This is a genomic window from Pseudohalocynthiibacter sp. F2068, from assembly GCF_023015645.1.
Taxonomy (GTDB): domain Bacteria; phylum Pseudomonadota; class Alphaproteobacteria; order Rhodobacterales; family Rhodobacteraceae; genus Pseudohalocynthiibacter; species Pseudohalocynthiibacter aestuariivivens.
The window spans coordinates 226,092-282,610 of sequence record NZ_JALKAK010000001.1; the positions used below are offsets into that span (position 1 = coordinate 226,092).

Sequence of the window (56,519 nt, forward strand, 5' to 3'; positions counted from 1 at the left end):
GTTGCATGGCTGTTTCCCTCACCGGATTTTGTAATATCCATGCGCCCGTTAACTTGCTCGCGCAAGGGTGGGGTGAACAGTTGCGGCACTGATATCTGCAACCCCTCGGCCAGTTTTTTCAACGCCTCATATGTGGGTGACATCTGGCCATTTTCGATTTTAGAAAGCGTTGAACGCGCCAGCCCGGCGTGTTTTGCTGCCTGTTCAAGCGTCCAGTTTTTTGCTTTGCGTAACTCGCGGACGCGAACGCCAAGGTTAAGCGGTTCTGCGCGCGTTTCTTCTCCGTTCTCGCGTGCGATTCTTATGATACTTGGCTGAGTTTTTCTTTCCATGGGCTGACGTATAGAACCAAGCGCAGTTGGCTTGCAACTTTTCCGATGCGGGCGTAGCAGACTATTCATGTTTTCTTTGTTTGACCAAGGCCCGCCAGCCCCCTGCCCTGACCCGTTCAACATGGCGGCTTATGTATTGGGTTCGGCGGCAACGCTGCCAGAAAAACCAGCGCTTGAAATTCTGTTTCCGGATCGTTCAGAGGTCTGGACATATTCAGAACTGGAAAAGGTAGTTCGCGCAACTGCAACAGGGTTGCAAGAGCTTGGCCTGAAGCCCGGAGACCGCGTTTTGATGCGGTTGGGCAATACTGTGGAATTCCCAATCGCCTTTCTCGCATGTATTGCAGTTGATTTGATACCGGTGCCGACAGCCGCGCAGCTTACCGAGTATGAGGTCGGCAAGATCATTCACGAGATTGAACCAAAGCTAATTATTGCGGCCTCCGGGGTCCCCTACCCGTCAGATCCACCCTGCAGGGTGGTAACTGAAGAGGTTATGGTTGCGATGCAGTCGTTACCCATGGCTGATTTCATACTGGGCGACCCCGAACGTCTAGGCTACGTCATCTACACGTCTGGCACATCGGGAAAGCCACGCGCGGTTTGCCACGCACACCGCGCTATATGGGCGCGTCGCATGATGTGGGATGGATGGTATAGTTTACGGCAGGACGACCGGTTGTTGCATGCTGGAGCGTTTAACTGGACTTACACGCTTGGCACCGGTTTGATGGACCCCTGGACAAAAGGGGCAACAGCGCTGATCCCATGTCCCGGGACGGACTCAACCACGTTTCCCCAATTAATACGGGCCCATAAGGCAAGTTTATTTGCAGCGGCCCCCGGGGTTTATCGGCAGTTGTTGAAAACAAACGAAACGATTGACGCACCTCAGCTGCGTCATGGGTTCTCAGCCGGTGAAAAGCTACCCATCAGCACCAAGGAACGATGGCGCACAGCCACGGGCACCGAAATTTTTGAAGCATACGGCATGTCGGAATGTTCAACCTTTGTATCGGGTTGCCCGGACCATCCACCTTCAAAACGCAGTTTCGGCTATCCGCAGCAGGGCCGCCGCATTGCGGTTTTGGATGAAACGGGTGCATTGGTGCCCTCAGATACACTAGGAACACTGGCAGTTTCAAATCGAGATCCCGGTTTGATGCTTGGGTATTGGAACGCCGAAGATGAAACCAAATCGCGATTTATAGGCGAGTGGTTTGTTACCGGCGACACTGTGTCTATGGCAAAGGATGGTGCAATCACCTATCTGGGCCGCGCGGATGATATGATGAATGCTGGCGGTTTCCGGGTTTCCCCGATCGAAGTTGAATCTGCGCTTAATGCTCACCCGGATGTGCATGAATCCGCAGTTGCAGAAGTTCGCGTAAAAGCAGACACTACAGTGATTGCGGCTTTTTATACCGCAGATAAACCCCTGACGGACGACGACCTGAACCGCTTTGCCGCGACCCGGCTGGCCCGCTACAAGACACCACGGCTATTTGTACGGGTGGAAACTTTGCCAAAAGGCGCAAACGGCAAGCTGCTAAGGCGCGCATTAAGACAAGAATATGAGGACCTCCATGGTCAAGCTTGATATCCTATCCGACCCGATCTGCCCATGGTGCTATATCGGAAAATCCTACCTGGATCGCGCACTTGAAGCGCATCCTGAGCACCCATTCAATATTGAATGGCATCCCTTCCAACTGAATCCGGATATGCCCGCCGAAGGCATGGATCGGCGGGAGTATCTGGAAGCAAAGTTTGGTGGCCAGGAAGGCGCGCTTCGTGTTTACGGACCCATCGCCAAAACGGCGGAAGAAGCCGGGCTTGATATTGATTTTGCTGCGATGACACGTACGCCAAATACGCTTGACGCACATCGACTCATTCATTGGGCAGGGCTTGAGGGGCGTCAGACACCCGTCGTATCCGCTCTGTTCCGCGCATATTTCAAAGAGGGGCGTGACATTGGCGACACTGATGTTTTGGTCGATGTAGCCGAAAAGGCTGGAATGGACCCTGCCATGGTGCGGCATTTGTTGTCCGGAGATGCGGACAGCGACGACATCCGCGCACGCGACGAACACGCGCGCGCACGTGGTGTAAGCGGGGTTCCCTGCTTCATCGTGGCCAATCAGCACGTTTTGAGCGGCGCACAACCTCCTGAACTCTGGGGTGAAGTTGTTGAAGAGATTCTTGAGCAGATAAAAGACTGAGATCTATGCCGCAGCGCCTGCCCATTGTAGAATTCGTCGCCTTGATGGCGATGTTGTTTGCGACCATCGCGTTTTCGATTGATGCGATGTTGCCGGCGCTGCCCGAAATCGGCAAAGAGTTGTCACCAACAGAACTGAACCGCGCGCAGCTTGTTGTGACGAGCTTCGTTTTCGGAATGGGAATCGGGACGTTTTTCACCGGACCGATTTCTGACGCCTTTGGTCGTAAACGTGTGCTTCTAAGCGGCTCGGCGCTTTACATTTTCGCGGCCTGGTTTGCCTGGCAAACCGAAAGCCTGGAGACAATGTTGGCCGCACGCGCCCTGCAAGGGCTTGGTGCTGCCGGGCCAAGAGTTGTTGCACTGGCAATTATCCGGGACCTTTATGCAGGCCGCCAGATGGCAAAAATCATGTCGTTTACCATGCTTGTCTTTTCGCTCGTTCCGGCGATTGCCCCGTCGCTAGGCGCTGTGATCATTCATTATTTCGGCTGGCGCGGAATCTATGCTGCCTTCGTTATCTTTGCGACGGCCACCGGGCTTTGGCTGGCGTTCAGGCAGACAGAAACATTGCCACGCACTGCACGCATTCCGCTTCGCATTTTCAACTTTAAAAACGCACTAAAGGAAGTGTCAGCCAGCAAGATGTTTGTTCTGTCAACGATGGTGCAAACCTTGACATTTGGCATTTTAATGGCGGTCATTTCGTCCACACAGCAGATCTATGATGTTACCTTTGGTGAAAGCACTTACTTCCCTCTGTGGTTTGGTCTAACCGCTGTGATTGCCTCATCCGCAAGCATTGTGAATGCAGTCTTGGTGGTGCGTCTGGGAATGCGCTACCTTATCGGCATCGCGCTTCTTGGTCAGGTTGCGTTTTCCGGAACGATGGCGCTGGTGACGGGGTTCGACCTCTGGCCGGTATGGGCTTACTTTCCGGCCTTCTTTATCTGGACGACATCGATTTTCTTTATGGTTGGTCTGACAATCGGCAACCTGAATGCTTTGGCGATGGAACCCATGGGTCATATCGCCGGAATGGCGGCATCAATTATCGGGGCTGTATCAACTGTGCTGGCCGTGGTGATTGCTGCGCCAATAGGATTGGCTTTCGATGGAACGCCATTGCCGCTGGCAATTGGCACGTTCGCTTGTTCCGTTCTTGCAAGCCTGCTCATGCGCCGGATGAAAAACCTGGAACGTGTAAAACACAACCATATCTAGGCGGCCTGTCTGCGCAAATCAGAGGGGGATACTCCCTCAGCTTTTCGAAATGCGCGTGCGAAGGCATCGGCCGAACCATAGCCGTAACGCAACGCGACCTCGTTCACCCGTGCTCCGGCAATAATCTCGTCACGCGCCCGCGCCAGACGCCATTGCCTGAGGTATCCCATAGGGGGATCACCCATCACCGCACGGAAACGTGCCATAAACACAGACCGCGACATACCAGCCACCGCTGCCAGATCATCGGTGTTCCAGTTTCGTCCCGGCTGATCATGGATAGCGACCAATGCCCGCGAAAGACGTGGATCAGACAAACCGGCCAATACGCCAACCTCGGCACGACCAAATTCTATAGCGCTGCGTAGGAAGTGAATCAGAAGCACCTCCGCATAGCCTGCCATCAAGGTTTCAGCCCCACATCTGGGCCTTTGCAGTTCCGCCTCGCAAAGTTCCAGAATGGGATAAATTGCATCTTCGGGCGCGACCGGATGGCTATGGCAGCCAACAGCCGTCAGCAGGGAATCGAGCGCGCCTGTGTTTGAGAACCGTACAGCAAGAATCGTGTCTGACCGTACGCCATGGCTGGATGTCGCAAGAACATATCCATCTTTATTCTTCAGAACAAAAAAACCTGCGTCCCGCAAAGGAGGCGCCGAAACAGTTTTGATCTGCAAGAATTTAACGAGCGAAGCGAGCCGATCAAGAGACATCTGAGCTACCCTTATCAGGACGTATTATCGTATATTACGTCACTTTTACGACCATTAGTGGTCTATAGACAAGGAATGAATTCATCGAGACACAGCGTAGAAGGATAAGAAAATGCTTGTACCCCGCGAAAAAACCCCTGAACTTACGGTACCTCTTCTTGGGGGTGGCCAGTTTGATCTTGCGACCGACGGTGCAGATCTTGGAACTGTCGTTTGCTTTTACCGCGGACTGCATTGCCCGATCTGCACAGGTTATCTTGCCGAACTTGAGCGCCTGACACCAGAGTTTGAAGAGCGCGGTGTGAAGACGGTTGCGATCAGCTCAGATGGTGTGGAGCGCGCGCAAGACATGGCGGACAAAATGAAGACAAAAAACCTTCGCTTTGGCTATGACCTGTCGCTCGAAAAGGCGCGTGAATGGGGGCTTTATATCTCGACCTCTCGCGGCAAAACCTCGATTGGTATTGAGGAGCCTGCGCTTTTCTCTGAACCCGGCCTGTTCATGGTGAACAAGGATCAGTCGCTTTATTATATGTCCGTCCAGACCATGCCATTTGTGCGGCCTCATTTTAAAGAACTGCTTGGCGCAATCGATTTCGCAGTTGCCAACGGCTACCCTGCCCGCGGTGAATACACCGGCGCGGTCTAAAAACTCAGCGCGCCTTTGCGGCCTTTTCTTTCGCGACGACTTTTTCTGCCAGATCGCGGGCAATCGCAAAGGCGCCTTTAATTTTGTCGGCTTCACTTTTCCAGTCACGCCGCACGATAATCTTGTTGTCGCGTACTTTCGCCAGCCCGTTCTGGGCATGGATGAAATCTACCAATCCTTCGGGTGAGGCGAATTTATCGGTGTGGAACTGGATGGTTGCGCCTTTTGGACCACCGTCAAGCTTGGCAATACCTGCGCGTTTGCACATCGCTTTGATCCGCACAACCAGCAGCAGGGTGTTCACCTCTTTCGGCAGCTTGCCAAAACGATCAATAAGTTCGGCGGCGAAGCCTTCCAGTTCCACCTTTGTCGTTAGGCCAGAAAGACGTCGGTAAAGCCCGAGACGCACATCAAGGTCAGGAACAAATTTTTCCGGGATCAGCACGGGTACACCCAGGTTGATCTGAGGCGCCCATTGGCCGTCACCATCGACCACACCTTCCAGTTGGCCCGATCTGATCTTGGAAATCGCCTCTTCCAGCATGGATTGGTAAAGTTCATATCCAACGTCGCGCATCTGACCCGATTGTTCTTCACCCAGCAGGTTGCCCGCCCCCCGGATATCAAGGTCTTGCGAGGCCAGCGTGAACCCGGCGCCCAGTGCATCAAGGCTGCCAAGCACACGCAGGCGTTTTTCAGCGTTTGGTGTCAACGGGCTGCGAGGCTTGGTGGTGAGGTAAGCATAAGCCCGGGTCTTGGAACGCCCCACCCTGCCCCGTATCTGGTAAAGCTGTGCAAGGCCAAACATATCCGCCCGGTGAATAACCATCGTGTTGGCTGTTGGTATATCCAACCCGCTTTCTATAATCGTCGTTGCCAGCAAAACATCATACTTGCCGTCGTAAAAGGCGTTCATCCTGTCATCGAGCTCACCTGCTGCCATTTGCCCATGGGCGACAACAACGCTGACTTCAGGCACCTGGTCTGCCAGAAACGCCTCTATCTCTGGCAGGTCCTTGATGCGCGGTACAACAAAGAAGCTTTGCCCGCCGCGATAATGTTCCCGCAACAGGGCTTCTCTGAGCGTGATCGTATCAAATTCGCTGACGTAAGTGCGGATTGCCAGACGGTCGACAGGGGGCGTGCCAATGATGGAAAGGTCACGCACCCCGGACAGCGACATTTGCAAGGTTCGCGGGATCGGGGTTGCCGTAAGCGTCAGAACATGAACGTCACTGCGCATTTCCTTCAGGCGTTCCTTATGGGTCACGCCAAAGTGCTGTTCTTCGTCTATGACCAGCAAACCAAGGTTCTTGATGCGAATGGTCTTGGCAAGCAGTGCATGGGTTCCGATAACAATATCGATCGTTCCATCAGCCAGCCCGCTTTTTGTGGCGGCGGCCTCTTTTGCTGACACAAATCGCGATAACTGCCGCACCTCTACCGGAAAACCCCGGAAGCGGTCAGAAAAGCTCTTGTAATGTTGGCGAGTCAAAAGTGTTGTTGGGGTGATGACGGCAACCTGGACACCGGAAAGTGCTGCGATAAACGCGGCCCGCATTGCGACCTCAGTCTTTCCAAAGCCTACGTCACCGCAAATGAGCCGGTCCATCGGCTGACCCGAACCCATGTCGTGCAGAACATCCTCGATCGCGCGCAGTTGGTCTTCGGTTTCCTGATAGGGGAAACGGGCTGAAAACGCCTCCCACATACCATGGGGTGGTTCCATGATCGGCGCACGGCGCAAGGCGCGTTCCGCAGCAAGCCGGATCAGCTTGTCAGCTATTTCACGAATACGCTCTTTAAGTTTGGCTTTCTTGGCCTGCCATGCGCCACCACCAAGGCGGTCTAACAACCCCTCTTCGTGGCCAAACTTTGAAAGAAGTTCAATGTTTTCAACAGGTAGAAACAAACGGTCGCCGCCTGCGTATTCAAGCGCGATGCATTCATGCGGCGCGCTCATCGCTGTTATGGTTTCCAAGCCCTTGTAGCGCCCAACGCCGTGATCGACATGGACGATCAAATCGCCCGGGCTGAGGCTTTGTGTTTCTGTCAGGAAGTTTTCCGCGCGTCTTTTACGTTTTGGCGCTCTGATCAGCCTGTCACCCAGCACGTCCTGCTCAGAGATGACGGTCAGCCCTTTCGCGACAAAGCCATGCTCAAGCGCCCAGACCGCAAGGTGCACACCGCCTGTTCCGTCAGGGACATCGCGGTAATCTTTGATAAGATTGGTGCTGGTCAGGCCCTCGTCAGCCATCAAGCCCTGCAGGCGCTCCCGTGCGCCCTCTGAATAGCTTGCGAGAATTACCTGGCTGTCGTGTCTGATAGCATTAATATGACCTTTTAAGGCGCTAAAAAGGCTTACATTTTCAAGTTGACGTTCTGGCGAAAAATTTCGACCGATCCGCCCTCCTGCATCGATGACGCCGGGCCCGGTCGCGCGTGGTAGCGGGTGCATTTCGATAACACGATGCCCATCAATCGCCGCGTTCCAGGCGGTGTCGTCCAGATAAAGCAATTCGGGCGGAACCGGTTTATAGACCGTATCCATCCTGCCTTTTTCACTCAGCGCCAGATGACGGGTTTCGTATTGATCTGCAATCGAGTCCCACCGCGCAAGGCGTGTTGGCGTTACCTGATCGTCCAGAAATACGCTGGCGTCCGGCAGGTAGTCAAAAAGGGTTTCTAGTCGTTCGTGAAAAAACGGCAACCAATGCTCTACACCATGATGTTTGCGCCCGGCGCTGATCGCTTCATAAAGCGGATCATCCGTTCCCGCAGCGCCAAATTCGATGCGATAGTTCTGTCGGAACCGGGTGATCGATGCATCATCCAGTATCACTTCGGACACCGGGGCCAGCTCGATCACGCTTAGCTTTTCAGTTGTGCGCTGCGTTGCGGGGTCAAATCGTCGTGCACCATCCAATACATCGCCGAACAGATCCAAACGTACCGGCCCACTTTCGCCCGGAGGATAGATATCGATGATTCCCCCCCGAATTGCGTAGTCGCCGGGTTCCATCACCGTTGGGGTTTGGCTAAACCCCATACGCGTCAGAAAGTTGCGTAAGGCAGACTCGTCTATCTGTTGGCCGACCTGTGCTGAAAAAGCGGCTTCTTTCAAAATGCTGCGCGCCGGAACCTTTTGCGTTGCTGCGTTTAAGGTGGTTAGCAGAATGAACTGCCTTGGCATGCCGTGGGCAAGCCCCGCCAGTGTTGCCATACGCGTGGCCGACACATCAGGATTTGGTGACATCCGGTCAAACGGAAGACAATCCCACCCGGGAAAATGGATAACTACGGCATCGGGCGCAAAGAACGCAAGCGCCGCCTGCATTGCGGCGACCCGCTTATCATCCCGTGCAATATGAAGAATCGGCCCGCCGGTTTTCGCCAGCTCCGAGGCGATGATCTGTGCGTCAAACCCTTCGGGGGCTCCGCCAGCGGTTATGTGATTGGCAGACATTCAGTGACCCTATTTTTGGTGCTGCTTGTTTCAGTCTCAGCCTAAAACACCGACCGAAACGTTTTGGTACATACCCCAAAGCGACGTGACGAAAACGGACACCATACCAATAACCTGCGTCCATATCCTATGGCGGTGAAGCCTTTGGCAAAGCTCCTCGCCCGTCGGTTTAACATCTGCAATCAGGCGTGCGGTGGACAAGCTCAGCAACCCGACACCAGACATCGGGAACGCCAGCAGAAACACCGCCTGTGCGAATTCGATCCAGTAATAAAAACCGAGAATTGCAAGACTCGACAGAATAAAAAACCCGATCCCAAGAATCCACAAACCCGACACCCGTGCAATATAAAGCAGCCGTCTTGAGTTGATGCGCACCATATCTTCGAGATCAACCATTGCCTGATCACCATTGCGTTTCGCACGCAGGACCATGTCATATGGAACTCCCAGAATCCAATGGCTGGCAGACGACCAGACAACAGCAAGCGAAATCCAGAACCAGAGATTCGAGAAAGACCGCATATCAATCAGTTCAAAGACACTCAGATACCAGTTCACTCGCAATCCCTCATAGCGTGTTTCGGCGGACATTATCTGCGCTTTTGTCCGGATGCCACCCTTGAGATGCATGCCAATCCGTGCGACGCAGAAGAAAATGAAAGAAAGCTGCCCCATGCGACCAACAATTGCACCGTTTCCAGCCGCACGACTGCGCCGTTCACGCAAATCTGAAGCGCTGCGCGCTTTGACCCGGGAAAACACTTTGACGGTCGATGATCTGATCTGGCCGGTTTTTGTGCGTGATGGTAAGGGCGAGCGTGACGCAGTCAGTTCCATGCCAGGTGTGGAACGACTCTCTGTCGATCAGGTTTCAAAAGCTGCAAAAGAAGCGGCTGCGCTTGGCATACCAGCGATTTGCATCTTCCCTTACACCGAAGCCGCGCAACGAACCGAAAGCTGCGAAGACGCGTGGAACCCGGATAATTTGTCGAACCGTGCAATTCGCGAGATCAAGAATTCGGTTCCCGAAATCGCGGTCATGACTGATATCGCGCTTGATCCGTACAATGCCAACGGACATGACGGGTTTGTGGTCGATGGCGAAATTGTGAACGACGAAACGGTCGAAGCGCTTGTGAAAATGGCTCTGGCGCAGGCAGAGGCCGGCGCGGATATACTGGGTCCGTCCGATATGATGGACGGGCGGATTGGTGCGATACGCAATGCGCTTGAGGCCGAGGGGCACAAAAACGTTTCGATTCTGTCCTACACCGCCAAATATGCCAGCGCCTTCTTTGGCCCGTTTCGGGATGCGGTGGGCGCCAGCAGCGCGTTAAAAGGTGACAAAAAAACCTACCAGATGGATCCCGGCAGCAGCGACGAAGCGCTTCGTCTGGTCGAACGTGATCTGATGGAGGGGGCCGACATGGTGATGGTCAAACCCGGTATGCCTTACCTTGATATTTGCAGGCGCGTTAAAGACACATTTGGCGTGCCCACGTTCGCCTATCAGGTCTCAGGTGAGTACGCGATGATCAAAGCCGCGGCCCAAAATGGCTGGCTTGATGGTGAAAAGGTTATGCTTGAAAGTCTTTTGGCTTTTAAACGAGCAGGTTGTAACGGTGTGTTGACCTATTTCGCCCCGGAAGCCGCGCGTATTCTTCAAGGCTAAGTATTAGTGCAATTTCTCGCCTAATTCCACAACATCTGGTGACAGACCACTATCTATGCCGTATAGTCACGTGCAGGATCGGCCAGAATAAGGCCGGCACATCGTCAGGCATTATCAAAGGCATCAAAAAATGAGCAGTTATTCACGTCGTAGCTTTATCGTCAGTGCAGGCGCCGTAGCGGCAACAACCGCTGCATGTGGAAATGGTATTGGCAGCAATGGTGCCGAGTCGATCGATGCGCGGGTCGCGGGTACACTCAACCATATGTATGCAACCTACCCTGGCACACGCGATCTCAGGGATAAATCCACCGGCATGCTGGTGATGCCTCTGATGACTGAGGCTGGCTTTGGTGTTGGCGGTAGTTACGGGCGTGGCGCGCTTCAGATCAACGATGTGACGGTTGATTACTATTCTGCCACGTCTGCTTCGATCGGCCTCCAGATCGGCGCACAGCAGTTTTCACATGTTTTGTTTTTCATGACAAATGAAGCGTTGGAGACCTTTCGCCGCTCGAGCGGTTGGGCCGCCGGTGCAGATATGGAATATGCCGCCATAGATCAGGGGGGCAACCTGGGTGTTGAGACTACAACCGTTCTTGATCCGGTGATTGCCGTGATCTTCGGGCAGGCAGGCCTACTTGTTGGGGCTACACTTGAAGGCACAAAATATACACGTATCATTCCGTAAGCCCGATGTCTTTTTTGCGCTTGGCGACGGCTTTCGCTGTAACTGTCGCCAAGGCAGTTGTGCCCAAATTCGAAAGAAGTAAAGCTTTTTGCAGAAGGACATATTATCCTTGTTTACTTGCTTGCGATTGCCTTCACTCCCTCTTTGTTTTAGTGAAATGAAGCCAGACTTGCGCCAACGCATGGATACCTAATGTCACGACTGTTTCGCTGGTTGATGAGGCTGCTGGGTACGGTTTTGCTGTTCGCTGGTCTTAGTGTTGCAGTCATTTACTATCTGGCGAGCCGATCACTGCCAGACTACAACATGAACTATACAACTCGCGACGTTTCGGCACCGGTCGAGATCGTGCGAAACAACGCATCGGTACCGCATATCTTTGCTGAAAATGATGCGGATGCCTTTTTCGGACTTGGCTTTGTTCACGCACAAGACCGGCTTTGGCAGATGATTTTAATGCGCCGTACCGCACAGGGGCGCCTGTCGGAACTATTTGGCGAACGCACTGTTCCGGTGGATGAACTGCTTAGACGACTGGATCTTTACAATCTCGCGCAGCAGTCTGTTCTGGTTCAGGATGCGCCTACACGCGAAGCACTCGAGGCTTACTCTGCCGGTGTGAATGCATGGCTCGCGCGGATAAACAACGATGCACTTGGTCGTGGTGCGCCGGAATTCTTTTTGTTCTCCAAGGAAATCGCACCGTGGCAACCAGCGGATTCTCTGGCGCTTGTAAAACTAATGGCGCTGCAACTGTCGCCACATCTGGAAGAAGAAGTTCTGAGGGCCCGTCTGTCGCTGGTCCTGTCAGAAGATAGACTTCGCGATATCCTGCCGGATGCGCCCGGAACCGGGGTTGCCGCTTTGCCGGACTATGCAGCGCTATTCCCGACAGCGGTCCCATCGAACGAATCTTTACGCATTGCTGAAAACTGGCTTTCGCCGTTCAAACGCCGCGCGTTCGCCGGAGCCTCCAATGCCTGGGCTGCAGCACCTGAACGTTCAGCGGCCGGTTCTACCCTTTTGGCAAATGATCCGCATCTTGGCTTTACCGCGCCAGCCATCTGGTACCTCGCACGTCTGGAACTTTCTGACGGTGGTGTGATTGGCGGAACTATACCGGGCATACCGTCTGTCCTTACGGGGCGCAGCGACTATCTTGGATGGGGTGTGACCGCGTCCTATCTGGATGATCTGGATGTCTTTATTGAAAAGCTTAACCCAAAAAATCCGGAAGAATACGAGACACCACATGGGTTCAAGGTGTTTCAAACCAGTCAATCGGTCATCCGGGTCAAAGATGGGCCGGACATTCCTTTGACATTGCGCTGGACAGAAAATGGCCCGGTCCTACCTCCAAGTCATTATGATCTGGGATCGATTACACCACCGGGGCATGTTGCTTCCATCTCCTGGACGGTCTTGTCGCCCAATGACACCACGATAAGCTCTGCAATCTCCCTGATGCGGGCTAAGACAGTTTCCGACGGGATAGCAGCAGGCGAAAGGTTCATAGCCCCTTCGCTCAACCTGACGCTTGTCGATGGTGATACGATCGCTCTGAAAACGATTGGCGCAGTTCCGTCTCGCGCAGCACGGCATCAAAGCAAGGGTCGTTTGCCAAGCCCGGGTTGGCGGGCGGTAAATCGCTGGCAGGGCCGAGCGGGCTATCGGGTAAACCCGGAATTCGTAGCACCCGAAGGCGGGTTGCTTGGAAACACGAATAATAAACTGATCGATCGCCCCTTCCCTTTCCACATCAGTTACGTCTGGGGAGATACACAGCGCGTGCAACGTTGGCAGCATCTGATGCAAAACCGTGAGGTGCACACCCGGGACAGTTTCATCGAAGCACAGCTTGATACCGTAAGCTTCTCTGCCCGGGCATTGTTGCCACTTGTTGCAGCTGACCTATGGTTTACTGGTGAAGCTGCCGCAGATGGTACAACCGAACGCGTGCGCCAGCGTGCGCTTACTCTACTTGCCGAGTGGAACGGAGAAATGAATGAACATCTTCCCGAACCACTGATCTACGCCGCATGGATGCGTGCGTTGCAAGACAGGTTGATCCGGGATGAACTTGGACCTTTGGCTCAGGAATATAACCACGTGGAACCGCTCTTTATTGAGCGGGTCTATCGTGATGTGGACGGTGCATCAAAGTGGTGCGATGTCATCCAGTCGGCCCCGATCGAAACCTGCGCAGACGCAGCAAGGCAATCGCTTGATGATGCGCTTCTCTGGATTGAAGAAAATCACGGCGGCACGCTGGAATCCCTGCGTTGGGGGGATCTGCACCAAGCCACGCAAGATCACGAGGTTCTTGGTCAGGTGCCGCTCTTGTCCTGGTTCGTCAACATCCGACAGTCTACAAGTGGCGGCGACAACACCTTGATGCGTGGCCGCACCTCAGGTTCGGGGCGCAACCCGTTTCTGAATGTACACGGTGCGGGTTTTCGGGGGGTCTATGATTTTGCCGATCCGGACAGTTCTGTCTTTGTGATCTCAACCGGACAGTCGGGGCATCCGCTTTCCCGCCATTATGATGACCTCGGTGAACTGTGGCGCCGCGGGGAATATATTCCGATGTCGCTTGATCCTGATCTCGCCCGCGCCGCAGCTGCGGGTATCACTTGGTTACGTCCGGAAAGGTAACGAGTATTACAAAGCGTTAAACTTCTGCTCCTGCCGTTCTGTCCAGAGAACACGCAAAAGAAAACCGTCTTCGGTTTGATCTTCGCGTTGAATAAGTCCTTCCTGGAAAAGCCAGGCTCTTTTCCGGCCCTCGGAATATGGCAACAAAAATTCAGTCTCTGTTTTCGGGTCAGTCAGTTCTTCAGAGACCGCATCAAGAAGGTCATCCAATCCTTCACCACCAATTGCGGAGACAGCAAAGCAATTTTCTTGTCGATCCGCTTGTGTCTCAACGGCGGTGCGTGCATCGCCCTCTAAAAGGTCGATCTTGTTCCAGACCTCGATTTCGGGGATGCCTTCGACACCAAGCTCTGTCAGAATACCGTTCACATCCTGCGCCTGTTCCTCTGTCTCTGAATGCGAAATGTCACGTACATGCAAGATCAGGTCTGCATCCAGAACTTCTTCAAGCGTGGCGCGAAAGGCCGCGACCAGTTGGGTCGGTAAGTCGGAAATGAAACCAACCGTGTCGGACAAGATGATATCGCGACCAGACGGCAGTGTGACTGCCCGCATTGTCGGGTCAAGCGTCGCAAAGAGCATATCTTTTACAAAAACCTCTGCCCCCGTCAGCCGGTTGAACAGCGTAGATTTCCCTGCGTTTGTATAGCCAACCAAAGCAACAACCGGGTATGGCACCTTTGCGCGGGACGCGCGGTGCAGTTCACGGGTTTTAACAACCTTAGCAAGCTGCTTTTTGATCCGCCCGATTTGTTCGTCAATCGCGCGTCTGTCCGCCTCGATCTGGGTTTCTCCAGGCCCGCCGACAAAGCCAAGCCCGCCACGCTGACGCTCAAGGTGGGTCCAGGCCCGCACAAGACGCGTCCGCTGATATGATAAGGCTGCCATATCAACCTGGAGCACACCTTCACGGGTGCGCGCGCGATCAGAGAAAATTTCCAGAATTAACCCGGTGCGATCCAGAATTTTTACTTTCCAGTCGCGCTCAAGATTCCGTTGCTGAACAGGGGTTACTGGCCCGTTGATCAAAACGAGTTCAACCTCGGCCTCTTCAAAAATTAATCCGAGTTCTTTAATTTTGCCTGATCCAAACAGGAACCCCGCCCGTTTCTTTGGAAGTGGGACTTTGGTTGCTCCGGCAATCTCAAGCCCCGGCAGCGCCCTCGCCAAAGACACCGCTTCCTCCAGCGCATAGGACGCATCCCTGCGATTACGGTCTGATTGGATATCGGGGTGCAGAACCCAGGCGCGAGTGGCCTTTTCGTCTGTCGGCTCGCTCAACGCTTATTCTTCGCCATCATAAAGGCTAATCGGCGTCGATGGCATGATCGTTGAAATGGCGTGTTTGTAAACGAGTTGAGACTGACCATCGCGGCGCAGCAGGACGCAAAAATTGTCAAACCAAGTGATAACACCTTGCAGCTTGACGCCGTTAATCAGGAAAATTGTAACTGGAACTTTTGTCTTACGAACGTGGTTTAAAAACGCATCTTGTAAATTTTGTTTATCGGCAGCCATTGGTCTTCTCGCCCTTTTTCTGTCGTTCTGCCCCTCGGCGGCAGGCCATATTAGTTAATAATTGAGTATGGAACGCCTCAGCCAGAGATTCCAGCCCAAAAAACAATCTGTTACATAGCTTTCAGAAATTGGGAGTCAAGTCCGCCAAAAATCGGGGTTTAAAAGCGCTATAAAAGCCAGTGTTTCAAGGCGCCCCAGAACCATTGCCGAACCCGTGATCAATTTGCCGATATCGTTCAGTTCCGCAAAGGTTAACGGTGTTTCCGCTGCGATTCCGGCCAATGGGCCTGTGGTCGAAAGAGAGGCAACAGTCAGAACGATTGAACTCTCAAACGACAATCCATTCAGCGCCAGCGCTGCTGTAATAACAGCTATCGACAGGGCGAAAAGCATGAAAAATATCCATGCCATATAAGCGCCTTGTCGCCTGATGTGGCGCGCCGAATGACCGGATCCGCCAACAGAGGATGGATGAACCAGCCTTTCCAGTTCGCGTGCTCCATGCATGTAAAGCGCATATACGCGCAATAGCTTTACACCGCCCGCTGTTGTTGCCACCCCGCCGCCAATGATCGACAACCCGACGAAAATCAGGCCAGGCGTATTTAGCCCGGACCACCCGCGTGCTGCATCCCAATCGCTGGATTCAAAGCCTGTGGTCGTTAGAAATGATAACACCGTGAAAATGCCGCCCCAAAGCGCGCTGACGGCACCGAGAATGTTTTCTTCCTCATCAATTTCATAGGCCCCGACCCAGTGGCGTAAAAACAAAAAAGCGGGGATCACCAAAACACAAAAAAGACCCATCCTGAATTCAGGATCAGAGACAAGTAGTTTGAGCGAGTTTGACTGCGTTTCCGGCGCATAGGTCAAACGCGAAATCGCAAAGAAAAGAAAGATGAAAACCAGAAATTCGCCAGACAAACCTGCGTTACCGCCCGCTAAACCGCCAACCGGTGAGATCCCGCTTGTCGAAAGGGTCGACATAGAATGGCATAAAGCAATAAAAGCGCTGTCGCCTGCAACGATCAGGAAAATCCAAAGTGCAAGTGTCAGCCCCAGATAGATTGGCAACAATTGTGCGGCAGAGCGGCTTAGCCTGCGCGAGGCGTCGGTCCGGTCAGATATTTGTACGAAATCCGTGGCTGAATGGCCGACGCGACCCGTGGCCGTGACTTCAAAACCGCCCAAATTCATCGGTGCCAGAATGGCGATCGCCGTTACCCAAATAAAAAAGCCACCCATCCAACCAACAATAGCGCGCCACAAATGTTCGGTCTGCGAAAGCCTGTTTGGGTCATCAAACAATGTCGCACCAGTTGTTGTCAGGCTTGAAACCATTTCAAAGTAAGCATTTGTAAAACTTGTGTTTTCAACTGCTTCATAGAATGGAACAGCCAGAACAACAGGAAGTAGCACGTATGCGCCCAGCATCGCTAACAGATGGCTACGCGCCGCAGAGTGTTTTCGGCTGTCCATTGAGGCAACGCCGATCAATGTGGTCAGCGTAAAAAACAGGATGCTTCCATAAAGAAATACGCGAGCATCGTGTAGATCACGCGAGAAATAACCAAAAACAGCAGGCCCAAGCATAGCGAGCGCCCCTATTCCCATGAGGATCACAATAAATGGCAGGGACAGGATGCGCTGAATCATGGTTCAGAAGAAATCGATTGATACCTGCAACAGGCGCTCTACCTCTGGAACATCGGCAGCCATTGCAAATATCGCGATAACATCACCCTCTTCAATGCGGGTGCCACCAACAGGTCTGATAACCTCTCCGTTTTTAATCACGGCCCCAACAAGGACACCTTCGGGAAAGTCGATATCCCTGATTGTCTGGCCCGAAATTGGCGATGTCGATAGAACCTGTGCTTCTATCACCTCTGCTTCCGCATCTCCGATCGAGTAAATTTCTCGGACGCGGCCATGGCGAATGTGCCGCAAGATAGAGCTTACTGTTGTAGAACGCGGGTTGATGTAGGCATCAATCTTTAGCGGCGTCATTAACGGAACGAGTGTCGGATCGTTGATCAGGCAGATCGACATCGGGCAGCCCGCCGCTTTTGCACGCACAGCTGCAAGCATATTGGTCTTATCGTCATCGGTCACGGCAAGCACAGCATCTGCACGATCGATATTTGCTTCAGCAAGCAAGACGGTGCTCATACCATCCCCATTTAACACAATCGTGCGTTCCAGTTGGTCTGCTGCGCGCTCTGCGCATGCACGGCTTTTTTCAATTACCTTGGCCCGAACGCGCGAGGTGTTTTTTTCGAGCGCCTGCGCAACTGCCAGCCCGACATTCCCACCGCCGATGATCACGACACGTTCTTGTTTTTTTGTTTTTTTACCAAAGACTTCAAGAGTTCTATTCATGTCTTTCGTATGGGTGAAAACGTATATTTCATCACCAGCAAACAGCTGATCACCCGGTTCGGGTGCAAAAAGGGACCCCTTTCTTCGTACACCCACGACAATGGCGCTCAGCGTCGAGAAAAGATCCGTTAACTGGCGTAGGGGTGTTGTCAGTACCGGGCAATCTTCTTCCAGCAAGATGCCAAGGAGTTGTGATTTTCCTTCAAGGAAGCTCTGTGTGTCAAACGCAGTCGGTGCTGCCAGCCGTTGAAGCGCGGCTGCTGCAACCTCGCGCTCCGGGCTGATCACCACATCGATCGGCATGTGGTCGCGCCGATAGAGGTCAGAGTAGATCGCATCAAGGTAAGACTGGCTGCGAAGGCGTGCGATTTTTCGTGGAATAGCAAAGACCGAGTGTGCGACCTGACAGGTGACCATATTCACCTCATCAGAATAGGTCGCCGCAATTATCATATCCGCATCAGCAGCCCCTGCGCGAGCAAGAATATCAGGATACGAGGCAAAGCCAGCGATGCCCTGTACATCTAGTGTATCGGTTGCACGGCGGACAAGTTCGGGGTTGTTGTCAACGACTGTGACGTCGTTCTTTTCCCCTGACAGGTGTCGGGCAATTTGCCAGCCGACCTGTCCCGCCCCACAGATAATGACTTTCATCGCTCACGACCTCTTCGGGAGATTGAGCCCATGCATGGCAGTTTCATCTGCTATGGTCAATCAGAGCGTTTCTTCAACATCGTCCTCAACATGTGCAACCCTGGCTCCGGCTTTGTTTGATGTCACCACGTTCAGTGATTTTAGCTTCCGGTGCAGTGCAGAACGTTCCATTCCCACGAAACTCGCTGTGCGGCTAATATTTCCACCGAAGCGATTTATCTGGGTCATCAGATATTCGCGCTCAAAAAGCTCTCGCGCCTCGCGAAGAGGTAGGGTCGCGAGCGAGCCAGAAAGCACGACGCGTCCCTCTTCACCGCTTTCGTCATCTTGTTGTGGGAGTTCACGTGCTTCAATCGGGCCGCTGTCAGAGCCTAAAATAAGGACTCTTTCCACAACGTTTTTTAATTGCCGTACATTTCCGGGCCAAAGCATGGTTTGGAGAAGCGCCTGCGCTTCATCAGACAGTTCCCTAAGCGGCAAACCCTGCGATTTATTGAAGGATTCAACAAAATACTGGGCGAGTTCCGGAATATCTTCTCTTCGTTCCTCAAGCGAAGGAACAGAGATCGGAACAACGTTCAATCTGTGAAACAGCTCCTGTCTGAAATTCCCGATTTCGATTTCGCGCTCCAAGTCTTTGTTAGTGCTGGAAATAACGCGAATATCAACATGAACTTTTGACGCGCCACCAACCCTCTGGAACTGCTGGTCTACCAATACGCGCAGAATTTTTGATTGTGTTCCCGACGGCATATCCGCCACCTCGTCAAAGAACAAAATTCCGCCATTCGCCTGTTCCAAAAGACCGGGTTCAATGCCCTGCTCGGTATTCTCCCGACCAAACAGGACCTCTTCCATCCGTTCCGGCGCGATTGAGGCGGAACTGACGGTAATAAATGGGTTCGACACCCTGTTGGAGTTTTGGTGAATATATCTAGCTGCAACTTCCTTTCCCGCCCCGGCAGGACCGGTTAGCATGACGCGACCATTTGATTTTGTGACTTTATCCAGTTGTGATTTTAGCGTCTTGAACGCTGAACTGGAGCCTATCATCTCAGCGACCTGATCATCCTTTCGGCGAAGCTCTGTATTTTCACGCCGTAGACGTGATGCCTCCATCGCGCGCACGATCACGACCATCAGCTGATCAATGTTGAAAGGTTTTTCAATGAAGTCATAGGCGCCTTGTTTTATCGCAGCGACCGCAATTTCAATATTACCGTGTCCAGAAATGATAACCACCGGGACTTCTGGATTGTCGCGCTTTACTTTCTTGAGAATATCTATCCCATCCATCTGACTGTCTTTAAGCCAAATATCCAGGATCATAAGCGCAGGAGGTTCGGCATTGATTTGCGCCATGCATTCGTCCGAATTTGCTGCAAGCCGCGTGGTATAGCCTTCGTCCTTTAAAATATCCGACACCAATTCTCGGATGTCGCGTTCATCGTCGATGATTAGTATGTCGCTCATTTTTGGTACCTCACACAGTCTTTTCAAACAGGTCACCCGAGGTGTCCTGACGTACAATATTTGGCAGGTGAACAATTGCGCACGCACCTTTGTGCGCATTGCCTTCAAACACATCTGCATCTTCCAGGGCGAGCGAGCCGCCATGTTCCTCAATTATCTTGCGCACAATCGGCAGGCCAAGGCCGGTTCCTTTTTCGCGCGTTGTTACATAGGGTTCGAACAACTTAGCCCGATCTTCGGGCAAGCCAATTCCGTTATCTGATACCTTGATTTCGACGTTTTGGTCCGTAACAGACATCACAACCCTGATTTCAGGTTGGTAGTCATCTGGTGCGCCTTTTTCCCGCAGTGTTTCTGTCGCTTCACCTGCGTTCTTTATCAGGTTTGTAAGCGCCTGAGATATCATCGTCGCATCTATTTCCGTGCGTAATTTTCCCTTTGGAATCTCTGAAAGAATCTTTACATCGGGCATCGCGTTTTCCTGCAACAAAACGGCACCTTGCAGCAGTTTGTTCAAATCATGAATCCCCCGGTCCGGTTCTGGCATACGGGCGAATTTAGAGAATTCATCCACAATACGCCGAAGGTCATTTGTCTGACGAACTATGACGTCTGTGTATTGTTCCAGATTTGCGGCTTCGTCGCCGACCAATGGGCTGAATTTACGCTTCAACCTTTCAGCGGAGAGCTGGATCGGGGTAAGCGGGTTCTTTATTTCATGTGCAATTCTTCGTGCAACGTCGCCCCAGGCGGCCATTCGCTGCGCAGATACAAGGTTCGTAACGTCGTCAAAGGCAACAACAAAGCCTTCAAGTTCACCTTTAGCATTGCGCCGCGTAGACATTCGCACCAGCAAATCTTCAAGTTTACCTTTCCGCGTAAGCTTGATCTCTTCTTGCGCACTTTCAAGTTTACCGTTTGCAAGTCGATCAAAAAGCGGTCCGAATTCCGGAGCGGACAGTGAAATGTTCTGGTGCAAGGGGTGTTCCGGCAGATCAAGCAACCGGCCTGCGGACCGGTTCACAAAATCGACCTGCCCGTTTGCGTCAAGCCCGATCACACCAGCGGTTACGGATGAAAGAACGGAATCAAACAGACGCCGCCGCCGCTCAATCTGGCGGTTGTTTTCCAGCAAAGTGTCACGTTGCCCCTTCAACTGTTGCGTCATCTGGTTGAAAAGACGGCCCAACATGGCAATTTCATCATCGCCATCTTCTTCAATTACGCGGACATTCAGGTCACCGGAACCGACCTGCTGCGCGGCAGCAGCAAGCCTGCCGACGGGTCGCGACAGCCTTTCAGCAAACCACATGCCAAGCCAGATGGCGGCAAGAATAAGGATGACTGCAAATCCCAGATAAAGCAGGCCAAATTCAAACAACAATCGGCCTCGTTCCCGTTCCAGCTGATGATACAGCAACACAGTTTCCTGCGTGTCGTCCAGCAGGTTAAGAATGTTACCGTCCACAGTACGGGACACGTAGAGAATACGGTTGCTAAAACCTGTTAGTGTTACAAGAGCACGAAACTCATTGTTGTCCCAGTCTTCAATAATGACGACTTCGCCACTATTCGCCCGCTCTATCTCTTCATCAGTTGGGCGCTCGAAATCAAAAAGATACGAACGTTCCCCTCTTGCCCGTATTTCCGCTGTACCGTCTATGACATAGGCCTCACGCAATCCACGTTGCACCAACGCCTGTCCCTGCGTGAGGATCTGGCGAAGCTCCCCGTCGGGCAATGAAAACGACGCTTGGCGTGCGAGGTTCAGGTATGACGCTAAACCTTCGGCGTCACGCATCAGGTCGCGTCGATGTTCGTTTTCATAAGCTTCTGCTGCAGAAAGAGAGTTGCTGACAACCTGCCTGACGCGATCTGAAAACCAGCCTTCAAGCCCGACATTCAGCGTTAGTCCGGCAAAGATTGCGACAAGGACGGTTGGGACAAGCGCAATAAGTGCAAAAACACCCGTTAGTCGAAGGTGCAACCTTGACCCGGCAGAGCGCGCCCTGCGTGCCGCGACCATACGTGCCACTTTTTGCAAAACCAGTGCCGCGACCACAAGCACATAGACCAAATCTGCGAGAAGTATCAGTCTGAGGCTTATGGCAGACGCGCTGCTGTCAAACGGACCCAAGACAAGGAATGTTGTTAGCGCCAGTGTAGGGCCGAGAAGGACCAAACCAATGGTCGCCATATTCTGAACGCGCTTTTGGCGCCGCAGGCGGCTGATCCGATCGAATGCTGTTCGTTTCGCCGGGTTCGGCACGTGCCGACCTCATCTTATTGTGTCGCAAAAGCGACGGACCGCCAGATATGGTAACCTTGAATTTGGACTGACGCCCTTTGGTCACTCTATTGTTGCTGTTTTACATCAACTTTCTGCGGCGTGTCACGCGAATATCCAGCTCTGTGATCTTCTTTCGCAAAGTATTTCGGTTAATTCCCAAAAGATCGGCACATCTTGCCTGATTTCCGGCCGTTGCGTCGAGTGCGATCTCGATTAGAGGCTGTTCGACTTCTTTTAGGATTCGCTGGTAAAGGCCTGCCGGAGGCAGTGCTCCTCCGTGAAGATCGAAGTAACGCCTGAGGTGGCGATGCACGGATGCGGACAAAAGGTCTTTCTCGTTTGATCCGATAACGGGCTCTGAAATGGGTTGGGTATCAAGGACGGCCTCGACTTCGTCGAGGGATATCTCTTCCACGCCCCCGGTGAGCGCAAGCCGGCGGACCGTATTTTCCAATTGGCGCACGTTGCCCGGCCAGTTGTAGCGCCGCACCAGTGTCATGGCGGAATCGGACATGGAACGCAACGTGGCCCCGTCCCGTTCTGCACGTGTTAAAAAATGCTCTGTCAGAAGCGGAATATCTTCGACACGCTCGCGCAACGGCGGGACAGAAATAGTCACCCCGCCAAGCCTGTAGAAAAGATCCTGTCGAAATTCTCCGTCTTTGAGTTTTTGCTCGAGGTTTGTCTGGCTTGTCGCCATGACACGCGGCGCATTGTTCGGAAGGCTGTCCAACATTCTGACAACGCGGGCCTGTGCACTCGTGCTTAGATCGCCAACCTCTTCGAACAACAGTGAACCACCGCGCACCCCAGCCAGAATTTCTGATGGCCCGTCACTGCTGTCCAGCTCCTGTAAATCCGCAACGACAAATGGCAAAGCACGCCGATCGCCGAAATCGTGGATCGCGCGCGCGATGAGTGATTTCCCACTTCCACTCTCTCCGGAAATTAACACGGGAATGTCGGTGTTCATGACGCGCGCAACAAGCCTGTACAGCTCTTGCATTTGCGGGCTTCTTCCAACGAGAGGCAAGTCATCTTCGGGCGTGACCTCTTCATCCACGCGGGTCGAGGGCGCAAAACGTTTCTGGTCAAGTGCCCGTGCTGCGCGCTTCATCAAATCTGGCAGATCAAAGGGTTTCGGAAGATAATCATACGCCTCTGCCTCGGCGGCCTGAATTGCCGTCATGATCGTGTTCTGCGCGGATATGACGATAACAGGCAAGCCCGGGCGCAATTCTGATATTCGGGGCAACATTTCTAGCCCGTTCCCATCTGGCATAACGACATCTGAGATTACCAGATCGCCTTTCCCTTCTGTCACCCAACGCATCAATGTCGTTAGGGCAGAGGTTGCATGCACCCTGCATCCGGCGCGGGTTAAGGCCTGCGTCAGAACCGTGCGAATTGTACGGTCGTCATCGGCGATCAGAACTGTTCCGTCCATTAGCTTTCCTCGGTTTTAGGGGGTGCGATGGGGAGTGAGACACGAAAAGAGGTGCGCCCTGGTGCGCTTTCGACTGCTATCCAGCCATCATGATCAGCAATTATTTTGCTTACCAGAGCAAGGCCCAGCCCCGTGCCGTTTTCACGCCCTGACACGAAGGGTTCAAAAATTTCAGCGGCAATTTCGGGCGGTAGTCCGGGTCCATCATCAATTATTTCCACCTGAAGTGGCAATTGCATACTGTTCCCGTCTTTGCGCCGAAGCCGAAGCGCCTGGTCATAATACGTCCGGATGCGTATCGTACCGCCCGCACTTCCTGCGGCCTGCGTTGCATTTTTCAGAAGATTCAAGAAAACCTGCAACAGCTGATCCGAGTCGCACAATGTTTGTGGCAGGGACGGATCGTAGTCTTCAATTATGGTCATGCAAGGCGCAAACCCGACCAAAGCTGAGCGGCGCGCCCTGTCGAGCACATCGTGTATATTTACAGGTTTCCGGTCCGGTGGCAGCAGATTGCCAAACTGTTCAACCTGTTCAAGCAGCTTCACAATACGTCGGCTTTCTCCGACGATCAGATCTGTGAGTTCCTGATCTTCGTTCGACAGGTTCATCGATAAAAGCTGAGCGGCGCCTGTGATACCAGCAAGCGGATTTTTAATTTCATGTGCCAGCATTTCGGCCATGCCAATTGCGGATTTGGCAGCCGTCGTTACCGAATGTTTACGCCCCAGACGGCCAGCGATTTCGTGAGGTGAGATCAGCACTAATATCTGTGTCGGACGATCAATGAGGGGTGCAATCTGAATCTGGCACTGCACCGGTATCCGTGCTCCGCTTCCGACATCCACGTCATTGATAAAGAGGGGGGATTGATCACGCCGCACGCGCGCTAGCGCTTCTTCCAGCGGGGCATCGACCCTTAGCTTGTCCCAGACGGGCCCTCCTAGAAGAGCACGCTGAGACAAGTTCAGAAAGTTTTCTGCCGCGGTGTTGCTTTCCGATATTGTGTTGTTTTCGTCCAGCAACAAAGCAGGCACAGGTAAAGACGACCATAAAGCGCCACCAATACCGCTCATGCAACCATTTCCCGTTGTGTGGCTAAAAGCGCATCCGGAAGCAACCGGAGCACTTTTGCGGGGTCTTTCTCGGTTAAAACAGCTTTTCGGATGCCTGATTCCACATTCACCCCATCCATGTACCAACCCAAATGCTTGCGCGCGACGCGGTTTCCGAGCTTTTCACCATAGAAACTGATCATTGCGTCATAGTGGTTGCATACCATCTCGGCGAAATCTGAACCGGTTGGAACCTTTGGTGCCGGTGCTCCAAACAACGCCGCTGCGACTTCTGCCAGCCGCCATGGCGCGCCCTGAGCACCACGCCCGATCATGACACCGTCAGCGCCTGACAACCGAAGGGCTTCAGCGGCTGTTTCAGGTGAATCGATATCGCCGTTTGCGACCACAGGAATCTTCACTGAGTCTTTCACAGTACGAATTGCTGCCCAATCGGCGCGCCCTTTGAAGAACTGGCAGCGGGTACGGCCATGTATTGTTATCATCTGAATGCCTGCCGCTTCTGCCCGTCGGGCCAGTTCGGGTGCATTGATAAGCGTCTCATCCCAGCCAAGACGGGTTTTAAGTGTCACCGGGATGTTCACGGCTGCAACGACAGCGTCGATCAAATGCAGGGCGTGGTCGAGGTCGCGCATTAAGGCAGAGCCAGAGTAGCCGTTAACGACTTTCTTTGCCGGGCATCCCATGTTTATGTCTATTAGCCGCGCACCGTTTCCTTCTATTAGCTTTGCAGCTTCGGTCATCCAGCGCGCTTCACGCCCTGCAATTTGCACAGCGGTGTTTTCGACACCAAAACCGAGTTCGGCTTTCTCGCGGGCGCCGGGTTTTGCCTGCATGATTTCATGGCTCGCAACCATTTCACTCACCACCAATCCCGCGCCGAAACCTGAAACAAGATTGCGGAACGGAAGATCAGTAATTCCAGCCAGAGGCGCGAGGAATACAGGGGGGGCAAAATCGAGTTTGGCCATTTGAAGTGGCAATTGCTTAATCCTTGTGCACAGCGGGGTTTTATCCAGTTACCGATAAGTGGGCAATAAATCTGCTGATTTTTAGAGCGCTCATTTCATATATGCCTAAAAATTGAGCATATATGCAGTGAAATGCCGCCATTGTCACCTCTTTCCGAAAACCTTAGACAAGAAGCAGAAAAGCGGAGAGTACATGTCGACAGCGGCCATCATTGTAGCAGCAGGGCGCGGATCACGTGCAGGCGGGGATATTCCAAAGCAATATCAGCTTCTTGCAGGGCAAACCGTGCTGAGCCGCACGATCAATGCCTTTGTCGCATCACCTGCTATCAGTGAAATTATTCTGGTGATCAATCCAGAGGATATGACGCATCTGGATGCAACTGTTACGCTGCCTTCGCGCCCTCTGGTAAGGTTGGTAAACGGCGGGGAAACACGTGATGCCTCGGTTCAGGCGGGTTTGGAAGCCGTCTCGGCCACCTGCGATAAGGTGCTTATTCACGATGGTGCCCGTCCCTTGGTTTCCGAAGGTATTATTAACAGAGTATTGGATGCGCTCGAAACATCAGACGGGGCTGCACCTGCACTGGCCGTGACCGATGCTTTATGGCGGGCAGACGCTGAACGTATTACAAAGACGGAACCACGCGATGGGTTGTATCGCGCGCAGACGCCACAGGGTTTTCAGCTCTCTGCAATTCGTGCGGCCCATTCTGAACATAAAGGCGGCGCTGCAGATGACGTTGAGGTTGCCCTTGCCTATGGGCTTGATGTTGCGCTTGTTGAAGGTGACGAGGAAAACCTGAAACTCACCCATTCTGATGATTTTAAGCGGGCGGAAAAAATACTGGGAACGAAGATGGATATACGGGTTGGTAACGGGTTTGACGTGCATCGCTTTGGCCCCGGTGACCATGTTGTGCTTTGCGGAGTTTCAGTTCCGCACGAACGAGGTCTGCAAGGCCACTCAGACGCTGATGTTGGAATGCACGCAGTGACAGACGCAATTTACGGTGCTTTGGCTGAAGGCGATATTGGCCAGCACTTCCCGCCTTCTGATCCGCAATGGAAAGGGGCTGCCAGTGATATCTTTTTACGCCATGCTGTTGATCGGGCGAAAGAACACGGTTTCGAAATATCGAATACGGACTGCACATTGATTTGTGAGTATCCAAAAATTGGACCGCATACCGTTGCGATGCGCGAAACCATGGCGCGTATCATGGGGCTCGAAGTCGGCCGGATAAGCGTGAAAGCGACCACCTCGGAACGCCTTGGGTTTACCGGGCGAAAAGAGGGTATCGCATCCATGGCGAGCGTGACGTTGGTGCGCAGATGAGCCGGGTTATTGCAACTTTCTTTGGCGTAGGTTTGTTACGCCCTGCCCCGGGAACCTGGGGATCTGCTGCTGCCCTTCCTGTCGCATACCTCATTCATCTGCTGGGCGGCTTTCCGGCCCTGGTGATCGCGACACTGCTGGTTTTTTTCATTGGCTGGTGGGCAACTGCAAATGCGACACGCGGTAAAGAAGACCATGATCCATCGGAAATCGTGATTGATGAAGTAGCGGGCCAATGGATTGCACTATTGCCCGTTTCGTTCGGTGCGGTTCACGCGGGTGGCGACATGCTGGCGCTTTACCCCGGTATCATAACGGCATTCTTGGCCTTCCGACTGTTTGACATCTGGAAGCCCGGCCCGGTGGGCTGGGCTGATCGGAAAAGCACGGCTTTGGGTGTGATGCTGGATGATATAATCGCCGGTGTATTGGCGGCACTGGTGGTTACGCTGGCTGCAGGCTTAACACATGGGGTGCTGGGATTATGAACGACGCTGAAACACTCTTGGCTAAATGCCGTGCGGCTAATCTGAAGGTTTCGACAGCGGAAAGCTGCACGGGCGGTTTGCTTTCCGGCGCGATCACTGAAGTTGCCGGGTCCTCCGATATTTTTGACCGCGGGTTTGTGACGTATACGAATGAAGCGAAAGTTGAAATGCTTGGTGTCCGGACGGAAACCCTTGAAGCCTTTGGTGCCGTTTCCGAACAGGTTGCGTTTGAAATGGCAGAAGGTGCGCTACAAAATTCCGCCGCCGATATTGCCGTGTCGGTGACCGGGATTGCGGGCCCCGGCGGAAGCGATTTCAAACCAGAAGGGCGAGTTTGCTTCGGTTTGGCAAAATCCAGTGCTGAAACCTTTGCTGAAACTGTGGAATTCGGTGCCTTGGGGCGCAAAAATGTACGCTTAGCCGCCGTCGCACATGCACTTAATATTTTCCTCAAAGCAGCATCCTGACATTGCTCATTCTATATGCATTGACCTTTCAGGCCGCCTAAAATTTGATCACTTTCAAAACTGCCTTCATTTTATGCGCGTTTCAGAGCAGTGATGCTTTTCTTTGCACCGTGAACCCTGTCTGACCGCTACTCAAAACCAAATTGGGAACGGAGACTAAAATGAACGGAGCGGACACCGCCTGGATTATCGTGGCCACAGCACTGGTTCTTTTTATGACTTTGCCGGGGCTTGCGCTGTTTTATGGCGGTTTGGTTCGCGCGCGAAATGTGCTGAGCGTTTTCATGCAATGTTATGCCATCGCCTGTTTGATGAGCATTCTCTGGCTGGTTGCAGGCTACTCCATCGCCTTTGGAGACTCCGGTTCACCCTATTGGGGCGGTCTTGGAAAGATGTTTCTGGCGGGTGTCACTGCAGACAGCCTGACGGGCACCCTGCCCGAGGTCCTGTTCTTTGTCTTTCAGATGACCTTTGCCATCATCACTCCAGCGCTCATCGTTGGAGCCTATGTTGAACGCATCGGGTTTGGATTTGTTCTGCTGTTTTCAGGTCTCTGGATGCTTCTGTGCTATGCGCCGGTTGTGCATTGGATCTGGGGTGGTGGCATGCTGTCAGACGGTGGCATCTTTGGCGAAGTCGGAGTGAAGGATTTTGCTGGCGGTATTGTCGTCCATGAAACAGCAGGCATTGCCGCACTCCTTGTTGCGGTGTTCCTGGGGCCGCGCCGTCACCGGACAACCCCGCCACACAACCCGGGCTTTGTGATGATCGGGGCCGCGATGCTTTGGGTTGGCTGGTTCGGCTTTAACGGTGGCTCACAACTTGCCGCCGATGGTGGCGCTGCAATGGCGCTGACCGTGACGCATATTTCGGCTGCAACAGCCTCGTTAACCTGGGCGCTGTGGGAAAAGATCAAATACGGCAAAGCCTCACTGGTTGGCATTGTGACGGGAACGATAGCCGGGCTAGCCTCGATCACCCCTGCATCCGGATTTATAGGCCCGGTTGAAGCTCTGGTGATCGGCGGCATTGCGGGCATTCTGTGTCAGGAAGCGGTTACAGTGATCCGCAACAAACTGATGATCGACGATACACTAGATGTTTTCGCAGTCCACGGTATCGGGGGAATATTCGGGACGATCATGATTGCGGTGTTTGGCGCAGGCAGCTGGGCGGCGCAACTGGGTGGTTTGGCAGTTGTCGGTGCGTTCACAGTGGTTGTTACGGTGGTTCTGATCAAACTGGTCGGTCTGATTACACCTATTCGGGTGGATCATGAGACAGAGGTGAATGGGCTCGACCTCGAGGTGCACGGCGAACGGGCTTACGATATTATGTCGTAGGGTTGAGACACGATAAACCAAAATAGATCGATGGTCCGGTGTGCGGGACGAAGCTGACTCTGGCTTAGTATTGGACTACACTCCAACATCATACGTTCAGCGACAGTCTTGAGATTGTGTGATTTGCCGCCACTAACACTCTGGGAAACAGGCGGCGAGAAACAATAGGCTAAAGGAAGGAAACAAGAGAATGGCGTTCTTTGCGGTTGGAAAGATTTGTTGGTCCGTAGTTTTGGTGCTGTTCGTAACGGTCGTATCTGGTGTCATGCACCCCGCACTGGCGCAGGAACTTGATGGTGAAGCGCTAAAAAAACTGGCGCTTGGAGGCATATGGCAGGCTGAACATGCGGAATATGGACTCTGGAATTGGAATGATAGCGGATCAGTTTGTTTGAGAGTCGGCAGCACAGATGGCGATTGCTTTGATACAGGGACCTGGGAAATCACCGACAACGTACTTTGCTATGAATTGACCAAGTGGGGTGAATCGACCGGAGAACGCGTGAATTGCTTCACAGTGGCTGCACTGGACGACAATCGCTACGAAACGCTTTTTCATGGCGGCGCGATGATCTCACGGATGTTTGCCTTCAAGGTGTTGGAGTAACTGGCCGCTACATACCATCCGGTTCGTCCCAGCTACTAGACCTGCATCCGCCACCAAGAAATGCCCCGAGGCAGAGCCAAAACCTCGAATTGCTAGAGTATCTGGATGACTGCCTTGGGTTCAAACCGGACACGGCCAAGATTCCGGATTAATGAGTTCCGACCTTAAGCTCCCCTAAATCGAGTTTTTGCCAATGCAAGGATCTACTTCATTTATAAAGTTGCTCTGCGCGCTGCTCAAAAGCGCAAACAATCCGGTTCATCGCTTCATTGAAAACGACACCGATCAGCTTTTGCAAAATCAGGTTTTTGAATTCAAAATCGACAAAGAATTCAACTTCGCATCCGCCCTTGGGCAAATCGCAAAATTTCCAATAGGATCTGAGGTATTTGAACGGCCCATCCAGATACTCGGTATCAATGCGCATATCCGGCTGGTTCAAAGTGACCCTGCTGCCAAATCGTTCCCGAAACACCTTAAAGGAAATGACCAGATCGGCGGTCAGTATTTCTGTCACGTCCTCTTCCTTGCGCGACCGAATGCGCGACGCAGCGCACCAGGGTAAAAACTTTGGGTAGCTTGAAACATCTGCAACCAGATCAAACATCTGTTGTGCCTGATACGGCAGAACCCTTTTTTCACCATGTGTCGGCATTTTGAACCAATTCTCTTGTGACTTAGCGCCGTCATTTCGTAGACTGAGGCGGGAAAATCAAGGGGAACACCATGCCAACGCGGCCATATGTCATCGATACAATGATCTCAGCCAAGTCGATCGCGGCCCGAATAGAAGAGCTGGCCCGCGAAATCAAAGAAGAATTTCAGGGTACCGATAAGCTGGTGGTGGTTGGACTGCTGCGTGGGTCTTTCGTTTTCATTGCTGACCTCGTTCGGGAACTTGACCTGCCTGTCGAAGTCGATTTTCTTGAGGCTTCGTCTTATGGGGACGGAACAGAAAGTTCCCGTGAAGTCCGCATTCTCAAGGACTTGCGCGGCGAAATTGGTGGGCGAGATGTTCTTTTGGTCGAAGATATCGTTGATACCGGCTTCACCCTGAAGCACGTTATTGGCCTTTTGCAATCAAGAGAACCTCATCGCCTGAAAACCATTGCGCTGCTTGATAAACCGTCGCGTCGCGAGGTGGATGTAAAAGCAGACTGGACCGGGTTTGAAATTCCGGATGAATTTGTTGTTGGCTATGGAATTGATTTTGCGCAACGTAACAGAAATTTACCTCATATCGGCAAAGTTCGCTTCACGGAAGCAGAGCAGGCCTGACCTGATTCAGGTGTTAACTCCTGAAAACAGGGAATCGTGTTAAGAATCGCTCTGACAGTAATGGGCTGCAGACCGCCGCGCCTATGCTTTGTGACCAATAAACAGGAAAACTTTCGTGAACCCACGACATCTTCTTAGAATGGCAAAATGGGCGCGCAAACCGCCAAGTGAAAAGCGCGTCATTCTGGTTCTGTCGATAATCGTAATATGCTTGCTGATTTGGGGGTCAGAACTGCTGTTCGGTTGGTCCGATGGGTTGCTTCCGCAGTACCCTTCGAAATATCGCCCTTAACCGTTCAGTTTCTTGTGCCGGGCTTCGCGCAGCCGGGCAAAATCATCACCTGCATGATAACTTGACCGTGTCAGCGGAGTCGCAGAAACCATTAAAAAACCCTTGCCATAAGCCGCTTTTTCATAGGATTTGAACTCATCCGGTGTGACGAAGCGATCTACACGGTGGTGTTTCACAGTAGGTTGCAGGTACTGGCCGATCGTCAGAAAATCAATGTCAGCGGCGCGCATGTCTTCCATCACCTGAATCACTGCTTGCCGGTCTTCGCCAAGGCCAACCATGATGCCGGATTTGGTGAACATTGATGGATCAAGCTCTTTCACACGCTGAAGGAGCCGCAAACTATGGAAATACCGGGCGCCGGGGCGAACCTCGGGGTAAAGCCCCGGAACAGTTTCAAGATTGTGGTTGAAAACATCGGGCTTCGCCGCAACGACGAGTTCTAGTACGCTCGGGTCGCACCGAATGAAATCGGGAGTCAGAATCTCGATCGTCGTGTTCGGGGACTGACGACGCACCGCGCGGATTGTCCGTGCGAAATGCTCGGCACCGCCATCTTCAACATCATCGCGGTCGACCGAGGTGATCACAACATGGTTCAGTCCCAGTTTCTTGACAGCATCAGCAACGCGGCCCGGCTCAAAAACATCCAGAGCTTCGGGTGGTTTGCCTGTTGCAATGTTGCAGAAGGTACAGGCCCGTGTACAAACCTCGCCCATGATCATCATGGTGGCGTGGCCCTGGCTCCAGCATTCACCAACGTTGGGGCAGCCGGCCTCTTCGCAAACTGTCACCAGCTTATTATCACGCATGATCTTATGGGTTTCCGCATACCCCGCCCCACCGGGTGCCCTGACGCGAATCCAGCTTGGTTTCTTAAGCGGAGCGTTGTCAGCCTTATGGGCCTTTTCCGGGTGTCGTTCGGATGGGATTTTAAGGTTGCGCATGAAATAGTCCCCTTATTCGTCGCCAATATAAGGAATTCTTCGGGGAGCGCCAGAGAAGGTCGCCAAGAGACTGGTTTTTCCCGCAACATCGCCTTCACTTAGTACTCACTTGGACTAAAAACGATCCACGCGGAATGAAAAGCGCCGTAAGAACCCTGCGTCGCTTTTCAATGTACTGGCTTCAACCAATCAACGGGCCGTATTTCCCATGCGTTTCATCATAGTGTCGTTTCAGACGTTGCAGCGCGATACGAAGGACGATTTTCCCCGATCTGGCCGACCACCCCAAGCGTTTTTCCGCGACTTCCATTCCTTCAAGATAACAACAGCATCGCAGGACAACATCGCCAAGACCCGGCCCAAGGTCTTTTAGTGCCAAGGATACCCGTTCTCGTGCGGCCGAGGGTCCTTCGGCGATATTGTTGTCATTTCTGAAACCACCCCGAACTCCAGCGGTCAGGAACTTTTCCCAGTTCTGTGCAACGCGAGGCCCCATATGAGCGAGTTCAAAGTCCTCTCGCAGTCGTTCGCCTGCGGCAACAAGGTCATCTGATAAAAAGGGCTCTCCGTTTTTGTTCTTTCGTCGTGCAAGTCCGGCCAATGGTGATTCCGCAGCGTTATAGCGATATCGACGACTGGTCCCGTCCTCGCGCTCTGCAACCTGCTTTTTATCCCAGATCCGGTGCTGATCTGCGAAGACAGCCTGTGCATCGTTGAAACCAGGTTGCGTTGCATCGCTGGCGCTCAGCAACCGTTTTAACGCTGCTCGCCCGGATGAGGTTATTTCATATTGTGCGATTTTTCCGGATTTCGTGCACTTGATCCAATCTTTCAGGGCCATCGCTTCTGCGATTTCGCGCTGTACGACAGCCGTTCTTGTATTTTTCCCGTTCGGCAAATTCCTGACCACGACGGCCATATCAAGTTCGTGTGCTACCGCGAGAACTGCACCAGTTTCCCCAAGCCTGCGTAAGATACGGCGCGCTTCGCGATCAATATTTGGTTCTGCGGACGAGCCTTTGGTATGTCTGACAGCGGCATTCATTTTGGACGTTTCCTTTTTCTGCGTCTCTGGTGCGATCTGGAAATGTTCCCGGCTAAGGCGGCGCAAGGCATCATCAATCAGCGGATCATCCCGCCGGTTTTCAAGCTGCCTGACCTGGCGCATAACAGTTGATGCATGGCATCCCGCTGTTCGCGCAACGGCGCGCATGGAAAGCCCCTTTTCGGTGTGCATAAGATAACGTTGCGCCGATTGTGGTACCCAATTTGGCAATGGTGCCTTCGCGCCGGACCCTGAACCGTCTGCAAACATCATCGCCACTTCTGTCCCTTTCTTGGCTGCGGATTGAACACCAACAATCTAAATTTGAATTGTTTGCCTCAACGTTAAATTTTCCAGATTTCAGAAGCATTGTTTCTAAAAGCTAAACAATACTGAAACCATCGAACGGAGCATCCGCCAAAGGCGCAACACACCAGAAAACTGAGTCACCCTGTCGTCAGAACTTGATGGAGAAACCTGATGAGCGATCTGATGAAAATTTTAAAATCCCTCCGCCGCCCGGGGTTGCTGATGCGTGCAGCGCGACTGGGATCAGCCGACTACCGGCGCGAGCGTGACCTGCGGCGAGTCCTGAAAAGCCGTAACCTGCCAATGCCTGAAACGGCAATCAGCAATCTCCTTTCAGAAGAGGACATTCTGGAAGAAAAAAGAAAAACGGGCGATGCCGACTACAGCATCACCCGTCATGTCGATATTATGATTGCCTTGGTTTCCGAAGCAAGTTTGGTGCTCGGCAAACGGCAGGCAAATTAATAAAACGCGTCTGGCATAGATTCCTTTTTGGTCGCGACGTAGGCATCCAGTGCCTCAGAAATTGCAGGGTCCAGCACCGGTTGCTGATAGTCTGCCAGCAATCTGGCAACCCGTTCGGATGCAAGCGCCTGCGTATCCTTGGCGCCATCTTCGTCCCATGTTTCAAAGGGTCTGTAGTCCAGCAGGTTTGACCGCCAGAAGGCGTCTTTGAAGTTGGCTTGAGTGTGGGCACACCCAAGGTAGTGTCCGCCTGGGCCAACTTCGCGGATCGCATCCATTCCCTGTCCGTTTTCGGAAATATCCACGCCCTTTGCGATGTGATGAAGAACACCAAGCTGATCGGCATCCATAACAAATTTTTCGAACGAGGACACAAGACCGCCTTCAAGCCAGCCGCAGGCGTGTAGCATGAAGTTTACGCCACCAAGCAGGGCTGCATTATGTGTGTGGGCAGTTTCATAAGCGGCCTGAGCGTCCGGAAGCTTTGAGCCACACAAACCACCACCCGATCTGAAGGGAAGGTTAAGGCGGCGTGCCAACTGCCCTGCCCCATAAAGGATTTGTGAAGCTTCGGGTGTACCAAATGTTGGCGCACCAGAGTTCATGTCAATCGATGTTACGAAGCAGCCGAAAATTACCGGCGCACCTTTGCGCAGCAACTGGCTGTAGGCGATGCCTGCCAGAACTTCTGCCAGAACCTGCGTCAGAGTCCCCATCACCGAAACAGGCGCCATCGCACCACCAACGATAAAGGGCGAAATGATACAGCCCTGCCCGGCCCGCGCGTACACGTCCAGCGCACCGACCATGATCGGGTCAAAGGTCAGCGGTGAGTTGATGTTGATCAGTGAGGTCATGACCGCATTATCGGCAACAAATTCCTTGCCGAACAAAATTTCGCTCATCTCGATCGAGTCCTGAGCACGGGACGGCTCTGTAACAGATCCCATGTAAGGCTTGTCAGAAAGCGTCATATGGGCGTGCAACATATCAAGGTGGCGTTTGTTCACCGGCACGTCGGTCGGCTCGCAGACCGTACCGCCAGAGTGGTGCAGCCATTTTGACATATAGCCAAGTTTCACGAATTTCTTGAAATCATCAATCGTTGCGTATCGACGGCCGCCCTCGGCATCCCGAACAAATGGCGGGCCATAGACCGGTGCCAGGACCAGACTTTTACCACCAATAACGACATTGCGCGCTGGGTTGCGCGCGTGTTGTGTGTAGTGGGACGGTGCGGTTTTGATCAGCTCACGGCAGAGACCGCGCGGAATGCGTACGCGTTCGCCATCAATTTCGGCACCGGCTTCACGCCAGATTTCCAGCGCCTCGGGGCATTCAACAAAATTTACGCCAATTTCTTCCAGAACGGTTTCGGCATTTTCCTCGATAATCTGCAACGCTTCTTCGTTTAGAAATTCCAGATTGGGAATGTTGCGTTCGATATATTTCGCCGTTTCTACACTGACTGCACTGCGTTCTGCGCGCCGCGCGGCGCCGCCACCTCTTGCACGTCGCGTGGATTGTGCTTCTGTCATTTTGCTGATCTCCGAATTATTTGGTGTGTGGCACCAGTTTCTCTACCAAGATATCGAAAACGCATTGGCAACTTAGCGAAGAATCCGGCTATTGGCAGGCGAAAGCGACATTCCCGCGGTTCGTATACGTTTGAATCCTCCTAATTTAAAAATAAGCGGTGACCTAAAATCACAGCGCTCTTGCACATTTCTCCGATGATCAATATTCCCCGGACATGACCAATACATCACATGACCGACTTCTTATAATCGACTTTGGCAGCCAGGTTACGCAGTTGATTGCGCGTCGCCTGCGTGAACTCAATGTATATTGCGAAATTCACCCGTTCCAAAAAGTTACAGAAGAATTCTTGGCGGAATTTTCGCCCAAGGCAGTGATCTTTTCGGGAGGGCCCGCCAGCGTCATTGATGCAAGCTCTCCGCGTCCGCCGACATCGGTGTTTGATCTGGGCATTCCTATTCTTGGAATTTGCTATGGCCAACAAGTGATGATGCAAATGCTGGGCGGCAAGGTGGAACGCGGCCATGGCACTGCCGAATTTGGCCGCGCATTCGTCACGCCCGAGGAGTCAGATTTGCTATTGTTAAAGGGCTGGTTCGATAGCGGTCGCGAGCAGGTCTGGATGAGCCACGGCGACCACGTTTCTGAAATCGCACCGGGTTTTAAGGTGTTTGGAACATCGCCAAATGCACCTTACGCAATTACCGCAGACACAGCGCGTAATTTCTACGCGGTTCAGTTTCATCCGGAAGTGCACCACACGCCAAACGGCAGCAAGCTCTACGAAAATTTTGTTCGCATGGCTGGTTTCACCGGTGACTGGACAATGGGTGCCTATAAGGACGAGGCCATTCGAAAAATTCGCGAGCAGGTCGGCGATAAAAAGGTGATCTGTGGGTTGTCCGGAGGAGTTGACTCCTCTGTCGCGGCTGTTTTGATTCATGAAGCGATTGGTGATCAACTGACCTGTGTTTTTGTTGACCACGGATTGCTGCGTCAGGGCGAAGCCGAAGAAGTCGTGACCATGTTCCGTGACCATTACAATATGCCGCTCATCCACGCGGATGAGCAGGACTTGTTTCTAGGCGAGCTGGACGGTCAGTTTGATCCGGAAACCAAACGCAAAATCATCGGCAGGCTGTTCATCGATGTGTTCCAGAAACACGCCGCTGAAGTGGGCGGCGCAAAGTTTCTGGCCCAGGGAACGCTCTATCCGGATGTGATCGAGTCGGTCAGCTTCTCGGGCGGCCCGTCAGTTACCATTAAAAGCCACCACAATGTTGGCGGCTTGCCTGAAAAGATGGGTCTGAAACTGGTAGAACCGCTGCGTGAGTTGTTCAAAGACGAAGTTCGCGCATTGGGACTTGAACTTGGCTTGCCAGACAGCTTCATAGGTCGTCATCCTTTTCCCGGCCCAGGACTGGCTATCAGATGCCCGGGTGAAATTACCCGCGAGAAACTGGAAATTCTGCGTAAGGCTGACGCGGTCTTTATCGACCAGATCAGAAAGCACGGACTTTACGACGAGATTTGGCAAGCCTTTGTTGCGATCCTGCCGGTACGCACGGTCGGCGTCATGGGTGACGGCAGAACGTATGATTTTGCCTGCGCTTTGCGCGCTGTCACTTCTGTGGATGGCATGACAGCCGATTATTACCCCTTCAGCCATGAATTTCTTGGTGAAACCGCGACCCGCATTATCAATGAGGTGCAGGGTATTAACCGCGTGACCTATGACATTACCTCCAAGCCTCCGGGGACAATCGAATGGGAATGATTACGCGTCTTGCTGTTCTCTGTATCGCAGCAGCACCTGTCAGCGCTGGCGAACTCCCAGCGCTGAGCTGTATAGGCGATAACTGGTCTTTGTCGCTGAACTGGGAGACTGCAACATTCGAGCATGACAAGGTTCTTGAATGAAAATGCCTCCCATTTTGCTCGCAGCCTTTTATATGAGCGGGGCAATCGTTTCATTCACATCAATGGCAGTTGCCGGGCGCGCGGTACGGCAAGACTTCGACACTTTTGAGATCATGATGTACCGGTCAATTCTCGGTATCATTATAGTTGTTGCGGTCGCAGGATATGCGGGAACATTGAACCAGATAACCCGCAATCGTCTTTCCTTACAGTTTCTTAGAAACCTCTTCCATTTCACCGGGCAAAACCTGTGGTTCTACGCATTGCCGATTATTCCACTGGGGCAACTCTTTGCGCTTGAATTCACGTCACCTCTTTGGGTGATCCTGCTTGCCCCGTTTTTTTTGGGCGAGCGACTTACCCCGGTTCGTGCATTTGCGGCCGCTTTGGGTTTCATAGGCGTAATGCTCGTTGCCCGGCCTGACACCGGTGGATTGAGCATCGGCATCCTTGCAGCAGCACTTGCCGCTATCGCGTTTGCCGGAACGACAATCTGCACAAAGGTTTTAACAGGAACGGAAAGGATTACATCAATCCTGTTTTACCTGACCTTGATGCAGGCAATCTTTGGTATTGTTTGCGCAGGCTTTGATGGAGACATCAAGTTACCAACAGCAGATGCAACGCCATGGCTGTTCCTGATCGGATGTGCGGGACTTCTTGCGCATTTCTGTATGACAAAAGCACTTTCCGTCGCACCCGCTGTCGTGGTGATTCCATTTGATTTCGCGCGACTTCCCGTAATCGTGATCATCGGTGTGCTTTTTTACGATGAGCCGCTTGAATATATCGCACTTTTTGGTGCGCTCATCATTCTGACGGCTAACTACTTGAATATAAGGGCAGAAGGCCGTCCGTAATTTTTCGTAATCAAGCTAAACCATAAGTTGTATTGATAGCGTGCGTCCAAATAACAAATTTGTGACGCGGCGTAAGGAATTGACCTGTTGTTTTAATAGGGCATAACGTCAACGCCTAAGAAATAAGCAAAATGAAAACCAACAGGAACACCACACTATGAAACAAGTTTTGACTGCGGCGGCTGCCCTCGCCATATCTTCCAGCACAGCGCTGGCTGGGGGGATGGAACGATCGACACAATCGGTTGGTATTCTCTTTGAAGAGGGTACACGCGCTGAACTTAGTTTTTCGACAGTTAGCCCAAGCGTAAGTGGTACTTCCAATCCACCTTTTGCAGCGGCTTCCAGCGGCGATATGGCCCCGAACTACCAAAATTACTCTTTCGGCTATAAACAAGACATAGGCGAGAATCTGGATGTGGCAATTATTCTGGATCAGCCAGTGGGTGCTAACGTCGCTTATCCCGGAACAGGAGCCGACCCTTACCCTTTCTCAGGTTCGACTGCGGTTGTTGATTCAACAGCTGTGACAGGACTGGTTCGCTACAAGTTTCCGAGCAATTACAGTGTTTACGGTGGGGTGCGCGTCCAATCTCTGAGTGGTGATCTGAACCTTATTGGATCTGGACTCGTTGCAGCTTTGAACTATTCCTTGAGTGTAAGTTCGGATGTTCAATATGGCTATGTTGTTGGTGCTGCTTACGAACGGCCGGACATCGCGTTGCGTGTCGCACTAACCTACAATTCTGAAATAACGCACACGTTTTCTGATAACGGTGGAACACCATTCGACGTAACCATTCCACAGTCGGTAAACTTGGAATTCCAGTCTGGGGTTGCAAAAGACACGCTGGTTTTCGGGTCAGTTCGCTGGGTTGAATGGACTGCTTTCCAGATAAATCCGTTAGACTTTTTTGCGATTGCGGGTGGCCCGATAGCCGACGGCAAATCCAACACGACTTCTTATACTTTGGGTCTTGGTCGACGGTTTAGTGAACGTTGGTCGGGTGCTGTTGTTCTTGGATACGAAGCGAACAGCGGGTTGAGCCAAGGAAACCTGCAGCCAGTAGACGGTTACAAGAGCATTGGGCTTGCCGCGACTTACAAGGTCGATAATGTCGAGATTACAGGTGGTGTTCGCTACATTGATATCGGCGATACGACGACAACGACAATTGGTTCAAACTTCGCCGATAACGACGCGATTGGTGTTGGTGTAAAGGTTGGTGTGACCTTCTAAATCTGTCAAAATACAGTGATATCGAAACCCCGCCTAGACGGCGGGGTTTTTTGTGACGTGATAAGCAATTGACCCTTCGCGCACCTCTGGATACCACTTGCCTACGGCACAAGGAGGCAGCGTATGCTTTACGCATCGGCAAATGACTGGCAACAAGCAAGCAGAAAACGCGTTCTGCTTTTTGGAATGTCAGGCCTTGGCAAAACCCATGTTTCCAATATTTTGCGCGGTTCAGGTGACTGGTTTCACTACTCGATCGATTATCGCATCGGCACTCGCTATATGGGGGAACACATCGTCGATAATTATAAACGTGAGGCCATGAAGATGCCGTTTCTGGCAGATCTTTTGCGGTCCGATTCAATTTACATTGCCTCCAATATTACGTTCAATAATCTCGCCCCACTCTCGACGTATCTGGGCAAACCCGGTGACACGTCCAAGGGCGGCCTCGCTTTCAATGAATATTTACGCCGCCAAGAGCAGCATAAATCAGGCGAAATCAGTGCGTTGCTGGACACAGCTCATTTCATTGAGCGAGCCAAAGACCTTTACGGCTATCAGAATTTTGTCTGTGATAGTGGTGGCTCAATCTGCGAAGTTGTAAACCCGGAAGACCCAAACGATCCAGTACTTACAGAGTTGTCAGAGAACCTGCTTCTGGTCTGGATCAAAGGCTCAGACGCGCATACGGACCAGTTGATCCAAAGGTTCAACAAGGCACCAAAACCTATGTATTATCAGCCAGATACGCTGCGCGCTCTCTGGAAGGAATACCTGGGTGAAAACAAAATCCCCGAGTCCAAAGTCTATCCGGACTCATTCGTGCGTTGGGCCTACAAGCGGGCACTTGCAAATCGCCAACCCCGTTATCAAAGTTTGGCGGAAAACTGGGGTATCACCGTGACCGCAGAAGAGATTGCAGCAGTCACGACAGCCGAAGATTTCAATGCACTCATCACCCGCACCCTTGAGAGCCACTGATTTTCGCACTATCTGACGTCGACGCACAGGAGCCAAATATGCCAATAAAAATACCATCAGACTTGCCCGCTTTTGACGTTTTGTCGAATGAGGGCGTGATGGTCATGTCTGACCGGCAGGCAGCGCGTCAGGATATTCGCCCGCTTCAGATCGGGCTTCTCAATCTGATGCCCATGAAAATTCAGACAGAAACACAGTTTGCCCGGCTGATCGGTGCAACACCCCTTCAGATCGAACTTACTCTGATCAGGATGTCTGAACACCAGACCAAAAATACGGCCTCTGAGCATATGGAAGCCTTTTATCATTCCTTCCAGGAAATGAAGGAAAAGAAATTTGATGGCCTGGTTATTACCGGCGCACCGATAGAACATCTTCCGTTTGAGGACGTGACCTATTGGGATGAACTGGTCGAAGTCATGGATTGGACCCAAACGAACGTGCATTCCACATTCGGGGTTTGCTGGGGTGGAATGGCAATGATCAACCACTTCCACGGTGTGCAAAAGCATATGCTGCCACATAAGGCGTTTGGGTGTTTTCGGCACCAGAATCTTGCGCCCTCTTCACCATATCTACGCGGATTTTCGGACGACTGCGTCATTCCTGTCAGTCGTTGGACAGAGATGCGGCAATCTGAAATTGACGACGCTCACGGGCTAACAACGCTATTGGGGAGCGAAGAGTCTGGTCCCTGTCTGGTTGAAGACCCGGAGCACAGGGCAATCTACATCTTCAATCACTTTGAATATGACAGTGGGACGCTGAAACAGGAATATGATCGGGATATCGAGTCTGGGACTGAAATCAACGTTCCGATCAATTATTATCCAGATGACAACCCTGCCCTCACCCCGCAGAATAGATGGCGGAGCCACGCGCATTTGCTTTATGGCAACTGGATAAACGAAATTTATCAAACGACGCACTATGATATGGACCTGATCGGCACGTCCTGACACAGCCTTTCATTGCACTGATGGGCTCACACCGCCATATTCAGGAAAAGAATGACGGAGAACAGGGCGATGCAGCTTCCTTTTGACGGGGCGATCAGTAGGTATTTTGAATCAGAAGCTCCGGAGCCTGTGCGCAGTGCCATCGAGGATGCTAGAAAGCGGGATATTCTGTCTGCTAGCTATCCCTACGAAAAAAGCATGCCGACATCAGAATACGAAGACACCATAGCAGCATTGCAGGTAGAACTGGTCAAACTGCAGTCATGGGTCAAGGAAAGCGGTGCCCGTGTTTCCGTTGTTTTCGAAGGGCGTGACGCAGCAGGTAAAGGCGGCACGATAAAACGGTTCCGTGAGAACCTGAACCCGCGCGTCGCCCGGGTAGTCGCGCTTTCCAAGCCGTCGAACCGGGAAGCCAGCCAGTGGTATTTCCAGCGCTACATTCAGCATTTACCTGCAGGCGGTGAAATCGCATTGTTTGACAGGTCCTGGTATAATCGCGGTGTTGTGGAACATGTTTTTGAGTTCTGTACAACCGAACAACGCAAACATTTCTTCACCCAGTTGCCAGAATTTGAAGACATGCTGGCAGACGAAGGGATTCACTTCATCAAACTCTGGCTTAATGTTGGCCGTGCTGAACAGCTTCGCCGGTTTCTGAAGCGCGAAAAAGACCCGCTGAAGCAATGGAAGCTAAGCTGGATTGATGTCGAAGGGCTTAAACGTTGGGACACCTATTCAGACGCCATTCGCGAAACGCTTGAACAAAGCCATACTGAGGCTGCGCCTTGGACTGTTGTGCGCTCTGACGATAAACGGCGTGCCCGGATTGCGGCAATTCGCGCGGTGCTGTGCCAGATCGAATACGCTGGCAAAGATGTATCCGTCGCCTGCAGGCCGGACAGCAATATTTGCGGTGGCCCCGAAATCTGGGATGTCTAAACGCGGCTATCATCACGGCAATCTGCGCGAAGCTTTGGTTGAAGCGGCGCTGAAATTGATTGAGACAAAAGGACCAACCGGTTTCACGCTGTCCGAAGCGGCGAAGCAAGCTGGCGTCACCCCGGCAGCTGTTTACCGACACTTTGATGGCCGTGAAGATCTTATCGCAGAAGCGTCACGCCAAGGGTATGAGATATTTGCGGAACTCATGGAATATGCCTACGAGAAAGGCCAACCATCGGCGTTAGCCTCGTTTGAATCAACCGGTCGCGCATATCTTGCCTTTGCGCGTCGGTATCCCGGGCATTATGTGGCGATGTTTGAGAGCGGCATCTCTATAAACCGTTCGCCAGAGCTCGCGTTTGTAGCGAAACGCGCAATGGGCGTGTTGGAGCGCGCCGCAGAAGAGCTTTCAAAACATATTCCGGCAGACAAACGACCACCCGCTTCTATGTTCAGCGCGCATATCTGGGCGATGAGCCATGGCGTGGTAGAGCTTTTTGCACGTGGTTCCCCCGGTACAATCTCGCCTTTCCCGCCAGAAGAACTGTTAGAGACTGGTATCGGTATTTACTTGCGTGGGCTGGGGTTGATCGCCCCGGATGAATAAAACAAAGCAAAAGGGCCGCCCAAATGGACGGCCCTTCTGTAATGTCGCAAAGTTTAGCGTTTGGAGAACTGGAAGCTCTTACGCGCTTTGGCTTTACCAAATTTCTTACGTTCCACAACGCGGCTGTCGCGTGTCAGGAAGCCAGCAGCTTTCAGAGCACCCCGCAACGATGGTTCATAAAGTTGCAGCGCTTTGGAAATACCGTGCTTAACCGCACCGGCCTGACCAGAGAGTCCCCCACCTTTAACAGTTGCCATCACGTCGAATTCGCCTTCAACACCAGCAACGGTGAAAGGCTGACGCAGGATCATCTGCAGCACCGGGCGTGCAAAATAAACAGCCATCTCTTTGCCGTTTACAGTGACCTTACCAGAACCTGGTTTGATCCAGACACGGGCAACCGCATCTTTACGTTTACCGGTTGCATAAGAGCGGCCAAGGTCGTCGCGGACCTGTTCGTGAACAGGCGCTGCTTCTACTTCGGCGACTGTGCCTTCAACAACGGTGTTCAGATCGTCGAGCGTTTTGATATCTTCTGACATGATCAGCTCCGTGTATTCTTGGAGTTCATGGATTTAACGTCCAACACTTCGGGTGACTGGGCTTCTTGCTTGTGCTCAGCACCTGCGTAAACACGCAGGTTGGTCATCAATTGGCGGCTCAGCTTGTTGCCGGGCAACATGCGCTGAACGGCTTTCTCTACAACGCGCTCGGGGAATTTGCCCTCAAGGATATCGCGTGCAGTATTCTGTTTAATGCCGCCGGGGTGGCCGGTGTGGCGATAGTAGATTTTGTCGTCACGTTTTTTGCCGGTCAGCTGAATCTTGTCAGCGTTGATGACGATGACGTTGTCGCCCATATCCATGTGAGGAGTAAACGACGGCTTGTGCTTGCCGCGCAGGCGCATGGCGATGATCGAAGCAAGACGGCCAAGAACAACGCCTTCAGCGTCGATCAGGATCCATTTCTTGTCGATATCCGCCGGGGTAGCGGTGAACGTTTTCATGTGTAAAACCCTAGGCTTTGGTGAAGGTGCAAGCAAACTGGCCTGACCATGAATTGATGGTCGGTTTCTATAGAGTTTGAGTGCACAGTCAAGCGACTTCATGCGGCATTTATTTATATAAAACAATTACTTAAAAATAAGGTATAATAATACCCCATTTATATTTCAATCTGATCAGGCGGATTCAGTAAAATACGTCTTAAACGCACCATCGCGTCATCGTAACACGCAAGCGATATATGTGCGTTTACCGATATCCGAATAGCATGCGGTGCCCGCCCATCAATAAGCGCGAAATCGTCGGCGGATCTGACCAAAAGCCCCTCTTTTTCGGCAGCGCGGCAAAAACTCGCCGCGCGCCAACCGCGTGGTAAGCTAAGCCAAAGGAAAGGTGCGTCTTCGTGCCATTTGAGGTCGAACCCACCTAGGATGTTTACAGCAACCTTGATGCGAGCACGTAAAACCCCGAGCATCTTGGTTTTAATCTCATCAACTTTACCAGAGTTAAGCAGTAGCGTTGCAAGATCAGCGACTGGTTTGGCTATGCCGAAATGGCTGTATTGCGTTGTGCGGCGCAGGTCTCCGGCCCGCCCGGTTGGCGCAACGACATATCCGATACGCAATGAGGGTGAGAAAACCTTTGACAGCGAAGATACATACCAGGTCAATTTTGGCAGCAAAGCCCGATAGCTTGGCAAGTCGGTATCGCTCATTGAATAGCAGTTATCTTCCATGATCTGCAGATCATAATTCCGGGCAATCTCGGCAATTTCTTTTCGCCTTGTCAGATTTGTTCGTTGCGCTGTCGGGTTATGCATTTCCGGCGAGGTACAGAGAATTTGGCCAGCGTGTTGCTGACACGCCTTCTCGAGCGCGTCAGGCAGCAGGCCTTCTGAATCGCAAGCTATGCTAACCACATCTGCGCGGACCAGCTGTGCCGCATGCCTGAAACCCGAATAGGTCAGATCTTCCGCAAAAACAATCGGTGTTGCCCCTTTCAATACGGTCTGGAAAATCGAAAGGATCGCACTTTGCCCACCGTACGTCAGGACAATGTCGTCAACATCAAACATCCCAAGCGGAAGTCGGGCGATCCAGTTCATGACCGCTTGTCTGGCAGGTCGCTCTCTTTGCGTGGACGGGTAGCGCATCATGGTTTCGTCGGGCAGCATCTCTGCCATCTTCAAATAGGCATCTCGAATCGCTTCGCTTTGCCCCACATCGGGCAGCAACGGGCTCAGCAGATTGATTTCATCTGGCCATTCTTCTGGGGTGAACGGTTGTATTGGTACAATTTTTTGTGAACCCAGAGCGGCAACAAATGTACCGCGTCCGACCTCCGCCTTCAGGAATCCATCAGTAGTTAGGCACGTATAAGCCCGGGCAACCGTGCCTGGTGTTACTTTAAGTTTCCATCCCAATTCTCTGACAGGAGGTAATTTATCACCTTCTTTAAGCTGGTCGTTCGCTATTGCGTCACGGATGGCGTCAACAAGAGCCTTATATTTTGACCCTTCACATTGTGACAAATCAGGAAACCATATTGTATCCATTACAATCTTTCATTGGACGTTTCTTGAATAGCTTTGTACCACTACATTACTGATTAATTCTGATTATTGTATCAATACAATAAAGGAGCACCCCATGGCAATGACAAATTTGCAAACCAATTCAGCGTTGAGCCGGCTTAACAGCCACCGCGAACTTCCACCGTTTAGCCAGGTGATTGTGGTGCTTGCTGCTAAGGTCGCCCAGTGGGAAGATCGCCGTCATACCCGAAAAACGTTGAAATCATTAACTGTTTCCCAGTTGGAAGACTGTGGACTGACACGCGAGATGGCCGATACGGAGGCTGCTCGTCCGTTCTGGAAGGGGTGATACATCCCCACCCTTACAGAACCTCTTCCTGGGCCGGGTTTTTCCCGGCCCTTTTTTGTGTTCTTCGCGCATTCTAAGGAAATTTCACTATTTTTCTGGCGGTATCGAATAAGTCAGTGTTGCGTGTGCAACCGGCTTCGGTTCCCCTTCAGAAAAGATCAACACGTCCCCAACCGCCAAAGCGCGTCCTAGTTTCAATATTTTTGCCTGCCCAATTAAATCAGTGTCTGCTGCTGGTTTGCGCATGAAATCGATCGAGCAGTTGGTTGTCACGGCAAGCGCCTTTGGCCCAATCATCGCGAGGATTGCGAGGTAAACGGAAACATCCGCAAGCGCGAACATAGACGGCCCCGATACCGTGCCGCCGGGGCGCAGATTGTGGTCTCCGACGAACATGCGCACCGAAATTTCTTCTGGTGCCACCTCTTCGATCTTAAAATCGTCGGAAACTTGCGGGAAAGCCTCTGTCAAAAATATTTGCAGCTCATCATGCGACATTTCTAAAGTCATGCTTTCCCCCAGCTTTGTGTCGCCTTACAGTTTGGCTGAAACCGGACGGAGGGCAAGATGGACAAGCTGGTGGTACGCAACGATATGGGCGCTGTTGCACGACTGACGCTAAATAACCCCTCAAACCTGAACGCACTGTCTGATGCAATGCTTGCCGCACTTCAGGCTGAGTTTGACCAACTGATGGACGACAGTTCAATCCGGGTGATCATCCTGTCGGGCGTTGGCAAGGCGTTTTGTGCGGGGCATGATTTGAAAGAAATGACCGCGGGGCGCAAAGCGGATGATGGTGGACGCGCCTATTTCAAAGACCTTTTCAACAGATGCGCGCACCTGATGATGACCCTGCCCCGTCTTCCACAGCCGGTCATTGCTGAAGTTCATGGCATTGCAACCGCAGCCGGGTGTCAGCTTGTTGCGTCATGCGATCTGGCTGTCGCCGCTGAAGGAACCAAATTTGGCGTGAACGGTGTGAACATCGGCTTGTTTTGTTCAACGCCCATGGTCGCGCTTAGCCGGAATATACCGCGCAAACAAGCGTTTGAAATGCTGACGACCGGGCAATTCATCGACGCGGCGCGCGCCGAAGAACTCGGCCTTATAAATCGTTCAGTAGCCCCCGGGGATTTACAGAAAGAGACAAAGTCGCTTGCAGCGCTTGTTGCCTCAAAGCTTGGGTCCGCCGTTAAAGTTGGCAAATCGGCTTTCTATGAACAGATTCAGATGCCGCTTGATCAGGCTTACGCTTACACAGGCAGCGTAATGGTTGAAAACATGCTTGTGCCTGATACCGCAGAAGGCATCAGTGCATTCTTGGAAAAACGGGAACCAGACTGGGATCAGTAAAACTGACAGAACATCAGGTCTACAGTCGGTAAATTTCCGAAAACTTGTTTTCCAGATAGTCGAGCAACGGGGCTTCGCTTGGGGCAAACCCGCAAGCCTGTTCGATCACGTCCTTCGGCTCGTAAAGCCCGCCGTGACGTTGCAGGTTTTCTTGCAGCCAACCGGTTGCGGCGGAGGTATCTCCTTGTGAAAGCGCAGTATCAACATTAGGCACCGCATCGCGCATCGCTTTGTTCAGACACCCTGCATATACATTCCCGAGGGTGTATGTCGGAAAGTATCCAAACAAACCAACAGACCAGTGTACATCCTGCAAACATCCGTTTGACGGCTTGTCGACAGCAAAGCCGAAATCAGCCTTAAAACGTTGGTTCCAGGCGTCGGGCAAATCAGCTACAGCAAGGTCGCCCGACACCAGCGATTGTTCCAGATCGAACCGCAACAAGACATGTAAGTTATATTGCAATTCGTCCGCTTCAGTACGGATACTTCCCTGTCCAACGCGGTTCACCGTGCTATAAAACGCGTCGGAATCCGGTATTCCGAAATCACCAAAGCTTTGGCGCATTTGCTCAAAAAGCCATCCGGTGAACGCTCGGCTGCGACCGATCTGGTTTTCATAGATGCGGCTTTGGCTCTCGTGCACACCCATCGATACGCCCTGCCCCAACGGCGTGAGCGCATAGGCGTCATCGATTCCAAGCTCATAGCAGGCGTGGCCGACTTCATGGATTGTGGAATAAAAACAGTTGAACGGGTCTGTCAGCGACGTGCGGGTTGTAATCCGGGCGTCAGAGCCCGAACCGGATGAGAACGGATGGACAGCCTTATCAAGCCGCCCCCGGCTGAAATCATACCCAAAGGCCCGGGCCAGAACGCGGGTAAGTTTCATTTGAAGCCGCTCTTCAAATTCACCGATGAGTGGTACCGGATGATGGCTTGCACCTATAACACATTCGCGTAGCGCGACCAGCCGCGGCCTAAGCGCGCTGAACATAGCAGCAAGTTCCGCCCCGGTTGCGCCTGGTTCATAATCTTGCAGCAATGCGTCATAACGCGACCCACCGTCTGAAATCGCATCTGCTTCTTCGCGTTTCAGGCCTAATACTTTTTCTAGTGTTCCTGCAAAGGCGTCGAAATCTTCGGCTTTGCGCGCTTCGGCCCAAACGCCTTGTGAAAGGCTGGTTACACGCGCGAGTTCCGCCGCTAATTTCGCAGGTACTTTAGAGGTACGGGTAAAGTCTCGGCGAATATGACGCAAATTCGCGGTTTCAACTTTATCAAGCTCTGCGCCCTCAAGCGCTGACAACCAGTCACCGATCCGCACATCTGTTCGGCGCGCGTGTAGCACACCCTCAAGTGCTGCCATTTCCTCGCTACGCTGCGAGGCAGCACCGCGTGGCATCATGGTTTCCTGATCCCATCCCAGACGGCCGGAAATCTGGGCGAGCGCCTCTGTCTCTCGCTGATGCGCCAACAACTCTTGATAGGCTGTCATACTAGTTTCCCCGAATGCTCTGGGTTTGTGGATACATGGTTTGAAAGCGAGATTTCAGAATGAATACCCAAAGAACAATAGCACCAACCTGATGGGTGATCGCAATGTGCCATTCTGCGGCTTGCATAACGGTCGCGACCCCTAAGATCGCCTGCAAACAAAGCATGGCGAGCACAAGGTTGAACGCACCATGGGTTGCGACATTGCCGCTTGAACGGCTTTTGCGCCAAACAACAAAGCCGAATATCAACAGCAGGTAACCTGCCAGCCTGTGAACAAATTGCACAAGTGCCGAGTTCTCAAAGAAATTGCTCCACCAGGGTGAAAGCGCAAACATTCCGTCAGGGATAACTTGGCCGGCCATCAGCGGCCAGTCGATGTACCCGCGCCCTGCGTCAATGCCCGCAACCAAAGCGCCAAGCAGGATTTGCAGGAACGCGAAATGCATCAGCCCTGTCGACATAGAGGCGAGTTTATCTTCGCGACTGCGGCGGGCTTGCATCAACTGCGCCTCGCTGCGTCCCAACGATAAGATGTACCAACTTGCCAGCCCCAAAATCACAAAGGCGAGCCCGAGATGCGTGGCAAGCCTGTAAGAGGCAACATCAACCATACGCCCGGTTAGCCCCGAGGATACCATCCACCAGCCGATAGCGCCCTGAATGCCACCAAGGACACCCAGTCCAAACAAACGGCCAGTCCAGCCGGTTGGAATACGCTTGGTTGCCCAGAAGAAAAGGAAACCTACGGCCCAAACCAGCCCGATCACGCGGCCAAGCTGCCGATGGCCCCATTCCCACCAGAATATCGTCTTGAACTCTGACAGGGTCATCGCACTGTTTTGTATCTGAAATTCCGGGCTGTCCTGATATTTTGCGAATTCTGCTGACCAATTATCTTCACTAAGCGGGGGGATAGCACCTGTAATCGGCTTCCACTCGGTGATTGAAAGGCCAGAGTCCGTCAGTCGCGTCAAACCGCCAACGGCGATCATCAAGGCGACCAGTACGAAGATCAGCATTAGCCAGCCCCGGATCGCACCTCGCGCACCCTTATGCGCCCGGTCAATAAGCCCGGGTTGTGGTGCGGCGGATTTCGCGGCTGTTGCGTCCTCGGATACTTCTTCAAAGATACTGCGTTTCTGGCTCATCGCTGCCCCCGTCTGACGTGCGCCAAACCTAGGGTTCACACGAGCCGGGGGCAAGGGTTGGAATGCCCAATTCGCCAGCAATTCGGCGAAACCTAGCCCTTATCTTTCCACCGTATGATTTGACGCAACATTCCGTGAAAGGTTTGCACATCAGCGCGGGTCATTGGCATTCGTGACCAGAGGTTGCGCAGGTTGAGCTTCATGTTCTCTGCTTTATCGTCCGGATAGAAAAACCCGGCTTCGTCCAGTCGTTGCTCAAAGTGATCGCCCAGCTTTTCAACCTCGATCGCCTCTGCAAATTCGGTTTTCGCCATTTCCATGACCTCAGGCACAGCCTCTGTCGTCTGGCGCCGCCATTCGTAGGCTGTCAGCAGAACAGATTGTGCAAGGTTTAACGACGCAAACTTCGGGTTAACCGGCACGGTAATAATGACATTCGCACGCGCGACATCTTCGTTTTCCAGACCCGCACGTTCGGGACCAAACATGATGCCAACCTTTTGCCCCGCCTCGATCAAACCACGTGCATGTTCCATGGCGCGCTCCGGTGTCATGATGGGTTTTGTCAGGCCGCGGTGGCGCGCTGTCGTGGCAAAGACGAAGTTACAATCGGCAAGGGCAGCTTCGGTTGTGTCAAAAAGCCCGGCCTCGTCAAGCAAACGGCCTGCCCCGCTGGCCATTGCGTCTGCTTTGGGGTTCGGCCAGCCATCGCGCGGGGCCACAATGCGCATACGTTCAAGCCCGAAATTCCACATTGCACGCGCCGCGCCGCCGATGTTTTCACCCATCTGTGGGCGGATCAGGATCATGGCGGGCTGTGGGCCTTGCCAGTCTTGGTTGGTGTCTTGCATCGTAAAATCTTTTGCCAGTTGATCGCGGCGTGATACGCGCCACACGCCTGCATTACAAGGTCGGAGCAGTGTCCTATAACCTAACAGTTATGCGAACCGATGCAGCCGCGCTTAACGGATGCGTCTATTGCCCGATTTCGCCAGCAGACCACCTAGGACGTAGCCAAGCGGTATTTTCCGCGCTATAGGGGCGGCAATACCATCCAAGGAGCCCGAAAATGGCCGAGACTGAGCATCCGCAACTTTACCTGATCACCCCACCTGAGTTTGAGCTTCTGAGTTTTCCGGAAACGCTTTCCCGGGTGATGGATGCCCATGACATTTCCTGCCTGCGCCTGTCGATGGCAACTAAGGACGAAGACCGGATTGCAAAAGCAGCCGATCTGCTGCGCGAGCTTTGCCATGCGCGCGACATTGCGCTGGTGATCGAGAGCCACGTGTTGCTGGTTGAGCGACTTGGTCTTGACGGTGTGCATCTGACAGACGGTGCGCGCTCAGTCCGCAAGGTACGCAAAGACCTTGGGGCTGATGCAATTGTCGGAGCTTTTTGTGGTGCACAGCGTCACGATGGTATGAATGCTGGCGAGGCTGGTGCAGATTACGTCAGCTTTGGCCCTGTGGGGGTGACACCGCTGGGCGACGGCACAGTTGCAGATACCGAATTGTTTGAATGGTGGTCCGAGATTGTCGAAGTTCCCGTTGTAGCCGAAGGCGCGCTCGACGTGGAAAATGTGGCCCGGCTGGCGCCCTACACCGACTTTTTCGCAATTGGTGAAGAGATCTGGAGAACGGATGATCCGGTTCAGGCATTGGGCGAACTTGCTGCTGCGATGGGGTGATCAGGAAAGCGGTCTGTGCGTTTGGCAAAAAAACTGATTGTTAGGACCGCGAAAATGTCATGCTAAAATGAAAATCTCGTTTTCGAGTTTCATTTAGCACTGAACTAATCTTAGGGTTGTATTTCTTTACAGGTTTCATCAATTGTACGGAAACCGGGAGATTACCCTTATGACCTATGTTCTTCATATACCCTCGGAGGCCCCGTTCGTTCAGGGGGGGGATTTCCCTGAATTTTTTAAACTCGTCCCGGATCTGCATACACGCTCGGTTTTATCTGGTGTTTACCGCTACGGAAAACGAACCTTAACTTCTGATGAAGTTCCTCGTGAAGTTGTGCTTCACAAAAAAAGAAAATCAATGCCCGATTGTTTTTTAACAACAGGTTCTCTTGCGCTTGTTACCTCCAAAGTTCGTGAAATTCTCGAGCAGTTCGACCCCGGCCTCCACCAATTTTTTCCAATCGACGTCCGGTTTAAAAGCAGCACCCAACCAGAGGGTGAATATTTCGCGATGAACGTCACGCGTATGCAGGACAGCATTGTAGATGATGTGTCGAGTGTCGCGCCGTTTCACGGGCATGTGTCTGAGAAGATGCACATTCACCATTTTCGTAAAAATGCGACCGTCAGAAAGTTTGCGCTTTCTGGTGCCAATTTGTGGCGCGAAAAACGGTACCCGGCAAGCTTCATGATGTCAGACGCATTTTTCGAAGCGCTTAAAGCGCAGAAAATCAAGATGTTCCGGCCCTATAAAGCAAAAGAAATCTGAGTGGAGGACGCGTTCAATGACAAAAAGTAAAGATATTGTCTGGGTCAGCCACGCAATGATGGCCGCTGGTATGACAAAGTCGTTTATACATGATGTTTATCTGGAAAATGCAGAGAGAACTGTCGATACATTGCGCCAGAACAAAAAAGGCGTGCCGCTTTCCGCTGATCGTTTTCCACAGGAAATATATGGCAAATACCCCGATCAAATGCACAAGAAACAGCCAGATATTTTTAGCGCAGGTGGGTTCTGGACGGTTTCTCCGGCGTTTGCGGATGTGCTTCGCCAGTTCAACCTGGGACAGACGTCGTTGTACCCGACAAAGCTGTTTCAGTTTGACCGGGTTACGCCGGTCGAGGGTGAATATTTTTTGTCTGAATTTCGGGGAAACAAAAGACACCTTTGAGCCAGAGCACTCTCCAAATGCAAGAAAACCATATCCAACTGAGGATATCTGGCGTCTTCCGCTAGATGTCAAACACGACGATATATCCGTGAATGAGGCAGCGCTGGAAGGTGTGGATCTTTGGGTTGAATCAAAGATTTCAGAGGCGTTTTTTCTCAGCGATAGCCTTGTCGCAGCGCTTCGCGCAACCAAGGTAACGCGCCGACTCGGGTTGTCCCGATGTCGCGTGGTGGGTGTCGGTTGATTTTTAAAAGTGACTGGAAAGAAGTTCGCAAACCTCGAATGTTCGCATACCGGCTATAACCCCGACCGAACCGCCAATTCGCAATGCTTCGCTAACGCCTTCCGGTCCGCGAAATCAGCGACACTCACCGGGTCATGATAGATGACTTCGACCTGCCCCTGTACCGGTGAGGCCAGTGTTTGAGCAAGGTGCGAGGCAAATTCCATCTTTCCCCACCAGCCATAAAACCACGACTCGACCCCCTCTGGAGCGGTATAGCGCAGGGTTACGGGCTGCACCTGTAGGGTTTCCCGCAGCCCGTCTGCAAAAAACGCGGCAAAAAGCGTGGATTTGAACGCCAGCACAAGGCTTCCGTCTGTTGAGGTTCCTTCTGGAAAAAACAAAAGTTTGTGGCCAACCTGAAGACGCGCCTCAAACAGTTCTTTTTGGCTTGCCGCCTCGCGCGCATCGCGCTTGATGAAAAGCGTGCCCGTTGCACGCGCCAGCCAGCCTATGCCGGGCCAGCTCGCCACCTCGGACTTTGAAACGAAATAAATCCGTTTGCGTGCGTTCAGCGCAAAGATATCGAGCCAGGATACATGGTTTGAGACAACGGCCCCCTGCCCCTCCATCAGCTTGCCGTGGACCGTATGGCGTATACCCATGATGATGAACGCGGACCGGCAGACGAATTGCGTGATATGGGGTGTGATCGGGCGGCGGTCCCCGTAAAGAGGGCGCTCTATCAACCGCAAAAGCAGCAAGATTATCAGGGAGCCGAAGGTTACTGTGAACAACAGAACACCACGCAGAAAAACCCTGATCCACCCTGTGAAAGGAATGGGTTTCGGGTCCGGGATAATGTCAGGATCCCAACCAAGGGTCATGCTTTGCGACCTTCCACAATGCGACGCCTTTGGTTTTCGTTCATACGGTTTGTGTCCATCAGCATAAATACGTCTGTGGTGTTGAATTTGATGTCGACAAAGGCGCCGTCACCCACAAGACCGCCAAGTCGAAGGTAGGCTTTTATCAATGCTGGCGTGGCGACCATGGCCTCGCGGCGATCAATCTGATCCAGCGGTAGCAGGTTCATGTTTTGATAGTGTTTTTTCAGTACACGCACGCGCAGGTCTGGTGGGGCCAGATGCGTATGGTACAGAAAAGACAGCGGTTCTTTGATAGCGTCAACATTTATTCCATGAAAACTCGCAACGCCAAACAATATCTCGACATCATGTTCGAGAACATAAGTCGCAAGAGCGTTCCACAGATGAAACATCGCCATTCCGCCCCGATAGTCAGCGTGAAGACACGACCGGCCAAGTTCCAGTAACTTGCGCCCCTTTGCCTTTAGCGGCGACAGGTCATATTCACTTTCGCAGTAGAAATTGCCAATCTTATCTGCCTGATCTGATCTCATCAGACGATAGACCCCTACCACATGGTCCAGGTCGTCAGCGTTGCGCGAATGATCAATCAAAACCAGATGATCATAGTAGGGGTCAAAAATATCGCGTTCCAACCGGGCCTCGTGATCGACCAGATCACCATCACCACCCAGTTCTGTTACAAACACGTTATATCGCAAACGTTGTGCTGCCAGAAAATCAGATTCGTGGTGCGCCAGACGAATTTCAAATTTGGGATCAGCGGCGGTCATCGAAGGGTATTGGTCCTGTCGCCCGGGGTTTGGCAGGTTCTAGGCTGCAAGGGCTATATTTGCAACAGCCAAGCCGAAGACCTTTTTCTAAGGGTCGTATACCACGACAAGATCAATCCTTGCGCTTGCGATGACAACTTTTCCGGTTTCTTCAAAGTTAACGGTAATTTTACCATCAATGTTGGATTGTACCTGTCCAATACCCCATTCCGGATGGTTCGGATGCTGCACAAACATTCCTGGCTCTAGAATTGCATTCATACTTACCGCACTTCCTTGACTGGACCTTATAATGACTGACACCACACATGATCTGGCCGCGCTCATAGGCTCTCGCATCTGTCATGATCTTATCAGCCCTTTGGGCGCAATCGGCAATGGGGTGGAACTGCTGTCATTGGCGGGCAAACCTTCGGAAGAAGTCGCGCTCATCTCGGAAAGCGTTGCAAGCGCGTCGGCGCGCATAAGGTTTTTCCGTGTTGCTTACGGGGCCAGCGTGCAAGACCAGCACATCGCGCGAAATGAATTCCTGTCAATCCTTCAGGATTATCAAAAAACCAGCCGCGTTCGGATATACTGCTCTGCAAGTGAAACCCTGCCGCGAACTATTGCCAAACTCATCCTGTTGCTTGTCCAGTGCTTTGAGACGGCTATGCCCTTTAGGGGAACGATTACCATTTCGCAAGACGATAAACGCTGGAAAGTCAGCGGATGCGCCGAAAAGCTCAGGGTAAACCCCGATTTATGGGAAATCCTGTCTGCCACGCCGGGAAATGGCGATATACGACCGGCAGATGTGCAGTTCGCGATCGTGCCACGGGTGGTTTTGGAACTCGGACGCACGCTGACTTTAAAAATCTGTGATCAGTGTATTGACGTAATAGTTTAGGGACGTGCGATCCCATCACCTGAAACAAGGTACTTAAAGCTGGTCAACTGCGCTGCCCCAACCGGCCCACGTGCATGCATCTTGCCTGTGGCAATGCCGATTTCCGCGCCCATACCAAACTCTCCGCCATCAGCGAACTGGGTCGAAACGTTTCGCATCAGAATGGCACTGTCGAGGCGCTCAAAGAAGCGCGCAGCAACATCGTCATCGTCGGTCATGATGCAATCCGTGTGAGAAGAGCTGTAGCGCCGGATGTGTGCGATTGCGCCGTCTACATCGTCAACAACTTTTGCAGCTATGATCATATCCAGAAATTCATGACCCCAGTCGCTTTCAACCGCGGGAATGGCTCCTTCAATTTTCTGCAAGGCCTCGTCCGCGTGCACCTCAACGCCTTCTGCGATCAGGCTGCGAATGACATCGGCACCGATTGAATTTGCAACGTCGCGATGTATCAAAAGGCATTCTGCCGCGCCGCAAATGCCCGTTCGTCGTGTTTTGGCATTCAGAACAACGCGTTTGGTTTTTTCTGGATCTGCTTTCGCATCGATGTAGATGTGAACGATACCCTCCAGATGTGCGAACACCGGAACACGCGCTTCACGCTGCACCAGCCCGACAAGACCCTTGCCGCCCCTTGGGACAATGACATCAATGTAATCCGTCATGCGTAGCATTTCGCTAACGGCCGCTCTGTCGCGTGTTGGAACACGCTGAATGGCGTCTTTTGTTAAACCTGCCGCCTGTAAACCGTCCTGCAAGCAGGAATGGATAATACCCGAAGAATGGAAACTTTCAGATCCGCCGCGCAAAATCACGGCGTTGCCTGCCTTCAGGCATAACGCGCCAGCATCAGCGGTTACATTGGGTCGGCTTTCATAGATCACGCCGATAACACCCAAAGGCGTCCTGATTCG

At 52.5% G+C, this 56,519-nt stretch carries 56 protein-coding genes (2 of these 56 cut by a window edge); 28 read left to right on the forward strand and 28 right to left on the reverse strand.

The window, feature by feature from the left end; genetic code table 11:
* On the reverse strand, positions 1 to 332 hold the 5' portion of the coding sequence (locus MWU63_RS01110; RefSeq protein WP_247076728.1) for an XRE family transcriptional regulator. 292 nt of this gene lie to the left of the window's left edge; the window shows 332 of its 624 coding nt (coding positions 1–332); it begins with the start codon at positions 330 to 332; its stop codon lies beyond the left edge, outside the window.
* Positions 333 to 399: 67 nt separating this feature from the next.
* On the opposite strand from MWU63_RS01110, the gene MWU63_RS01115 reads away from it, so the two are divergent.
* From MWU63_RS01115 to MWU63_RS01125, 3 genes are read left to right on the forward strand one after another with little or no spacing between them, the layout of a single operon-like run.
* Positions 400 to 1,932, forward strand: a complete 1,533-nt coding sequence (locus MWU63_RS01115; protein WP_213887997.1) for a class I adenylate-forming enzyme family protein — start codon at positions 400 to 402, stop codon at positions 1,930 to 1,932.
* Positions 1,919 to 2,557, forward strand: coding sequence for a DsbA family oxidoreductase (locus MWU63_RS01120; protein WP_213887996.1), 639 nt, complete (start codon positions 1,919 to 1,921; stop codon positions 2,555 to 2,557). The genes MWU63_RS01115 and MWU63_RS01120 overlap by 14 nt, the downstream gene beginning before the upstream one ends.
* A gap of 5 nt (positions 2,558 to 2,562) precedes the next feature.
* A complete protein-coding gene (locus MWU63_RS01125) occupies positions 2,563 to 3,780 on the forward strand; it encodes a multidrug effflux MFS transporter (protein WP_213887995.1) in 1,218 nt (405 codons plus the stop codon).
* Here the strand turns inward: MWU63_RS01125 and MWU63_RS01130 are convergent.
* Entirely contained in the window at positions 3,777 to 4,493 is a 717-nt protein-coding gene (locus MWU63_RS01130) for an AraC family transcriptional regulator (protein WP_213887994.1), read from the reverse strand. The genes MWU63_RS01125 and MWU63_RS01130 overlap by 4 nt on opposite strands.
* A 112-nt stretch (positions 4,494 to 4,605) precedes the next feature.
* Between MWU63_RS01130 and MWU63_RS01135 the strand changes: the two genes are divergently transcribed.
* Entirely contained in the window at positions 4,606 to 5,142 is a 537-nt protein-coding gene (locus tag MWU63_RS01135) for a peroxiredoxin-like family protein (RefSeq protein ID WP_213887993.1), read from the forward strand.
* Positions 5,143 to 5,146: 4 nt separating this feature from the next.
* Here MWU63_RS01135 and mfd read toward each other — a convergent pair whose 3' ends face one another.
* Both mfd and MWU63_RS01145 read right to left on the reverse strand, forming a co-directional pair.
* Complete coding sequence (mfd, locus tag MWU63_RS01140) at positions 5,147 to 8,608, reverse strand: transcription-repair coupling factor (RefSeq protein WP_247076730.1); 3,462 nt, start codon at positions 8,606 to 8,608, stop codon at positions 5,147 to 5,149.
* Between the two features lie 36 nt (positions 8,609 to 8,644).
* The gene (locus MWU63_RS01145) at positions 8,645 to 9,169 is read right to left on the reverse strand and encodes a component of SufBCD complex (protein WP_213888154.1); all 525 of its coding nucleotides are present in this window, start codon (positions 9,167 to 9,169) and stop codon (positions 8,645 to 8,647) included.
* 115 nt (positions 9,170 to 9,284) lie between these two features.
* On the opposite strand from MWU63_RS01145, the gene hemB reads away from it, so the two are divergent.
* From hemB to MWU63_RS01160, 3 genes are all read left to right on the forward strand, one after another.
* Positions 9,285 to 10,283, forward strand: a complete 999-nt coding sequence (gene hemB, locus MWU63_RS01150) for a porphobilinogen synthase (RefSeq protein WP_213888153.1) — start codon at positions 9,285 to 9,287, stop codon at positions 10,281 to 10,283.
* Positions 10,284 to 10,413: 130 nt separating this feature from the next.
* A complete protein-coding gene (locus MWU63_RS01155; protein ID WP_213887991.1) occupies positions 10,414 to 10,974 on the forward strand; it encodes a YSC84-related protein in 561 nt (186 codons plus the stop codon).
* Between the two features lie 192 nt (positions 10,975 to 11,166).
* The gene (locus MWU63_RS01160) at positions 11,167 to 13,629 is read left to right on the forward strand and encodes a penicillin acylase family protein (protein ID WP_247076732.1); all 2,463 of its coding nucleotides are present in this window, start codon (positions 11,167 to 11,169) and stop codon (positions 13,627 to 13,629) included.
* A gap of 6 nt (positions 13,630 to 13,635) precedes the next feature.
* Here MWU63_RS01160 and hflX read toward each other — a convergent pair whose 3' ends face one another.
* The 9 genes from hflX to dusB all read right to left on the reverse strand — a co-directional run bounded on the left by hflX (position 13,636) and on the right by dusB (position 25,440).
* On the reverse strand, positions 13,636 to 14,910 hold the full coding sequence (hflX, locus tag MWU63_RS01165; protein WP_213887989.1) for a GTPase HflX: 1,275 nt from the start codon (positions 14,908 to 14,910) through the stop codon (positions 13,636 to 13,638).
* 3 nt (positions 14,911 to 14,913) lie between these two features.
* Entirely contained in the window at positions 14,914 to 15,147 is a 234-nt protein-coding gene (gene hfq, locus MWU63_RS01170) for an RNA chaperone Hfq (protein WP_213887988.1), read from the reverse strand.
* 135 nt (positions 15,148 to 15,282) lie between these two features.
* Positions 15,283 to 16,803 (reverse strand): potassium transporter TrkG, encoded by a 1,521-nt coding sequence (locus tag MWU63_RS01175; RefSeq protein ID WP_213887987.1) that lies wholly within the window; start codon positions 16,801 to 16,803, stop codon positions 15,283 to 15,285.
* Between the two features lie 3 nt (positions 16,804 to 16,806).
* The gene (gene trkA / locus MWU63_RS01180; RefSeq protein WP_213887986.1) at positions 16,807 to 18,183 is read right to left on the reverse strand and encodes a Trk system potassium transporter TrkA; all 1,377 of its coding nucleotides are present in this window, start codon (positions 18,181 to 18,183) and stop codon (positions 16,807 to 16,809) included.
* A gap of 60 nt (positions 18,184 to 18,243) precedes the next feature.
* Complete coding sequence (locus MWU63_RS01185; protein ID WP_213887985.1) at positions 18,244 to 19,656, reverse strand: sigma-54 dependent transcriptional regulator; 1,413 nt, start codon at positions 19,654 to 19,656, stop codon at positions 18,244 to 18,246.
* A 10-nt stretch (positions 19,657 to 19,666) separates the two neighbouring features.
* On the reverse strand, positions 19,667 to 21,853 hold the full coding sequence (locus MWU63_RS01190; protein WP_247076839.1) for a PAS domain-containing sensor histidine kinase: 2,187 nt from the start codon (positions 21,851 to 21,853) through the stop codon (positions 19,667 to 19,669).
* A gap of 172 nt (positions 21,854 to 22,025) precedes the next feature.
* Positions 22,026 to 23,393 (reverse strand): response regulator, encoded by a 1,368-nt coding sequence (locus tag MWU63_RS01195; RefSeq protein ID WP_247076734.1) that lies wholly within the window; start codon positions 23,391 to 23,393, stop codon positions 22,026 to 22,028.
* Positions 23,393 to 24,469: an ATP-binding protein gene (locus MWU63_RS01200; protein WP_213887982.1), complete on the reverse strand. Its 1,077-nt coding sequence runs from the start codon at positions 24,467 to 24,469 to the stop codon at positions 23,393 to 23,395. The genes MWU63_RS01195 and MWU63_RS01200 overlap by 1 nt, the downstream gene beginning before the upstream one ends.
* A complete protein-coding gene (gene dusB, locus MWU63_RS01205; RefSeq protein ID WP_213888152.1) occupies positions 24,466 to 25,440 on the reverse strand; it encodes a tRNA dihydrouridine synthase DusB in 975 nt (324 codons plus the stop codon). The genes MWU63_RS01200 and dusB overlap by 4 nt, the downstream gene beginning before the upstream one ends.
* A 193-nt stretch (positions 25,441 to 25,633) precedes the next feature.
* Between dusB and MWU63_RS01210 the strand changes: the two genes are divergently transcribed.
* The 5 genes from MWU63_RS01210 (at position 25,634) to MWU63_RS01230 (ending at position 29,684) form a co-directional block, all read left to right on the forward strand.
* Positions 25,634 to 26,779 carry a bifunctional 2-C-methyl-D-erythritol 4-phosphate cytidylyltransferase/2-C-methyl-D-erythritol 2,4-cyclodiphosphate synthase gene (locus tag MWU63_RS01210; RefSeq protein WP_247076736.1) on the forward strand — a complete coding sequence of 382 codons (1,146 nt, stop codon included), beginning with the start codon at positions 25,634 to 25,636 and terminating at the stop codon, positions 26,777 to 26,779.
* A complete protein-coding gene (locus tag MWU63_RS01215; RefSeq protein WP_213887980.1) occupies positions 26,776 to 27,267 on the forward strand; it encodes a phosphatidylglycerophosphatase A in 492 nt (163 codons plus the stop codon). The genes MWU63_RS01210 and MWU63_RS01215 overlap by 4 nt, the downstream gene beginning before the upstream one ends.
* Positions 27,264 to 27,734 (forward strand): CinA family protein, encoded by a 471-nt coding sequence (locus MWU63_RS01220; protein ID WP_213887979.1) that lies wholly within the window; start codon positions 27,264 to 27,266, stop codon positions 27,732 to 27,734. The genes MWU63_RS01215 and MWU63_RS01220 overlap by 4 nt, the downstream gene beginning before the upstream one ends.
* Before the next feature lie 161 nt (positions 27,735 to 27,895).
* Positions 27,896 to 29,077, forward strand: coding sequence for an ammonium transporter (locus MWU63_RS01225; protein WP_213887978.1), 1,182 nt, complete (start codon positions 27,896 to 27,898; stop codon positions 29,075 to 29,077).
* 190 nt (positions 29,078 to 29,267) lie between these two features.
* Positions 29,268 to 29,684 (forward strand): hypothetical protein, encoded by a 417-nt coding sequence (locus MWU63_RS01230; RefSeq protein ID WP_213887977.1) that lies wholly within the window; start codon positions 29,268 to 29,270, stop codon positions 29,682 to 29,684.
* Between the two features lie 208 nt (positions 29,685 to 29,892).
* On the opposite strand, the gene MWU63_RS01235 is transcribed toward MWU63_RS01230, so the two are convergent.
* The gene (locus tag MWU63_RS01235) at positions 29,893 to 30,339 is read right to left on the reverse strand and encodes a type II toxin-antitoxin system RatA family toxin (RefSeq protein ID WP_213887976.1); all 447 of its coding nucleotides are present in this window, start codon (positions 30,337 to 30,339) and stop codon (positions 29,893 to 29,895) included.
* Between the two features lie 71 nt (positions 30,340 to 30,410).
* On the opposite strand from MWU63_RS01235, the gene hpt reads away from it, so the two are divergent.
* The gene (hpt, locus tag MWU63_RS01240; protein WP_213887975.1) at positions 30,411 to 30,962 is read left to right on the forward strand and encodes a hypoxanthine phosphoribosyltransferase; all 552 of its coding nucleotides are present in this window, start codon (positions 30,411 to 30,413) and stop codon (positions 30,960 to 30,962) included.
* A 288-nt stretch (positions 30,963 to 31,250) separates the two neighbouring features.
* Here hpt and lipA read toward each other — a convergent pair whose 3' ends face one another.
* A complete protein-coding gene (gene lipA, locus MWU63_RS01245; protein ID WP_213887974.1) occupies positions 31,251 to 32,201 on the reverse strand; it encodes a lipoyl synthase in 951 nt (316 codons plus the stop codon).
* 181 nt (positions 32,202 to 32,382) lie between these two features.
* Positions 32,383 to 33,519, reverse strand: coding sequence for a DUF6456 domain-containing protein (locus MWU63_RS01250; RefSeq protein WP_213888151.1), 1,137 nt, complete (start codon positions 33,517 to 33,519; stop codon positions 32,383 to 32,385).
* Positions 33,520 to 33,726: 207 nt separating this feature from the next.
* Between MWU63_RS01250 and MWU63_RS01255 the strand changes: the two genes are divergently transcribed.
* Entirely contained in the window at positions 33,727 to 34,020 is a 294-nt protein-coding gene (locus MWU63_RS01255) for a DUF6477 family protein (RefSeq protein ID WP_213887973.1), read from the forward strand.
* Here MWU63_RS01255 and MWU63_RS01260 read toward each other — a convergent pair.
* On the reverse strand, positions 34,017 to 35,558 hold the full coding sequence (locus tag MWU63_RS01260) for a trimethylamine methyltransferase family protein (protein WP_213887972.1): 1,542 nt from the start codon (positions 35,556 to 35,558) through the stop codon (positions 34,017 to 34,019). The two genes, MWU63_RS01255 and MWU63_RS01260, sit on opposite strands and share 4 nt — an antisense overlap.
* A gap of 215 nt (positions 35,559 to 35,773) precedes the next feature.
* Between MWU63_RS01260 and guaA the strand changes: the two genes are divergently transcribed.
* From guaA to MWU63_RS01300, 8 genes are all read left to right on the forward strand, one after another.
* Entirely contained in the window at positions 35,774 to 37,336 is a 1,563-nt protein-coding gene (guaA, locus tag MWU63_RS01265; protein ID WP_213887971.1) for a glutamine-hydrolyzing GMP synthase, read from the forward strand.
* Positions 37,327 to 37,479: a hypothetical protein gene (locus MWU63_RS01270; RefSeq protein ID WP_213887970.1), complete on the forward strand. Its 153-nt coding sequence runs from the start codon at positions 37,327 to 37,329 to the stop codon at positions 37,477 to 37,479. The genes guaA and MWU63_RS01270 overlap by 10 nt, the downstream gene beginning before the upstream one ends.
* A 2-nt stretch (positions 37,480 to 37,481) precedes the next feature.
* A complete protein-coding gene (locus MWU63_RS01275) occupies positions 37,482 to 38,339 on the forward strand; it encodes a DMT family transporter (RefSeq protein WP_213888150.1) in 858 nt (285 codons plus the stop codon).
* Between the two features lie 157 nt (positions 38,340 to 38,496).
* A complete protein-coding gene (locus tag MWU63_RS01280) occupies positions 38,497 to 39,579 on the forward strand; it encodes a hypothetical protein (RefSeq protein ID WP_213887969.1) in 1,083 nt (360 codons plus the stop codon).
* 123 nt (positions 39,580 to 39,702) lie between these two features.
* Complete coding sequence (locus MWU63_RS01285; protein ID WP_213887968.1) at positions 39,703 to 40,563, forward strand: ATPase; 861 nt, start codon at positions 39,703 to 39,705, stop codon at positions 40,561 to 40,563.
* Between the two features lie 38 nt (positions 40,564 to 40,601).
* Positions 40,602 to 41,522 carry a homoserine O-succinyltransferase gene (metA, locus tag MWU63_RS01290; RefSeq protein WP_213887967.1) on the forward strand — a complete coding sequence of 307 codons (921 nt, stop codon included), beginning with the start codon at positions 40,602 to 40,604 and terminating at the stop codon, positions 41,520 to 41,522.
* Between the two features lie 69 nt (positions 41,523 to 41,591).
* Complete coding sequence (gene ppk2, locus MWU63_RS01295) at positions 41,592 to 42,461, forward strand: polyphosphate kinase 2 (RefSeq protein WP_247076841.1); 870 nt, start codon at positions 41,592 to 41,594, stop codon at positions 42,459 to 42,461.
* On the forward strand, positions 42,454 to 43,071 hold the full coding sequence (locus MWU63_RS01300; RefSeq protein ID WP_213887965.1) for a TetR/AcrR family transcriptional regulator: 618 nt from the start codon (positions 42,454 to 42,456) through the stop codon (positions 43,069 to 43,071). Before ppk2 ends, MWU63_RS01300 begins: the two co-directional genes overlap by 8 nt.
* Before the next feature lie 53 nt (positions 43,072 to 43,124).
* Here MWU63_RS01300 and rpsI read toward each other — a convergent pair whose 3' ends face one another.
* From rpsI to MWU63_RS01315, 3 genes are all read right to left on the reverse strand, one after another.
* Complete coding sequence (gene rpsI / locus MWU63_RS01305) at positions 43,125 to 43,613, reverse strand: 30S ribosomal protein S9 (protein ID WP_213887964.1); 489 nt, start codon at positions 43,611 to 43,613, stop codon at positions 43,125 to 43,127.
* Between the two features lie 2 nt (positions 43,614 to 43,615).
* A complete protein-coding gene (rplM, locus tag MWU63_RS01310; protein WP_213887963.1) occupies positions 43,616 to 44,077 on the reverse strand; it encodes a 50S ribosomal protein L13 in 462 nt (153 codons plus the stop codon).
* Between the two features lie 158 nt (positions 44,078 to 44,235).
* Positions 44,236 to 45,630 (reverse strand): PLP-dependent aminotransferase family protein, encoded by a 1,395-nt coding sequence (locus MWU63_RS01315; protein ID WP_247076738.1) that lies wholly within the window; start codon positions 45,628 to 45,630, stop codon positions 44,236 to 44,238.
* Positions 45,631 to 45,724: 94 nt separating this feature from the next.
* Between MWU63_RS01315 and MWU63_RS01320 the strand changes: the two genes are divergently transcribed.
* Positions 45,725 to 45,958, forward strand: a complete 234-nt coding sequence (locus tag MWU63_RS01320) for a DUF1127 domain-containing protein (protein WP_247076740.1) — start codon at positions 45,725 to 45,727, stop codon at positions 45,956 to 45,958.
* 87 nt (positions 45,959 to 46,045) lie between these two features.
* On the opposite strand, the gene MWU63_RS01325 is transcribed toward MWU63_RS01320, so the two are convergent.
* Entirely contained in the window at positions 46,046 to 46,468 is a 423-nt protein-coding gene (locus MWU63_RS01325; protein ID WP_213887960.1) for a PaaI family thioesterase, read from the reverse strand.
* A gap of 57 nt (positions 46,469 to 46,525) precedes the next feature.
* On the opposite strand from MWU63_RS01325, the gene MWU63_RS01330 reads away from it, so the two are divergent.
* A complete protein-coding gene (locus MWU63_RS01330) occupies positions 46,526 to 47,314 on the forward strand; it encodes an enoyl-CoA hydratase (RefSeq protein WP_213887959.1) in 789 nt (262 codons plus the stop codon).
* A 19-nt stretch (positions 47,315 to 47,333) separates the two neighbouring features.
* Here MWU63_RS01330 and MWU63_RS01335 read toward each other — a convergent pair whose 3' ends face one another.
* The 3 genes from MWU63_RS01335 to MWU63_RS01345 all read right to left on the reverse strand — a co-directional run bounded on the left by MWU63_RS01335 (position 47,334) and on the right by MWU63_RS01345 (position 50,813).
* Positions 47,334 to 48,812: a carboxypeptidase M32 gene (locus MWU63_RS01335; protein WP_247076742.1), complete on the reverse strand. Its 1,479-nt coding sequence runs from the start codon at positions 48,810 to 48,812 to the stop codon at positions 47,334 to 47,336.
* 1 nt (position 48,813) lies between these two features.
* Entirely contained in the window at positions 48,814 to 49,962 is a 1,149-nt protein-coding gene (gene ctaA, locus MWU63_RS01340) for a heme A synthase (protein ID WP_247076744.1), read from the reverse strand.
* Positions 49,963 to 50,054: 92 nt separating this feature from the next.
* Positions 50,055 to 50,813, reverse strand: coding sequence for an RNA methyltransferase (locus MWU63_RS01345; protein ID WP_213887956.1), 759 nt, complete (start codon positions 50,811 to 50,813; stop codon positions 50,055 to 50,057).
* A gap of 218 nt (positions 50,814 to 51,031) precedes the next feature.
* Between MWU63_RS01345 and MWU63_RS01350 the strand changes: the two genes are divergently transcribed.
* The 3 genes from MWU63_RS01350 to MWU63_RS01360 all read left to right on the forward strand — a co-directional run bounded on the left by MWU63_RS01350 (position 51,032) and on the right by MWU63_RS01360 (position 52,827).
* On the forward strand, positions 51,032 to 51,652 hold the full coding sequence (locus tag MWU63_RS01350; protein WP_213887955.1) for a thiamine phosphate synthase: 621 nt from the start codon (positions 51,032 to 51,034) through the stop codon (positions 51,650 to 51,652).
* A 169-nt stretch (positions 51,653 to 51,821) separates the two neighbouring features.
* Positions 51,822 to 52,421 carry a DUF1629 domain-containing protein gene (locus tag MWU63_RS01355; protein WP_247076746.1) on the forward strand — a complete coding sequence of 200 codons (600 nt, stop codon included), beginning with the start codon at positions 51,822 to 51,824 and terminating at the stop codon, positions 52,419 to 52,421.
* Between the two features lie 16 nt (positions 52,422 to 52,437).
* Positions 52,438 to 52,827 carry a hypothetical protein gene (locus MWU63_RS01360; RefSeq protein ID WP_213887953.1) on the forward strand — a complete coding sequence of 130 codons (390 nt, stop codon included), beginning with the start codon at positions 52,438 to 52,440 and terminating at the stop codon, positions 52,825 to 52,827.
* A 297-nt stretch (positions 52,828 to 53,124) separates the two neighbouring features.
* Here MWU63_RS01360 and MWU63_RS01365 read toward each other — a convergent pair whose 3' ends face one another.
* The 3 genes from MWU63_RS01365 to MWU63_RS01375 form a co-directional block, all read right to left on the reverse strand.
* Positions 53,125 to 53,937 (reverse strand): lysophospholipid acyltransferase family protein, encoded by an 813-nt coding sequence (locus MWU63_RS01365; protein ID WP_213887952.1) that lies wholly within the window; start codon positions 53,935 to 53,937, stop codon positions 53,125 to 53,127.
* Positions 53,934 to 54,713, reverse strand: a complete 780-nt coding sequence (locus MWU63_RS01370) for a GNAT family N-acyltransferase (RefSeq protein ID WP_213887951.1) — start codon at positions 54,711 to 54,713, stop codon at positions 53,934 to 53,936. The genes MWU63_RS01365 and MWU63_RS01370 overlap by 4 nt, the downstream gene beginning before the upstream one ends.
* An 87-nt stretch (positions 54,714 to 54,800) precedes the next feature.
* Positions 54,801 to 54,974 (reverse strand): DUF3553 domain-containing protein, encoded by a 174-nt coding sequence (locus tag MWU63_RS01375; protein WP_213887950.1) that lies wholly within the window; start codon positions 54,972 to 54,974, stop codon positions 54,801 to 54,803.
* 31 nt (positions 54,975 to 55,005) lie between these two features.
* Between MWU63_RS01375 and MWU63_RS01380 the strand changes: the two genes are divergently transcribed.
* Entirely contained in the window at positions 55,006 to 55,602 is a 597-nt protein-coding gene (locus MWU63_RS01380) for a histidine phosphotransferase family protein (protein ID WP_213887949.1), read from the forward strand.
* Here the strand turns inward: MWU63_RS01380 and MWU63_RS01385 are convergent.
* Positions 55,599 to 56,519: the 3' portion of a glutamate-5-semialdehyde dehydrogenase gene (locus tag MWU63_RS01385; protein ID WP_213887948.1), read on the reverse strand. 345 nt of this gene lie beyond the right edge of the window; the window shows 921 of its 1,266 coding nt (coding positions 346–1,266); the start codon falls outside the window, past its right edge; its stop codon occupies positions 55,599 to 55,601. The genes MWU63_RS01380 and MWU63_RS01385 overlap by 4 nt on opposite strands.

Excerpts from the sequence above, each read along its gene's own strand:
- MWU63_RS01115 (WP_213887997.1), top strand. The coding sequence starts at position 400 with ATGTTTTCTTTGTTTGACCAAGGCCCGCCAGCCCCCTGCCCTGACCCG.
- MWU63_RS01120 (WP_213887996.1), top strand. The coding sequence starts at position 1,919 with ATGGTCAAGCTTGATATCCTATCCGACCCGATCTGCCCATGGTGCTAT.
- MWU63_RS01125 (WP_213887995.1), top strand. The coding sequence starts at position 2,563 with ATGCCGCAGCGCCTGCCCATTGTAGAATTCGTCGCCTTGATGGCGATG.
- MWU63_RS01130 (WP_213887994.1), bottom strand. The coding sequence starts at position 4,493 with ATGTCTCTTGATCGGCTCGCTTCGCTCGTTAAATTCTTGCAGATCAAA.
- MWU63_RS01135 (WP_213887993.1), top strand. The coding sequence starts at position 4,606 with ATGCTTGTACCCCGCGAAAAAACCCCTGAACTTACGGTACCTCTTCTT.
- mfd (WP_247076730.1), bottom strand. The coding sequence starts at position 8,608 with ATGTCTGCCAATCACATAACCGCTGGCGGAGCCCCCGAAGGGTTTGAC.
- hemB (WP_213888153.1), top strand. The coding sequence starts at position 9,285 with ATGCGACCAACAATTGCACCGTTTCCAGCCGCACGACTGCGCCGTTCA.
- MWU63_RS01155 (WP_213887991.1), top strand. The coding sequence starts at position 10,414 with ATGAGCAGTTATTCACGTCGTAGCTTTATCGTCAGTGCAGGCGCCGTA.
- MWU63_RS01160 (WP_247076732.1), top strand. The coding sequence starts at position 11,167 with ATGTCACGACTGTTTCGCTGGTTGATGAGGCTGCTGGGTACGGTTTTG.
- hfq (WP_213887988.1), bottom strand. The coding sequence starts at position 15,147 with ATGGCTGCCGATAAACAAAATTTACAAGATGCGTTTTTAAACCACGTT.
- MWU63_RS01175 (WP_213887987.1), bottom strand. The coding sequence starts at position 16,803 with ATGATTCAGCGCATCCTGTCCCTGCCATTTATTGTGATCCTCATGGGA.
- trkA (WP_213887986.1), bottom strand. The coding sequence starts at position 18,183 with ATGAAAGTCATTATCTGTGGGGCGGGACAGGTCGGCTGGCAAATTGCC.
- MWU63_RS01185 (WP_213887985.1), bottom strand. The coding sequence starts at position 19,656 with ATGAGCGACATACTAATCATCGACGATGAACGCGACATCCGAGAATTG.
- MWU63_RS01190 (WP_247076839.1), bottom strand. The coding sequence starts at position 21,853 with ATGGCGACCATTGGTTTGGTCCTTCTCGGCCCTACACTGGCGCTAACA.
- MWU63_RS01195 (WP_247076734.1), bottom strand. The coding sequence starts at position 23,393 with ATGGACGGAACAGTTCTGATCGCCGATGACGACCGTACAATTCGCACG.
- MWU63_RS01200 (WP_213887982.1), bottom strand. The coding sequence starts at position 24,469 with ATGAGCGGTATTGGTGGCGCTTTATGGTCGTCTTTACCTGTGCCTGCT.
- dusB (WP_213888152.1), bottom strand. The coding sequence starts at position 25,440 with ATGGCCAAACTCGATTTTGCCCCCCCTGTATTCCTCGCGCCTCTGGCT.
- MWU63_RS01210 (WP_247076736.1), top strand. The coding sequence starts at position 25,634 with ATGTCGACAGCGGCCATCATTGTAGCAGCAGGGCGCGGATCACGTGCA.
- MWU63_RS01215 (WP_213887980.1), top strand. The coding sequence starts at position 26,776 with ATGAGCCGGGTTATTGCAACTTTCTTTGGCGTAGGTTTGTTACGCCCT.
- MWU63_RS01220 (WP_213887979.1), top strand. The coding sequence starts at position 27,264 with ATGAACGACGCTGAAACACTCTTGGCTAAATGCCGTGCGGCTAATCTG.
- MWU63_RS01225 (WP_213887978.1), top strand. The coding sequence starts at position 27,896 with ATGAACGGAGCGGACACCGCCTGGATTATCGTGGCCACAGCACTGGTT.
- MWU63_RS01230 (WP_213887977.1), top strand. The coding sequence starts at position 29,268 with ATGGCGTTCTTTGCGGTTGGAAAGATTTGTTGGTCCGTAGTTTTGGTG.
- MWU63_RS01235 (WP_213887976.1), bottom strand. The coding sequence starts at position 30,339 with ATGCCGACACATGGTGAAAAAAGGGTTCTGCCGTATCAGGCACAACAG.
- hpt (WP_213887975.1), top strand. The coding sequence starts at position 30,411 with ATGCCAACGCGGCCATATGTCATCGATACAATGATCTCAGCCAAGTCG.
- lipA (WP_213887974.1), bottom strand. The coding sequence starts at position 32,201 with ATGCGCAACCTTAAAATCCCATCCGAACGACACCCGGAAAAGGCCCAT.
- MWU63_RS01250 (WP_213888151.1), bottom strand. The coding sequence starts at position 33,519 with ATGATGTTTGCAGACGGTTCAGGGTCCGGCGCGAAGGCACCATTGCCA.
- MWU63_RS01255 (WP_213887973.1), top strand. The coding sequence starts at position 33,727 with ATGAGCGATCTGATGAAAATTTTAAAATCCCTCCGCCGCCCGGGGTTG.
- MWU63_RS01260 (WP_213887972.1), bottom strand. The coding sequence starts at position 35,558 with ATGACAGAAGCACAATCCACGCGACGTGCAAGAGGTGGCGGCGCCGCG.
- guaA (WP_213887971.1), top strand. The coding sequence starts at position 35,774 with ATGACCAATACATCACATGACCGACTTCTTATAATCGACTTTGGCAGC.
- MWU63_RS01270 (WP_213887970.1), top strand. The coding sequence starts at position 37,327 with ATGGGAATGATTACGCGTCTTGCTGTTCTCTGTATCGCAGCAGCACCT.
- MWU63_RS01275 (WP_213888150.1), top strand. The coding sequence starts at position 37,482 with ATGCCTCCCATTTTGCTCGCAGCCTTTTATATGAGCGGGGCAATCGTT.
- MWU63_RS01280 (WP_213887969.1), top strand. The coding sequence starts at position 38,497 with ATGAAACAAGTTTTGACTGCGGCGGCTGCCCTCGCCATATCTTCCAGC.
- MWU63_RS01285 (WP_213887968.1), top strand. The coding sequence starts at position 39,703 with ATGCTTTACGCATCGGCAAATGACTGGCAACAAGCAAGCAGAAAACGC.
- metA (WP_213887967.1), top strand. The coding sequence starts at position 40,602 with ATGCCAATAAAAATACCATCAGACTTGCCCGCTTTTGACGTTTTGTCG.
- ppk2 (WP_247076841.1), top strand. The coding sequence starts at position 41,592 with ATGCAGCTTCCTTTTGACGGGGCGATCAGTAGGTATTTTGAATCAGAA.
- MWU63_RS01300 (WP_213887965.1), top strand. The coding sequence starts at position 42,454 with ATGTCTAAACGCGGCTATCATCACGGCAATCTGCGCGAAGCTTTGGTT.
- rpsI (WP_213887964.1), bottom strand. The coding sequence starts at position 43,613 with ATGTCAGAAGATATCAAAACGCTCGACGATCTGAACACCGTTGTTGAA.
- rplM (WP_213887963.1), bottom strand. The coding sequence starts at position 44,077 with ATGAAAACGTTCACCGCTACCCCGGCGGATATCGACAAGAAATGGATC.
- MWU63_RS01315 (WP_247076738.1), bottom strand. The coding sequence starts at position 45,630 with ATGGATACAATATGGTTTCCTGATTTGTCACAATGTGAAGGGTCAAAA.
- MWU63_RS01320 (WP_247076740.1), top strand. The coding sequence starts at position 45,725 with ATGGCAATGACAAATTTGCAAACCAATTCAGCGTTGAGCCGGCTTAAC.
- MWU63_RS01325 (WP_213887960.1), bottom strand. The coding sequence starts at position 46,468 with ATGACTTTAGAAATGTCGCATGATGAGCTGCAAATATTTTTGACAGAG.
- MWU63_RS01330 (WP_213887959.1), top strand. The coding sequence starts at position 46,526 with ATGGACAAGCTGGTGGTACGCAACGATATGGGCGCTGTTGCACGACTG.
- MWU63_RS01335 (WP_247076742.1), bottom strand. The coding sequence starts at position 48,812 with ATGACAGCCTATCAAGAGTTGTTGGCGCATCAGCGAGAGACAGAGGCG.
- ctaA (WP_247076744.1), bottom strand. The coding sequence starts at position 49,962 with ATGAGCCAGAAACGCAGTATCTTTGAAGAAGTATCCGAGGACGCAACA.
- MWU63_RS01345 (WP_213887956.1), bottom strand. The coding sequence starts at position 50,813 with ATGCAAGACACCAACCAAGACTGGCAAGGCCCACAGCCCGCCATGATC.
- MWU63_RS01350 (WP_213887955.1), top strand. The coding sequence starts at position 51,032 with ATGGCCGAGACTGAGCATCCGCAACTTTACCTGATCACCCCACCTGAG.
- MWU63_RS01355 (WP_247076746.1), top strand. The coding sequence starts at position 51,822 with ATGACCTATGTTCTTCATATACCCTCGGAGGCCCCGTTCGTTCAGGGG.
- MWU63_RS01360 (WP_213887953.1), top strand. The coding sequence starts at position 52,438 with ATGACAAAAAGTAAAGATATTGTCTGGGTCAGCCACGCAATGATGGCC.
- MWU63_RS01365 (WP_213887952.1), bottom strand. The coding sequence starts at position 53,937 with ATGACCCTTGGTTGGGATCCTGACATTATCCCGGACCCGAAACCCATT.
- MWU63_RS01370 (WP_213887951.1), bottom strand. The coding sequence starts at position 54,713 with ATGACCGCCGCTGATCCCAAATTTGAAATTCGTCTGGCGCACCACGAA.
- MWU63_RS01375 (WP_213887950.1), bottom strand. The coding sequence starts at position 54,974 with ATGAATGCAATTCTAGAGCCAGGAATGTTTGTGCAGCATCCGAACCAT.
- MWU63_RS01380 (WP_213887949.1), top strand. The coding sequence starts at position 55,006 with ATGACTGACACCACACATGATCTGGCCGCGCTCATAGGCTCTCGCATC.